The sequence below is a fragment of the Flavobacterium sp. GSB-24 genome (genome assembly GCF_027924665.1).
Classification (GTDB): Bacteria; Bacteroidota; Bacteroidia; order Flavobacteriales; family Flavobacteriaceae; genus Flavobacterium.
In genome coordinates this window covers 3,228,980-3,286,650 of sequence record NZ_AP027043.1, presented here as the reverse complement: position 1 = coordinate 3,286,650, position 57,671 = coordinate 3,228,980, and the positions used below count along the sequence as shown (strand labels likewise).

54 protein-coding genes and 1 pseudogene (1 of these 55 cut by a window edge) are annotated in these 57,671 nt (G+C 34.1%); 32 read left to right on the top strand and 23 right to left on the bottom strand.

Annotated elements, in window-relative coordinates; translation table 11 throughout:
* The 9 genes from QMG60_RS14240 to QMG60_RS14205 all read right to left on the bottom strand — a co-directional run.
* Positions 1-985 carry the 5' portion of a glycosyltransferase gene (locus tag QMG60_RS14240; RefSeq protein ID WP_057118297.1) on the bottom strand. 446 nt of this gene lie to the left of the window's left edge, so the window shows 985 of its 1,431 coding nt (coding positions 1-985); the start codon lies at positions 983-985; its stop codon lies beyond the left edge, outside the window.
* Positions 986-997: 12 nt separating this feature from the next.
* Positions 998-1,819: a hypothetical protein gene (locus QMG60_RS14235; RefSeq protein WP_281865354.1), complete on the bottom strand. Its 822-nt coding sequence runs from the start codon at positions 1,817-1,819 to the stop codon at positions 998-1,000.
* A gap of 1 nt (position 1,820) precedes the next feature.
* Positions 1,821-3,035, bottom strand: a complete 1,215-nt coding sequence (locus tag QMG60_RS14230; protein WP_281865353.1) for a YaiO family outer membrane beta-barrel protein — start codon at positions 3,033-3,035, stop codon at positions 1,821-1,823.
* Positions 3,035-3,400, bottom strand: coding sequence for a response regulator transcription factor (locus QMG60_RS14225; protein ID WP_057118300.1), 366 nt, complete (start codon positions 3,398-3,400; stop codon positions 3,035-3,037). Before QMG60_RS14225 ends, QMG60_RS14230 begins: the two co-directional genes overlap by 1 nt.
* A 77-nt stretch (positions 3,401-3,477) precedes the next feature.
* Positions 3,478-5,463, bottom strand: coding sequence for a GAF domain-containing hybrid sensor histidine kinase/response regulator (locus tag QMG60_RS14220; RefSeq protein ID WP_281865352.1), 1,986 nt, complete (start codon positions 5,461-5,463; stop codon positions 3,478-3,480).
* Positions 5,464-5,541: 78 nt separating this feature from the next.
* Positions 5,542-6,072, bottom strand: a complete 531-nt coding sequence (locus QMG60_RS22685; protein ID WP_348773897.1) for a homocysteine S-methyltransferase family protein — start codon at positions 6,070-6,072, stop codon at positions 5,542-5,544.
* A 72-nt stretch (positions 6,073-6,144) separates the two neighbouring features.
* Positions 6,145-6,483: a hypothetical protein gene (locus tag QMG60_RS22680; protein ID WP_348773896.1), complete on the bottom strand. Its 339-nt coding sequence runs from the start codon at positions 6,481-6,483 to the stop codon at positions 6,145-6,147.
* Between the two features lie 85 nt (positions 6,484-6,568).
* Positions 6,569-7,207, bottom strand: coding sequence for an NAD(P)H-binding protein (locus tag QMG60_RS14210; protein WP_281865351.1), 639 nt, complete (start codon positions 7,205-7,207; stop codon positions 6,569-6,571).
* 106 nt (positions 7,208-7,313) lie between these two features.
* Positions 7,314-8,615, bottom strand: a complete 1,302-nt coding sequence (locus QMG60_RS14205; RefSeq protein WP_281865350.1) for an alginate export family protein — start codon at positions 8,613-8,615, stop codon at positions 7,314-7,316.
* A 132-nt stretch (positions 8,616-8,747) separates the two neighbouring features.
* On the opposite strand from QMG60_RS14205, the gene QMG60_RS14200 reads away from it, so the two are divergent.
* From QMG60_RS14200 to QMG60_RS14190, 3 genes are all read left to right on the top strand, one after another.
* Positions 8,748-9,074: a metalloregulator ArsR/SmtB family transcription factor gene (locus QMG60_RS14200; protein ID WP_057118305.1), complete on the top strand. Its 327-nt coding sequence runs from the start codon at positions 8,748-8,750 to the stop codon at positions 9,072-9,074.
* Between the two features lie 52 nt (positions 9,075-9,126).
* Complete coding sequence (locus QMG60_RS14195; RefSeq protein ID WP_134141622.1) at positions 9,127-9,597, top strand: DUF6428 family protein; 471 nt, start codon at positions 9,127-9,129, stop codon at positions 9,595-9,597.
* Positions 9,598-9,727: 130 nt separating this feature from the next.
* Positions 9,728-10,147, top strand: coding sequence for an arsenate reductase ArsC (locus QMG60_RS14190; protein WP_281865349.1), 420 nt, complete (start codon positions 9,728-9,730; stop codon positions 10,145-10,147).
* A gap of 46 nt (positions 10,148-10,193) precedes the next feature.
* Here QMG60_RS14190 and QMG60_RS14185 read toward each other — a convergent pair whose 3' ends face one another.
* The 3 genes from QMG60_RS14185 to QMG60_RS14175 form a co-directional block, all read right to left on the bottom strand.
* The gene (locus tag QMG60_RS14185) at positions 10,194-11,102 is read right to left on the bottom strand and encodes a nuclear transport factor 2 family protein (protein WP_281865348.1); all 909 of its coding nucleotides are present in this window, start codon (positions 11,100-11,102) and stop codon (positions 10,194-10,196) included.
* A 92-nt stretch (positions 11,103-11,194) separates the two neighbouring features.
* Complete coding sequence (locus tag QMG60_RS14180; RefSeq protein ID WP_281867937.1) at positions 11,195-11,419, bottom strand: nitronate monooxygenase; 225 nt, start codon at positions 11,417-11,419, stop codon at positions 11,195-11,197.
* Between the two features lie 53 nt (positions 11,420-11,472).
* Positions 11,473-12,282, bottom strand: coding sequence for a nitronate monooxygenase (locus QMG60_RS14175; RefSeq protein ID WP_281865347.1), 810 nt, complete (start codon positions 12,280-12,282; stop codon positions 11,473-11,475).
* A gap of 229 nt (positions 12,283-12,511) precedes the next feature.
* On the opposite strand from QMG60_RS14175, the gene QMG60_RS14170 reads away from it, so the two are divergent.
* The 3 genes from QMG60_RS14170 (at position 12,512) to QMG60_RS14160 (ending at position 14,192) form a co-directional block, all read left to right on the top strand.
* Entirely contained in the window at positions 12,512-13,105 is a 594-nt protein-coding gene (locus tag QMG60_RS14170) for a hypothetical protein (protein WP_057118310.1), read from the top strand.
* 125 nt (positions 13,106-13,230) lie between these two features.
* A complete protein-coding gene (locus QMG60_RS14165; protein WP_281865346.1) occupies positions 13,231-13,719 on the top strand; it encodes a GNAT family N-acetyltransferase in 489 nt (162 codons plus the stop codon).
* Positions 13,719-14,192, top strand: a complete 474-nt coding sequence (locus QMG60_RS14160; protein WP_057118312.1) for a MarR family transcriptional regulator — start codon at positions 13,719-13,721, stop codon at positions 14,190-14,192. Before QMG60_RS14165 ends, QMG60_RS14160 begins: the two co-directional genes overlap by 1 nt.
* A 2-nt stretch (positions 14,193-14,194) precedes the next feature.
* Here the strand turns inward: QMG60_RS14160 and QMG60_RS14155 are convergent, their stop codons facing one another.
* Positions 14,195-14,551: a helix-turn-helix domain-containing protein gene (locus QMG60_RS14155; protein WP_057119821.1), complete on the bottom strand. Its 357-nt coding sequence runs from the start codon at positions 14,549-14,551 to the stop codon at positions 14,195-14,197.
* A gap of 108 nt (positions 14,552-14,659) precedes the next feature.
* On the opposite strand from QMG60_RS14155, the gene QMG60_RS14150 reads away from it, so the two are divergent.
* The 3 genes and pseudogenes from QMG60_RS14150 to QMG60_RS14140 all read left to right on the top strand — a co-directional run.
* Complete coding sequence (locus tag QMG60_RS14150; protein ID WP_057118313.1) at positions 14,660-15,292, top strand: nitroreductase family protein; 633 nt, start codon at positions 14,660-14,662, stop codon at positions 15,290-15,292.
* Positions 15,293-15,552: 260 nt separating this feature from the next.
* Entirely contained in the window at positions 15,553-15,930 is a 378-nt protein-coding gene (locus QMG60_RS14145; protein WP_057118314.1) for a hypothetical protein, read from the top strand.
* A gap of 117 nt (positions 15,931-16,047) precedes the next feature.
* Positions 16,048-16,494, top strand: a pseudogene (locus tag QMG60_RS14140) (transposase); the annotation flags it as partial.
* Positions 16,495-16,637: 143 nt separating this feature from the next.
* On the opposite strand, the gene QMG60_RS14135 reads toward QMG60_RS14140, so the two are convergent.
* Positions 16,638-17,189: a hypothetical protein gene (locus QMG60_RS14135; protein ID WP_057118316.1), complete on the bottom strand. Its 552-nt coding sequence runs from the start codon at positions 17,187-17,189 to the stop codon at positions 16,638-16,640.
* Between the two features lie 338 nt (positions 17,190-17,527).
* Here QMG60_RS14135 and QMG60_RS14130 point away from each other — a divergent pair, with 338 nt between their 5' ends.
* Complete coding sequence (locus QMG60_RS14130) at positions 17,528-18,286, top strand: AraC family transcriptional regulator (protein WP_281865345.1); 759 nt, start codon at positions 17,528-17,530, stop codon at positions 18,284-18,286.
* Positions 18,287-18,317: 31 nt separating this feature from the next.
* Positions 18,318-19,514, top strand: coding sequence for an NAD(P)/FAD-dependent oxidoreductase (locus QMG60_RS14125; RefSeq protein WP_281865344.1), 1,197 nt, complete (start codon positions 18,318-18,320; stop codon positions 19,512-19,514).
* A gap of 45 nt (positions 19,515-19,559) precedes the next feature.
* Here QMG60_RS14125 and QMG60_RS14120 read toward each other — a convergent pair whose 3' ends face one another.
* The 7 genes from QMG60_RS14120 to QMG60_RS14090 form a co-directional block, all read right to left on the bottom strand.
* Positions 19,560-19,985, bottom strand: a complete 426-nt coding sequence (locus QMG60_RS14120; protein WP_281865343.1) for an MgtC/SapB family protein — start codon at positions 19,983-19,985, stop codon at positions 19,560-19,562.
* Positions 19,986-20,001: 16 nt separating this feature from the next.
* On the bottom strand, positions 20,002-20,415 hold the full coding sequence (locus QMG60_RS14115) for a 3-hydroxyacyl-ACP dehydratase FabZ family protein (protein WP_057118319.1): 414 nt from the start codon (positions 20,413-20,415) through the stop codon (positions 20,002-20,004).
* A gap of 706 nt (positions 20,416-21,121) precedes the next feature.
* Positions 21,122-21,838: a LytTR family DNA-binding domain-containing protein gene (locus tag QMG60_RS14110; protein WP_281865342.1), complete on the bottom strand. Its 717-nt coding sequence runs from the start codon at positions 21,836-21,838 to the stop codon at positions 21,122-21,124.
* A complete protein-coding gene (locus QMG60_RS14105; protein ID WP_281865341.1) occupies positions 21,838-23,007 on the bottom strand; it encodes a sensor histidine kinase in 1,170 nt (389 codons plus the stop codon). The genes QMG60_RS14110 and QMG60_RS14105 overlap by 1 nt, the downstream gene beginning before the upstream one ends.
* 29 nt (positions 23,008-23,036) lie before the next feature.
* On the bottom strand, positions 23,037-23,774 hold the full coding sequence (locus QMG60_RS14100; protein ID WP_281865340.1) for a CPBP family glutamic-type intramembrane protease: 738 nt from the start codon (positions 23,772-23,774) through the stop codon (positions 23,037-23,039).
* A 367-nt stretch (positions 23,775-24,141) separates the two neighbouring features.
* On the bottom strand, positions 24,142-24,528 hold the full coding sequence (locus tag QMG60_RS14095) for a DoxX family protein (RefSeq protein ID WP_057118323.1): 387 nt from the start codon (positions 24,526-24,528) through the stop codon (positions 24,142-24,144).
* 137 nt (positions 24,529-24,665) lie between these two features.
* A complete protein-coding gene (locus tag QMG60_RS14090; protein ID WP_281865339.1) occupies positions 24,666-25,679 on the bottom strand; it encodes a zinc-binding alcohol dehydrogenase family protein in 1,014 nt (337 codons plus the stop codon).
* Between the two features lie 197 nt (positions 25,680-25,876).
* Between QMG60_RS14090 and QMG60_RS14085 the strand changes: the two genes are divergently transcribed.
* The 5 genes from QMG60_RS14085 (at position 25,877) to QMG60_RS14065 (ending at position 29,732) form a co-directional block, all read left to right on the top strand.
* Positions 25,877-26,431: a GNAT family N-acetyltransferase gene (locus QMG60_RS14085; protein WP_281865338.1), complete on the top strand. Its 555-nt coding sequence runs from the start codon at positions 25,877-25,879 to the stop codon at positions 26,429-26,431.
* Positions 26,432-26,583: 152 nt separating this feature from the next.
* Positions 26,584-27,018 carry a DoxX family membrane protein gene (locus tag QMG60_RS14080; RefSeq protein ID WP_281865337.1) on the top strand — a complete coding sequence of 145 codons (435 nt, stop codon included), beginning with the start codon at positions 26,584-26,586 and terminating at the stop codon, positions 27,016-27,018.
* A 371-nt stretch (positions 27,019-27,389) separates the two neighbouring features.
* Complete coding sequence (locus QMG60_RS14075) at positions 27,390-28,226, top strand: sulfite exporter TauE/SafE family protein (protein ID WP_281865336.1); 837 nt, start codon at positions 27,390-27,392, stop codon at positions 28,224-28,226.
* Positions 28,213-28,620, top strand: coding sequence for a DUF1634 domain-containing protein (locus QMG60_RS14070; RefSeq protein ID WP_057118328.1), 408 nt, complete (start codon positions 28,213-28,215; stop codon positions 28,618-28,620). The genes QMG60_RS14075 and QMG60_RS14070 overlap by 14 nt, the downstream gene beginning before the upstream one ends.
* Before the next feature lie 89 nt (positions 28,621-28,709).
* The gene (locus tag QMG60_RS14065) at positions 28,710-29,732 is read left to right on the top strand and encodes an LLM class flavin-dependent oxidoreductase (protein ID WP_281865335.1); all 1,023 of its coding nucleotides are present in this window, start codon (positions 28,710-28,712) and stop codon (positions 29,730-29,732) included.
* A gap of 116 nt (positions 29,733-29,848) precedes the next feature.
* On the opposite strand, the gene QMG60_RS14060 is transcribed toward QMG60_RS14065, so the two are convergent.
* Positions 29,849-32,242, bottom strand: coding sequence for a TonB-dependent receptor (locus tag QMG60_RS14060; RefSeq protein ID WP_281865334.1), 2,394 nt, complete (start codon positions 32,240-32,242; stop codon positions 29,849-29,851).
* Between the two features lie 239 nt (positions 32,243-32,481).
* Between QMG60_RS14060 and QMG60_RS14055 the strand changes: the two genes are divergently transcribed.
* The 5 genes from QMG60_RS14055 (at position 32,482) to QMG60_RS14035 (ending at position 40,729) form a co-directional block, all read left to right on the top strand.
* Positions 32,482-33,759 carry an acetyl-CoA C-acetyltransferase gene (locus tag QMG60_RS14055; protein WP_281865333.1) on the top strand — a complete coding sequence of 426 codons (1,278 nt, stop codon included), beginning with the start codon at positions 32,482-32,484 and terminating at the stop codon, positions 33,757-33,759.
* Positions 33,760-34,485, top strand: coding sequence for a hypothetical protein (locus QMG60_RS14050; RefSeq protein ID WP_281865332.1), 726 nt, complete (start codon positions 33,760-33,762; stop codon positions 34,483-34,485).
* 342 nt (positions 34,486-34,827) lie between these two features.
* Entirely contained in the window at positions 34,828-37,746 is a 2,919-nt protein-coding gene (locus tag QMG60_RS14045; protein ID WP_281865331.1) for a PQQ-dependent sugar dehydrogenase, read from the top strand.
* Between the two features lie 77 nt (positions 37,747-37,823).
* Positions 37,824-39,734: a fumarate reductase/succinate dehydrogenase flavoprotein subunit gene (locus QMG60_RS14040; protein ID WP_281865330.1), complete on the top strand. Its 1,911-nt coding sequence runs from the start codon at positions 37,824-37,826 to the stop codon at positions 39,732-39,734.
* Positions 39,735-39,982: 248 nt separating this feature from the next.
* Positions 39,983-40,729, top strand: coding sequence for a succinate dehydrogenase/fumarate reductase iron-sulfur subunit (locus tag QMG60_RS14035; RefSeq protein WP_281865329.1), 747 nt, complete (start codon positions 39,983-39,985; stop codon positions 40,727-40,729).
* Positions 40,730-40,929: 200 nt separating this feature from the next.
* Here the strand turns inward: QMG60_RS14035 and QMG60_RS14030 are convergent, their stop codons facing one another.
* The gene (locus QMG60_RS14030) at positions 40,930-41,679 is read right to left on the bottom strand and encodes a dihydrodipicolinate reductase C-terminal domain-containing protein (protein ID WP_281865328.1); all 750 of its coding nucleotides are present in this window, start codon (positions 41,677-41,679) and stop codon (positions 40,930-40,932) included.
* 372 nt (positions 41,680-42,051) lie between these two features.
* Here QMG60_RS14030 and QMG60_RS14025 point away from each other — a divergent pair, with 372 nt between their 5' ends.
* The 11 genes from QMG60_RS14025 to QMG60_RS13975 all read left to right on the top strand — a co-directional run bounded on the left by QMG60_RS14025 (position 42,052) and on the right by QMG60_RS13975 (position 57,573).
* Entirely contained in the window at positions 42,052-42,486 is a 435-nt protein-coding gene (locus QMG60_RS14025; RefSeq protein WP_057118335.1) for a DUF1810 domain-containing protein, read from the top strand.
* 150 nt (positions 42,487-42,636) lie between these two features.
* Complete coding sequence (locus tag QMG60_RS14020; RefSeq protein ID WP_281865327.1) at positions 42,637-42,987, top strand: hypothetical protein; 351 nt, start codon at positions 42,637-42,639, stop codon at positions 42,985-42,987.
* Between the two features lie 210 nt (positions 42,988-43,197).
* Positions 43,198-43,893: an ABC transporter ATP-binding protein gene (locus QMG60_RS14015; RefSeq protein WP_057118337.1), complete on the top strand. Its 696-nt coding sequence runs from the start codon at positions 43,198-43,200 to the stop codon at positions 43,891-43,893.
* Between the two features lie 30 nt (positions 43,894-43,923).
* On the top strand, positions 43,924-46,221 hold the full coding sequence (locus QMG60_RS14010) for a TonB-dependent receptor (RefSeq protein WP_281865326.1): 2,298 nt from the start codon (positions 43,924-43,926) through the stop codon (positions 46,219-46,221).
* Between the two features lie 5 nt (positions 46,222-46,226).
* The gene (locus QMG60_RS14005) at positions 46,227-47,678 is read left to right on the top strand and encodes a DUF3526 domain-containing protein (protein WP_281865325.1); all 1,452 of its coding nucleotides are present in this window, start codon (positions 46,227-46,229) and stop codon (positions 47,676-47,678) included.
* 1 nt (position 47,679) lies between these two features.
* On the top strand, positions 47,680-49,026 hold the full coding sequence (locus tag QMG60_RS14000; protein WP_281865324.1) for a DUF3526 domain-containing protein: 1,347 nt from the start codon (positions 47,680-47,682) through the stop codon (positions 49,024-49,026).
* A 485-nt stretch (positions 49,027-49,511) separates the two neighbouring features.
* Positions 49,512-50,111, top strand: coding sequence for an RNA polymerase sigma-70 factor (locus QMG60_RS13995; RefSeq protein ID WP_281865323.1), 600 nt, complete (start codon positions 49,512-49,514; stop codon positions 50,109-50,111).
* 67 nt (positions 50,112-50,178) lie between these two features.
* The gene (locus tag QMG60_RS13990) at positions 50,179-51,288 is read left to right on the top strand and encodes a FecR domain-containing protein (RefSeq protein ID WP_057118342.1); all 1,110 of its coding nucleotides are present in this window, start codon (positions 50,179-50,181) and stop codon (positions 51,286-51,288) included.
* Positions 51,289-51,295: 7 nt separating this feature from the next.
* Positions 51,296-54,655 (top strand): SusC/RagA family TonB-linked outer membrane protein, encoded by a 3,360-nt coding sequence (locus QMG60_RS13985; RefSeq protein ID WP_281865322.1) that lies wholly within the window; start codon positions 51,296-51,298, stop codon positions 54,653-54,655.
* Between the two features lie 4 nt (positions 54,656-54,659).
* Positions 54,660-56,120, top strand: a complete 1,461-nt coding sequence (locus QMG60_RS13980; protein ID WP_281865321.1) for a RagB/SusD family nutrient uptake outer membrane protein — start codon at positions 54,660-54,662, stop codon at positions 56,118-56,120.
* Entirely contained in the window at positions 56,107-57,573 is a 1,467-nt protein-coding gene (locus tag QMG60_RS13975) for a hypothetical protein (protein ID WP_281865320.1), read from the top strand. Before QMG60_RS13980 ends, QMG60_RS13975 begins: the two co-directional genes overlap by 14 nt.
* Positions 57,574-57,671 lie beyond the last annotated feature (98 nt).

Here is a 57,671-nt window from a genome sequence, read left to right as displayed (position 1 = left end):
TGCGCTGTTTTTTGAAAATCTTAAAATCTTCTGGAGCTTCTGTCCAGCAAAGCGGATCTGGGATATAACTCACCGCATACGGAAGTTTGTTCTCCAGCATATAACGGCGCATTCTTACAATGAGTTCCATATCTTCCCCAACCGTTTTTGTGCTATAGCCTCCACACATTATGGCTACTTCTTTATCAAATGCACCAAATGCTCCGCTTATAAGCAGTAAACCGTCCAATCTTCCCCATGCCATTCTACCTAACAGAAAGGCCCTTAAATATTCTAAAACCTGAATTCTTGGCAGCATACGGTCTGGAATATTAACCTCAACCAATCGTCCGTTTTTAATTATGCACTGATTGGCAATTCGAACAACACCGCCTGTGGCGATAATACGTTTTCCGTGTGATTCTAAAAATGGTTTTGCCAGTTTTAAAAGCGAATCTTTATCGAGAATACAATCAACATCTATACAAACTACATAAGGGTTTTCGGCAATATTAAGTCCAACGTTTAGAGCATCGGCTTTACCTCCATTCTCTTTGTCGACAACTATTAATTTTTTATAAGCCGCGTTTCTTGAAGTGTAAATTCCTTTGATTTTTTTAGTTTCAATTTGCGGATGAATATCTAATTCAGTCAAAACAAGATCATAGGTTTTGATCAGGATTTCCATTGAATTGTCCTTACTTCCGTCATTCACTAAAATTACTTGATAATGATTATAATTAAGAGAAAGGAGTGATTTTACATTTTCTTCAATAGTTAAACCTTCATTGTATGCAGGAGCAATCAGCGAAAGTTTTGGTGCAAATTCACTGGTAAGAAGCACTTCATAATCAACAAAACTATTTTTCTTAAGGTAACTTCGCAGTTCTTTTGTAGAAAGATAAGCGAGTAACAAATAAGAAGACATGATTAATATGGCATAACCCAGTATAAGAAGTATGTATACATCCAAAAACCATATTATTTCAGTAGTAAAAAAAGTCATTTTCTTATAAAGTTAAACGGTTAATGTCTGTAGAATACTTTGCGCTTCGTATTTTATTACTGTGTTTGGAGCTTTTGCAGCCAATTGCGCTACAAACGGAATTTTCTGTGTCAGTTTTAATTCTTTTATCAGTTTTAACCCCAGCGTAATAACAGTTGTATTCTGAGATTCTAATAAAAGCTCAATTCCTTTTGTATCTCCTATATCGTGTTTTTTAAACGCTGCGATAATGTTCAGCTGAGTCCAATCATCAATAGGATCTGAATGTTCGACAAGATATACAACGCTTTTTGTGCCCGCAAGTCTAATACAGGCGTTTATGGCAGTAATTTTTAAAGTTTTATTTCGAGCTTTTGAATAACTTATGATTTCATCAAAAGCTTCTGTAATATTAAACTCTGCCAGTTCTGTGATTCCTTTGCATTTTACTTCCCATTTTAGACTTTTAAGTTTTCTAAAAGAGCCTTTTATCAAATTAGAATCTTTATAAAATTGTTCAAGCTTTTGTGCATAAATACCTTCGTAATTCTTATGCAGATTTATAATTGATTCTGTCAATACTTCCTTGAAAAATGAAGTATCAAAAAGCACTAAAAAGTTTTTATTTTCTTTGATGCTTGAAAATGAAACATCGTTAAAGATTACTGATGTCATCAATTGATCAATCTCTGCACTATATTCTTTTCTAAGTCTTTCTCTTTTAATTTTCTTATTTCGGCTTGCTACAATTAACAAGTACAAAATAAATGAAACGCAAACAAATGCGTAAATAGAAAAAGTAAGGAAAGGTATTTCCCAGCTGCCGTTTTTATATAGTTCCCAGATATCTGTCATATTAAAAACGTTTAGTTACAATTAACTGAACATTATACCTGTTTCTGTATTCTCCTGGAATATATTCTTCGCGCTCATACAGGAAAATAGGACGCACAAAGAAAGATTCGCCAAAACGATGCTGATATTGTATTCCTGCTCTGTAAGCTTTTAAAGGCTGGGTAAAACTATTATAGAGATATAAATACGGAACATTTCCGTATTGTAATTCAAATCTTATCAAACGTTCTTTTTCTTCATTTACTTTCTGCAAGCTCAAAACATGAGAAAACAACTCGTTTGAAGTATCATAATACGGTCTGTATGCCACAGTATAAGTTCCAGCCGTATACGCAATTTGTCCCGTTAGTAAAGTGATATCATCTGTATCAAAATGCATGAATCTGGCTCCCAGCGAATAATCAAACTTTTTATGCGGAGCAAAATAATATTCTAAACCTGCTTTTGCGACAGGAAATATTGTTTCGCCTGTAGAAATTCCACCATTTGCATATAAATAACTTTTGTTGGAGAAAGTCTGATAATAATCGGCTTCGAACAACATTTGTGTATCGTCATTAATATGCCCCACATTGGCACGGCCGACAATGGCAGATTTGCTGAATTTATGTGAATATTCTACATAACCATAATGAAATGGCGACTGTCCTGGTTCTGAAGTTGAAATATTCAAGTAAGAAGCAGAAACGGTATTTTTTGCTTTGCGTCCTATCAGTGTACGTATTCCACTGAATGCCTGAGTGCTGTTATCGATAAAAGATGCTTTTTCTATTAAATCTAATGCTTCTTGGTCACGATTGAGTTTCTCTAAACAAGTGGCTTTTATCTTTAAAACATCAATGGATTTTGGATCAATTACAAGATATTTATCGCAGTAAGTAATACACTTTTCATAATCTTCAGACCAAAAATAAATATTAATAATAGCCTGCAGTGCTTCTGGATTTGGATTAACTCTGTCTGTCATTGGAGACAAAATTTTTACTGCTGTTTTATAATCTTTTTTCCAGCTGTAAATACGTCCGGTGTAGACTTGAATATCTTCATTTTCTGGAAACTTATTCCGCAAAGGTTCAATGAGTGACAATGCTTTATCGTAGTTTTCTTTTTCTACTTCTCGTTTTACATTTGCCAAAGTCTCGTCTACATTGACTTCCTGCCCAATTGCAATGGACGAAAAAAAGAGTATAAAAATGGAGTAATAGATAAACTTCATTAGAAACGTTTGTTTAGTAATTTATTAATCCTTACCAAAAGTACAGCCGGACTGACTGGTTTGGCAATAAATTCATTGGCGCCTATATCGAAAGAATCTAATTCGGTTTGTTCTACACCCGAAGAAGTAAGTATGATTATGGGAACATCGGAGTTAATGCTTTCTCTAACATATTGCGTGATTTCCATTCCGCTTTTTCCGGGCATGTTTATATCTGTCAGAATTAGATCGTAATGATTGGCCTCTATTGCCTCCAATGCATCTTTTCCATCTGAAAATTGGTCAACACTAAATCCTTTAGATTCTAAGAAAAAAGATAATGATTTGCGTAGGATGTCATTATCTTCTGCTAAAATAATTCTCATTTTTTTTATATTTATCTTTGGGGCAAACTTTATATTATGACATCATAATTGTAAAGCTAGAATATATTTCTCTTTTATCATAGCGCTTTCAGAATTTTAACGACTTCTGCAATTCCACAATGTAAAATATTCACTTTATCAAGAGTTTCGCTGGTAAATTCATTCGCTTTTGCTTCTTCTTCAATTATACTAACACAATTACTAAGATCTTCAAGCATAAAAATATCTAAACTCGATTTCATATTATGAGCTAGCTTTTTTACGGTATCGTGATCAGTATTATGAAATGCTTCTTCTAATTGTGCTGTTTGAGCTGGTATCTTTTCTATAAAAAGATTGATCATTTCTTTTCTAAAATCGGGATCTCCGCAAGACATTTCATCCAGAAAAGAAAGATTTAAAACTCTTTTATGCGAAATGTCATTATCTGGGTTCATTACCGTTTTTATTGCTTTTAAAAGAACTGACTGTTTAAATGGTTTTGGCACATACGCATTCATACCTACTTTGTAACAGCGCTCCTGCTCTCCCACTAAAGAATGCGCCGTCATGGCTATAATCGGAATTGACGAATTCATTTCGTTACGAATATATTCTGTTGTCTGATAACCATCTTTAAGAGGCATTTGAAGATCCATCAAAACCAAATCATATTCATTTTGAGACAAAAGTTCTATTCCTTCTTCTCCATTATGCGCAATATCCAAATCAAATCCGAAATTATTAATTACGCTTTTTGCCAGCTTTTGGTTTAAAACATTGTCTTCGCAAAGAAGTATTTTAAGATGACCAAGGTCATTTTTAGACATTGATTTTACTGGAGCTTCTATGACTTGTGCCTTTTTATAGCTAAGAATAAAGATAAATTCAGAACCACGGTTCAGTTCACTTTTTACCTTAATTTCTCCATTTTGCAATTCTATTAACTGCTTTACGATGTTAAGACCAAGTCCTGTACCACCGTAAGTTCTCGTAGTACTTTCTTCTCCTTGAGTAAATCGTTCGAAAATAGTTGTCAGCTTGTTTTTCTGGATACCAATTCCGGTATCTTTTACTGAAAACTTTAATGTATAATTATCTTCTGTTTCTTCAATTTTTTTGACAGAAACGGTTACTTCACCTTCATTGGTAAATTTAAGGGAATTACCTATCAGATTAACCAATATTTGGTTGAGTCTACCTTGGTCGCCAACCACAACATCTGGCATTTCTGCATCTAAAAATAGATTGAACTCTACTTCTTTCTGCCTCTTTACTTTTAATAAATCATAAACGTGTTTAAGGGTCTTTTTTAAATTAAATGGCTCCGAATCAATTGCCAGGTTCCCCGATTCAATTTTAGAAAGATCTAAAATATCATTTACAATCAACAGCAGATTTTCTCCTGCTATCTGCACGCTTTCAATATATTCGCGCTGAACATCATCTAAATCAGTCTGAGCAAGAAGATCAGTAAAACCAATTACGGCATTTAAAGGTGTTCTGATTTCGTGGCTCATATTGGCCACGAAACTATCTCTAGCTAATACTGCTTTTTCAGCAATTTTTTTCTGGGCGTCTAACTGGGCATTCTTTGTGCCTAATTCTAATTGAGCAATTACGTGTTTAGCAATAATTGAAAGTGCATTTCGCTGATTATCGTTAAGTTCTTTAGTAACATGGTCTATAGCACACAAAGTTCCTATATTGTAGCCATCAGGCGTTGTAAGGGGAACTCCTGCGTAGAATCTAACATTAAATCCGCCGGTAACATTAGGATCGTTTTTAAATCTATCATTTAAATGGGTATCATTTATTTCTACCATTTTCGATTCCATAATCGTATAGCGGCAAAAAGAGATTTCTCGAGGCACTTCAGATGCTCCAATTCCAATTTCAGACTTAAACCATTGTCTGTTTTCATCTATAAACGAAATATGAGCAATGGGAACACCGCAGATGTAAGAAACAAGCTTTGTTGCATCGTCAAAAGCGTGATCGGGAAGTGTATCTAATATATTATAGCGTTTTAAAGCTGCTAAACGTTGTAATTCGTTTTCTGGTATGGGGAAATCGTTATTCATTTTATTAATAGGTAAAGCGTACAAAGATAAGCTAATTTAAAATATGACATTTACCTAGCTATTAGTTTCTTATAAAACTTAACTCCTTATTTGCTCAATAATTTCTACCAAATGTTCTTCATCTGTGCCACAGCAGCCTCCAAAAACGTTTAAGTGACCAAAGGAATCTTTCAATTTTTTATATTCTTTTCCTAGTTCTTTGGGAATTCCACGATCTAATACTGTGGATTCGTCTAGTTCTGCGTGGCTTTTGCAAGACGCATTTGCCCTAATACCTTTTATTCGTTTGATCCAATTTTCATCTTCTTTCAATTCTTTAAAAAAATGGGCTGGATGTGCACAGTTAATCATGTAATACAAAGGCGGAACTGATACACTTTTATCTACTTTTTGTATTGCTTCTTTTATACTCATGCCAGTTGGCAATTTTCCATCTGTTTCAACTGTAAATGAAATAACAACAGGGGTGTTCACGTTTTCTGCAGCCTTTACGATACCAATAACCTCTTCTACATAATTCATAGTAAGTGCAGAAACAAAATCGACTGGAGCGATATTTAATGCCTTAATTTGGTCAGAATGATACGCTTCTGCTTCTTCAATACTCATACAATTTTCAGGTACGTATCCATCGCCACGAGGGCCAATACAACCGCTTATAAGAATAGAATGTATATCTTTTTAAAATATTGTTTTTAACTCAGCAAGCAATACTACTGCTTTTTTATTTAAGGCCGATAACTCATCCCTAGGATAACCAATTCTTTGAATCCAATCTGGGTTTGCACGCCATGTTGGAGTTTCTAAAATAAAATTGGTTTTGTATTTTTTGGCAATATTTAAATATCTTTTGTAATAGTTTTTGATTGCTTTATAACCCGGCTGATGCTTCAATAAATCAAAAGCAGCAAAACAAGGCAGATCAAATCCTTCCAGAAAAATTAAGGTTGTTTCAAGTCCTCCATCTGTTAAAAACACATCATCAGACTCTGTCGGTAAAGTATTTTTATTCGTCTCCATTTACATTCCTAATTATAAGTTATTAAAAATCAAATAAATAACATTATAAATATACGAAATTATAATTCTGGAAATTGATAAAAAATCAAAGCGCAATAATACGATCCAATTCAAGTATTGTTGTTCCTCTTGAAAGTGCTGTTGGAGCTTTTAGTAACTTATCTGCTAGCAATGAGGTCGAAATTGGTTTTACGTTTTTGAAAAGGCCTATGGCATTGAATAATTTAATAACTTTAATTGAAATTTTTTCGCCCAATCGATCCGTATTTTGACGAATTAAAGGTCCAGGTCTGAAAATTATATATTGTGAGAAATTAAGATCGTCTATATATTCTTCAAGCTTTCCTTTCATTTTAGAATAAAATACGCTGCTCTTTGCTGATGCACCATAAGACGAAACTAACACCAGAGAATTGACATTGTTTTTTCTTGCAGCAACTGCAAATGCTGCCGGAATATCAAAATCTATTTTCCATTGATTATCTTTTGAACCTGCATCTTTTAATGTGGTGCCGAGGCAGGAGAAAAGAACGTCTCCAGTAATTAAATCCTGAAATGAATTGACATCTGAAAAATCAACAATATGCTCCGTAAGTTTTGGGTGCGATTTCCCGAATGGCCTTCTCACAAAAACTGAAACCGAGGCATAATTATTATCCCCTAAAAGCCTATCAACCAGTTCTTTTCCTGTTGCGCCCGTTGCACCAATTATCAATGCTTTCATAAGTAAATAGTTTTAAAAGTAAATATAATGATCTTTTTAATCGAAATCTCATTACTCCCTTAGGAAAGAGGTTTTATTGATTACTCATGTAATGGGGTTTATTTTATTATTTTTTTGCTCTTCTCCAATTAACAGCATTAAAAGAATAAGAAACCATCAAGTAACTCCAAAATGATAATTTGTTTTCATCCTGCACTTTTGGAAGGTTTTTCATTGAATCTGTTGCTTTATAAAATGAAAATGCGGCGTTAATTTCCAGCTCTTTTAACGGAATATATCTTACTGAAAAATCATTCTCAAATCCCAGAAATCTAGACATATCCTGATTTAAACCGTCTACTAACGGATATTGGGTATAAAAAAGATGAAAATCGTTACGAAGCGATAATTTTGTGTTTAAAGGAAAAGAAGCAAATAGATAAGGATTTACCAAACCTTTTCCTCCTACATCAGCGGGAAAGCGGGTAAACACATTCATATTTCCATTAAATTTCCATGTAACGCCATATAAAACGTCAAAATCTGCGGTTCTATCAATATTTAAAGCAGCACTACTGCCGCTTATAATTTCTGCACCCAAACGCCATGTTGATTTTTGCAGTGACAATTTAACCTCCGGCTGAAAATAGTATGCCAGCAAATGCTGTCCTTTCTGATTTTGTCCAAATTGCAGATAACCGTTTAAAGTATAATACCACTGATTCTTTTTAAACTCGATTCTCCCTCCTGTGGTTGCCCGTGCGTACAAAGTTTCTCCATTTGTTTTTTCTAAAAAATCAACCGTACTACTCGAGTTGAAAGAGAAGTTTTGATGTGAGTTATAACTAAAATTATACACCAGCATGTACTTATATTTATTGGATGCAACAGGCGAATAAGCTGCCTCAAAACTAGTATTGTAATTTCGTGTAAACAAAAAGAAAAGATCATTCATAAAATGTTTAGAATATTTCATGATTCGAATTCCTTCATGCGATCTTCCCTGCTGTGCCCAAGGAGCATCAGAAAACAATCTCCCATTATCCAATAAAACACTTTGCCTTCCTAAACGAAAATTTACATTCTTAAATTTAGTTTCTAAAAACAATTGATAAAAATTAATACTTCCGACTTTAGAATTAGAATTTTCATTATCCCAAAGATGAATTTCTTGGACGTCAGCCTTTAAGAGCCATTTTTCTTGGGAATAGTGCATTGAAATCCTATTTCGCTGTGTAATATAAAAATAAGGATCAATAGAATCGTTTGGAGGCAGTATGTAGTTTGAAGTATATTCTGCTCTTGGACGAACTTCTATATTTAATATAAACTGCCTGGCTATAGTATCGATTTGCTGTGCGTTGACGTGATTACCAATTGCGGTAAAAAAACAGAAAATGGAAAATGCTGCAATTGTATTTTTTGGCACTATTTGATATTATCTATAGAATTAATATACAAATGTAATTATTGTCTCGTTATTTCATTCGAAGAAATTTAACTTTAAAAATTATATTGTAATTAATTATTATCGTAATATTGCAATATTAAATTACAAAAAATGGGAGCAACTAAAACAGAACATTTTACAGATGCACAAAACCAGATTGCTACAATTGCTAAAGCATTGGGACATCCTGCCAGAATCGCAATTTTAGAATATTTGCTTAAGGTGAATGAATGCATTTGCGGTGATATTGTAAACGAACTTCCGCTTGCACAGCCAACAGTTTCGCAGCATTTAAAAGAACTTAAGAATGCGGGTATCATTAAAGGAAATATTTCAGGAAACTCAATTTGCTATTGTATTGATGAAAAAGCTATTGCTATCTTAAATACTTATTTCTTAAAAATCACACAAAGCCTTTCACAATCTAAATGCTGCTAAACATTTTTTTGAAAAACTCTATCGTAATATTGCATTAAACAAATAAAAAGTTATGAAACTATCAGAAATCAAACAGCTTTTACCAACATTACAAAATGTTGAATTTCAGTTAGAAAATGGAACCTTTGTTCCAGAACATTTCCATGTAACCGAAGTGGGAATTATCAAAAAGAACTTTATAGACTGCGGAGGTGTTGTACGAAATGAGGAAGTGGTAAACTTCCAGCTTTGGAATGCCAATGATTTTGAACATCGATTAAAACCAAATAAACTACTGCATATCATCCAGCTTTCGGAAGATAAGTTACATATTAAGGATCTTGAAATCGAAGTAGAATATCAAAACGCAACTATTGGAAAATATGATTTGGATTTTAATGGGAAAAACTTTGTTCTTAAAAATAAAACAACAGCTTGTTTAGCACAAGATGCGTGCGGTATTCCATCTGAAAAACAAAAAATAATTCTAAGAGAATCAATCGATAACAGTTCTTGCTGTACACCAAATTCTGGATGCTGCTAATAATGAAAGCACTAATTATTAAATATAAAAAACCTATTATTATTACCACTTCCGTTGTTGTGCTGCAACTTATTTTTGGCTTTGAACCCAAATTTTGCATCATTAATATCATTTGGTTATTCGTTTAAACATGGAAAAGAAAATACTTATACTTTGTACAGGAAACAGCTGCCGAAGCCAGATTGCAGAGGGTTATATGAGACATTTTGCCAAAAATAAAGCTGTAGTTTACAGTGCTGGCGTAGAAACCCACGGCGTAAATCCGAAGGCTGTTTTTATAATGAAAGAAGATGGAATTGACATTTCAAATCATACTTCAAACAATATTGATGAATACACTAATATTGATTTTGATTTTGTAATTACGGTCTGTGATAATGCTAAAGAACGCTGTCCATTTTTTCCAACAAAAGCGCAAAAATTTCATTATAATTTCCCAGATCCAGCCAAAGCAACTGGAACAGATGTCGAAATCGAACAACAGTTTAGAACTGTAAGAGAATTAATAAAAGAATATTGCAGAGATTTTGCTGCAAAAAATTTAGCCTAAAATTTATTTACTAAAACCATTCTTTTAAACAAGAATGGTTTTAGTTTTAATCATGATTTACCATTTGGCGAAAAAGCATTAACTCTCCGTTACTATTTCTTTTCCAAACATTTATACTTTTTCCTTTTACATTTCCTTTTTTATCTCCATCGCTCCAATCGACACTGTAATAACCAAATTCTACAATTGCTTTTTGGGCATTAATAACTCCAGAAGTTCGAATCGAAATTTGATCGATACTTAAAGTTCCTGGTTTTTCATGTTCTATAAAATAAGTCGTGATATCTTTTTCGCCAGATAAAATCGGAGTGTAATAGGTTAAATACATGGCATCAGGCAGAAACATTTTTGCATGTTCGCCACCTAACCTATTTTGCACCAATTTTTTTATTGAATTGTTCCTTTCTATTACTTCCAAATTTAATTTATCAGATGTAACAAATTCTTTTGCGGGAGGAACTAATGCATCATCAATTTCAGGAATAAATCTGTCATCAAAATAACTGTCTGATCCCCATATTTCTGCAGCAATGGTCATTGGTTTATTTTTGGAAGCTTTCTTCCATAAAACCATATATTTTCCCGAATACGTATAGGGTTTTAAGTTTTGCTTATCCAAATGTTCCGTAAAATTTCCAATTTCCAAAACATAACTTCCAAAATCCTGAAGTTCAAGAATAGTTCTTTGATAAGAAATAACTTTTGCCTGATCCAGCCATTGTTTATAGAAATCAGCAATGCTTTTATTTCCAGTTCTTTGCCTGCTGTGCTCGGGCATTAAAATGGTTTGTTCTGTATAGGCTTTTAGTAAAGCTTCTTTATTTCTTCCAGTAAAGTCTGCTGCAAAAGAAGAATTGTAATTTTCTATCTGCTTGCGAACATTCGAATCTATTTTATTTTCTTGTGCAAAAACTCCCAATGCAAAAAGAAAAAAGGTAAAACTAAATTTGATCATATCCAGTTCTTTTTAATTGATATTCAAATATAAAACATTAATAATCAATATTTTAAAATATATCAAAAATAAATAACTCGACTATCTTACTGCTACTTTACACTAAACTTTTCTACCTCTTCGATTAAATTCTTGATAAGATTTCCTGTTGAAATTTCGCTGTAATCAGTAATTGACTGGCCCGCCCAAATACCAACAAAATCTGGATTTTTTACCAGTTTAGAAGCCTTTCTCAATTCGGCAGTCAATTTATTTTGATAAGGATATGGGAGAACAAATTCCGTATTTTCAACTTCTTCGATAAAAGCATTTCTAATACCTCGGGCGTATCTTCCAGAAAAACTTTTAGTTAAGACAATTTCGTTTTCTTTTAAATTTCGTTTTCTTTTAAATTTCTAAGACGTTGTTTTTCAAAATCATGTAAAGCACTTTCGGCAGAACCTAAAAATAAGCTTCCAATTTGAAAACCATCGGCACCGAGCAATTTAGCAGCCAATAAGGTTTTAGCATTGTAAATGCCGCCTGCATAAACAATAGGTGTTTTTACAGTTTCTGTTACTTGAGACAACAGCGGCATTCCTCCTATCTGCGGAATAGTTTCTTCTAAAAAACTTCCTCGATGTCCGCCAGCTTCAATTCCTTGTACACAAATGATATCAATACCGCTGTTTTCCAATACAACAGCTTCTTCAACAGATGTACAAGTTCCTATTAAAAGTACATTATTTTCTTTTAATTTGGAAATACTTGCAGCATCTAAATTCCCAAAAGTGAAACTAACAATACGGCAGTTTTCTTTCAGAATCACTTCAATTTGATCGTGATAATCGGTCAGTTTAATTTCGCTTAAAAGCGGAAAATCAGCCACTACTCCTGATTTTTGACTAAAATCTTTCAAAAATGCTTTTGTTTTATCGTAATCGGCCTGGAGTTTTGGTGAAATCGCATCAATTTTATTTAGAAAAATATTTACTGCGAAAGGTTTGTTCGTTAATTCTTTTGTGGCTTTAATCAATTCGATACACTTGTCTGCCGGAAGATCTCCAAGAGCCAGCGATCCTAAAGCACCTGCATTAGAAGCTGCAGCAGTCATTTCTGGAGTTGTAACACCAAGCATCGGCGCTTGTATAATTGGATGATCAATTTTAAACAAGTCTGTTAAATTATTTTTCCATTCCATAATATTTGATTTTTGTTTGAAAACGAATCTTGTAAAACAGATTCTGATTTCATACATAAAGATAAGCCAGTTTCAGCGATAAAATGTCAAATCCTGAATGAGATGGAAGTTAAATTTTCGACAATTAATTGGTAATAATACAATAATTAGCCCCATAAAATGTTTATATAGAAAGACCTAATTGGTCATTTTTTAATAATTATTACCCCAAGATTAATATTTACAAAGTATGAAAAAAATATTTTTGATAACTGCTATTGCTTCGTTTTCAACGCAGATTTATGCTCAGGAATTAAACAATAAGTTCAAATCAATTCCGGCAAAAGATCCTGCCGTTAAAGAAGTTATTCCGCCGAAAGAAGTTTCTCCAAAAGAAAATCCGCCGGCAGTCGTAGAAAAACCTGCTCCACTACAGGTTAATCCAGACGAATTGTTCAAAGACACCAATCTATACAAACAGGAATCGAATGTTGATGGGATTTTTTATAGAAGAAACCAGTTTTTAGGAAACTTTAATACCAATGCGGTTACTTCTACTGTTATGTATCGAGATGCTGCTTTTGTAGATGGCGATAAAGTAAAAGTATATTTAAACGATAAAGTTATTGAACCTGAAGTTTCCTTGGATGGCGAATTTAAAAGTGTTAAAATAAATTTGGTTAAAGGAATCAATAAAATTGATATTGAAGCTTTAAACGAAGGATTCGCTTCTCCAAATACTGCCGAATTTAAAGTTATCGATGACAAAGGTGCTGTTATTTCTGCCAGCGAATGGAATGTCGGAACGGGTTATAAAGCTGTAATTGTTTTAGTTAAAGAATAAAATCTTCACTCGACTACAATTCAAAATCATAAAAAACACTTAAAACTGCTGACTTCAGCAGTTTTTTATTTGTATATATGTAGTTAACTACGTAGTTTTGTACCTATATTAAATTTTGAAATACAATGCATATTAAGCCTATACAAAATGAGTACGAAAAAGAAATCGTAGATTTGATTTTAAACATTCAGCAAAAAGAGTTCAACGTTCCTATTACAATAGAAGATCAGCCGGATTTATTAGAGATTGAGAATTTTTACTATAAACCTGGAGGAACATTTTTAGGTGCTTTTATAGAGGAGAAATTAGTTGGAACTATTGCTTTGGTAAAATTCAATTCCGAAGCTGGTGCGATTAGAAAAATGTTTGTTAAGAAAGAATTCAGAGGAAAAGAATTTGCAATTGCGCAGCATTTATTAGAGCAATTAATTGCGTACAGTGAAGAAAATGGGATTAAAAACTTATATTTAGGGACTGTTTCTATATTGCAGGCGGCTTTGCGTTTTTATGAGAAAAACAATTTTGTAAAGATTTCTAAAGAAGCGCTGCCAGTCGATTTTCCACTAATGAAACCAGATAATGTATTCCGCCATTTACAGCTAAACTCGAAGTAATGAATATAATTGACGAAATTGGCATATTAGCTCTATCTACACGACTTCAGCGTCTTAGTGAACAATTACGCAAAGATGGGGCACTTGTATACAAATCTTTTGATATTGATTTTGAGCCTAAATGGTTTCCTGTTATTTATACGCTTCATATAAAAGAAATGCTCAGCGTTGTAGAAATTGCCAGTGAAATTGGCTACAGCCATCCGTCAACAATTAGTCTGCTTAAAGAATTGGAAAAGCAAAAAATAATCAGTTCTAGAAAAGATAAATTAGACGAACGAAAAAGATTGATTGTACTTACTGAGAAAGGAAAAGAGTTGATTTTAAAAATGCAGCCGGTATGGGATCTTATGAAAAATACCTTAAACGAAATTGCAGATAATCAAAATAATCTTTTGAAAGCCATCGAAGAAGCCGAACAAAAATTAGCCAATCAAGGATTTTTTCAAAGAATATCTGAACTCAAAAGCTGACATTATCCTCTTCCCGTAATCTTTTTTCGGTGATTAACTCCCCATTTTGCTAAAGAATCTATTACGTCTTTTAATGTATGCCCATATTCTGTCAGTTGATACTCGACAGTTATGGGTTGAGTTTTTAAAACAGTACGCGTAACCAATTGGTTTTCTTCCAGATTTTTTAATTCCCTGCTCAGCATTTTTCCCGAAATTCCTTCTACTTCTCGCAGCAAATCGGTAAATCTTAAAGTATTAAAACAAAGGGATGCAATAATAGAAATTTTCCATCTTCCGTTCAAAATATCCATCGCATCGTGCACTGCCATAATGTTTTGATTGCATGCTTTTCGATCGTGTTCTGGCTCTTTTATCATCATATGTTATTAAGTTACCTCGATGTTACAGTTACTTTTGGTAATCAGATGACAAAAATACACTTAAAGTTTTTACATTTGAATGAAATTTTAATCAATTGAAAAAAAATGGCCTTAATAGATGCACTAAAGTGGCGTTATGCTACTAAAAAAATGAACGGACAAGTGGTTCCGCAAGAAAAAGTAGATTATATTCTTGAAGCTGCTCAATTAGCTCCTTCTTCGTCTGGATTACAGCCTTACAAGGTTTTTGTAGTAACAAACCAAGAGTTAAAAGAAAAATTAAGAGGAGTTAGTTTTGACCAAAGCCAAGTTACTGATGCGTCTCACGTATTGATCTGGGCAGCTTGGGACGGTTATAGCTTAGATAAAATTTCTGCTGTATTTGATAAAACTATAGCAGAAAGAGGAATTCCTGCTAACGCGATGGATGAGTACAAAGAGAGACTTTGGGGAATGTACGAACCTCTTGGACAAGAATGGCACGCAAACCACGCTGCAAAACAAGCTTATATTTCATTTGGTGTAGCTATTGCCGCTGCTGCAGAACAACAAGTAGATGCAACACCAATGGAAGGTTTTATTCCTGCTGAAGTGGATAAACTTTTAGGTTTGAGCGAACAAGGTCTTAAAAGCGTTGTAATTTTACCTCTTGGATATAGAGATGAAGCTAACGACTGGCTGGTAAACTTGAAAAAAGTGAGAACAGCAAAAGACGAATTTATTACAGAAATCAAGTAAAAAAATATTTTTTAGTTTGTTAATATTGCTTCTGAAATTGCATATATGCTTTTTCAGAAGCATTTTTATTTTAACAATTTTGAGTCAAAAATAAATTTCAATTCAACAAATATGTAAAAACCACTTTTTACCGAGTACTATTTTTTGTGTTCTAAACAAAAATAGGTACAGAAAGCGGATAATTAAATAATATGTTATAATTATTTTTGTGGAATCCAAAACAATTCAATCTTAATTACAACACATTAAAGTCCTACATTATGTCAGATTTTTTAACCCAATTTGGTGAAGACCTAAAAAAAAACGTCCCAGGTTTTATCGCAGTTTCGGTAGCTGAAATCGCAAGTGGTATGTCATATTACTCTCAATCTGTTGTTGCAGATTTTGATCCAGAATTAGCATCGGCTTATAACCTAGAAGTGGTTAAAGCAAAAATGAATGCAATTAAGGCTTTAAATCTACAAGGTCAGGTTGTTGATAACATCATGATTACGCTAAGTTCTCAAATACACATTATTGACGTATCTGACAATCAGCTTTATTTTATTTATCTAGCAGTAGACTCTACTAAAGCCAATTTAGGAATGACTAAATCTATTTTAAATAAATATAAAAAAGAGATCGCGACAAAACTGTAGTACCTGTAATTTTTTGCCCTAAAAGGAATATTCACTCTGAATGTTCCTTTTTTTTTACGTCAGATTTCGAACTTGTATAAAAGTTAATATATTTAGACAAAAAAAGAAGCTGAAAACATGGAGCTGCGCGCCTATTTTGAAAAATACCCAGATGAAGCCACTTGTATAGAAGAGCTTAAAAATAAACGTTTAGAAAACGGGCTGACTTGCAGAAAATGCAGTCATGATGTTCATTCTTTTAGAAGAAATGATCTTAAATTTCAGTGCCGAAAGTGTGGCAACCGCATTAGTCTGCGCTCTGGAACTGTGATGGAAAACTCTAACTTACCCATTAGATACTGGATGATCTGCATCGAATTAATGACGCTGACGCATCGAAAAATTTCCATTCTTAAAATTCAATATTTGTTAGGACACAAAAGATACGAACCCATCTGGCTGATGGTGCAGAAAATTCGTTTGGTAATGAAAATCAGGGATGAAAAGTACAGATTAAGAGCCTACTCTGAATTCGACCCAGAATTCCTTCAGAAAATTGACAAAATGACTATAGAGAAGAAAAAAACAAAAAGCGCCTAATCTGAAGCGCTTTTTGTTTTTTCAATGTCAATGTCAATCAATAACAATCAACCATTAACAATCAACCATTAACAATCAACCATTAACAATCAACCATTAACAATTAACAATTCACCATTAACTCAACCCTATTTTTTCTTATTCTTTTTTGCTTTAGATCTTTTCGCTTTCTTCTTCGCGATTTTTTTCGCTTTAGCTTTATCCTTTGCTTTTTTGGCTTTGTCTTTCTTTTTAGCTTTAGCTTTTAGTTTTGCTTTTTTAGCCTTTTCTTTCTTTTTATCTTTCGCTTTTTCTTTTCTTTTAGCAACTGCTGCTTTTTTCTTTTTCAGTTTTTCTTTTTTCTCAGCTAACTGTTTTTTCTCTTTTTCTTTCATCTTTTTATTCTTCTTTTTGGTTTTAGATTTATCTCCACTTTCTTCAACTGATTCTTCATCAGTTTCTGATGATACTGCATCATCTGTTATCTCTTCTTCTTTTTTCTGTTCTTCAATGACTTCAACAGTTTGTGCTGTTTTTTTTGAAGACCTTTTAGTTTTAGTTTTTGACTCGGAATCACCTTCTGTAGAAACTGATTCATTTTCTGAATTTAGAGTGGGATTTTGCTCGTTTTCATCATTAGAGATAACTGGATTAACATCTACCTCTTGATCGACTTCATTCGTAAGTACATTTTTCGTCATTATTATCTTAATTTTTAAAATTTATTTTAATCAATTTTGAATTATACTAATTTTCAATGTTACCAAACTGTTAAATTAACATTAAAAAATAATAACCAAAGATAGATTGAAAAAGAGATTCGCCAATGTTAAGTTTTTCATCCAAACCAAAAATCAAATATAAAGAACTAATAATCAATATATTACCCAATGTTAAGTTTTTTATGTATAAATTTTAAAAGATAAACAAGCTTTTACAAGCCATTAAAAGCCTGTTCTATTTATAAAATTGAAGAACAATTTGTATAATTTCGTCTTTCGATACTAAGAAAACATCTATAATCATTGTTCTTATTACAATGCACGACAAATTAGAGTACAAATCAATTCAGCCTAAACAAGATCTTTCGTATTTTGTGGATAGCTTTTGGTGCATTCGTAATGCCTCTGATAAAACTCTGGAAACAATTGGTCTGCCCGACGGCCGTATTGATCTATCTTTGCTTCAATCTCCTGAGGAATCTTTTAGAATTATGCTTCTTGGATTAGGGACGAAACAATATGAAAAAGGAAGAATTCCTGCCAACAGCCTTACCTTTGTTATCAGCTTCAAACTTCCTGCTGTCGAATATGTTTTTCATGAATCTATTTCAGATCTTTTAAATTCTGGAAAAAAATTAGAAAACAATTTCTGGGAATTCAATGAAAATGATTTAGAAGATTTTGAATTGTTCTGTGAAAAAGCCTCTCTTAAAATTGAGTCTTTATTATTAAAAGAAATAGAAACTCGAAAACAGAAACTATTCAGCCTTATCTATCAAACACATGGCGCAATGACGGTAAAAGAATTATCTGAAAAATCCAGCTGGAGCAGCCGCCAGATTAACCGTTATTTTAATACGTATTTTGGAATTTCATTAAAAGGATTCTGCTCTATCCTTCGTTTCCGTGCTTCGCTGGAACATATTGCAAAAGGAAAACTTTTTCCCGAAGAAAACTTTTCAGACCAGACGCATTTTATTAGAGAGGTCAAAAAAATTTCTGGTTCTCTTCCTAAAGAATTATTCCAAAACAAAAATGACCGATTTATACTATTATCGGCTCTTTCTTCAAAATAATTTTGCGGGATAGATTTTAAAAAATCAAACTATGCTGTTACAAGATAAACAAGCTGCCATTATTGGCGGCGGAATGGGCGGACTATTACTTGCCCGACTTTTACAAATGAAAAATGCAAATGTAAAAGTTTACGAAAGAGACCTTAACCAAGAGATTCGAGTACAAGGTTCTCCTTTGGATTTACATGAAGATTCCGGATTAAAGGCCATGAAACATGCGAATTTATTAAATGAATTTTACGCCAATATTCGTCCAAACGCCAGTAAAGCTCGAATTCTAGATAAAGATTTTCAATTGCAATTTGATGAGCACAGTATTGAAAAAACTGCAGCACAAATTTCAGGTACAGATAAAAATTCACTGCGAGACATTTCGAAACCTCGCCCAGAAATAGATCGTTCGATTCTTCGCAACATTTTATTGAACTCACTTCAATCAGATACAATTAGCTGGGACAGTCAATTTAGTTCAATGGAAAAAGAAAATGAAGGCTGGAGACTGCATTTCAAAAACGAAACTAACGTTTATGCCGATTTAGTCATTGCTGCAGATGGCGCCAATTCTAAAGTTCGTTCTTATATAAATGCCGAAAAACCTATTTATTCTGGAATAACGATGGTTGAAGGAACTATTTACAATGCAAAAGAAAACGCTCCAAACCTTTTTGAATTTTCTAAAGGAGGAAAAGTTCTGGCTCTTGGCAATGAACAAACGATAATGTACGGAACTAAAGGAGACGGCTCGCTTATGTTTTTATTAAGCAGTAAAATTCCAGAAAATTGGATCACAGAAAGTGATTTAAATTTTAACGACAATCAGGAGATTTTTGGATGGTTCAAAGAGGTTTATAAAGAATGGAGTCCGAAATGGCACGAACTTTTTAAGAGCAATGAATTGTATTTTATACCGCGTCCGCAATATTATTTTCCTTTAAATCAAAGTTGGGAAACCCAAGCAAACTTAACACTGATTGGAGATGCAGCACATCGTATGCCTCCGTTTGCCGGGAAAGGTGCTAATCTCGCCATGCTGGACGCTCTTGAACTAGCAGATTTTTTAACTAATGATCAATTTAAAGATATCAAAACTGCTATTTCTAGTTTTGAAAAACGTATGCTGGAAAGAGCTGCCAAAGCCACGAAAGAAACTCTAGAAAATGGAGAACAAATACACTCTAAAGAAGCTTTGGGTAAATTGATTTCAATATTCAAAGGAGAAAATTTATAATCTCTTGTACTAATACAGACTTGAAGCTTTAATTTAATTAAAAGATCACCCTTTCCTATTTTTCAACCAATTATCTATTGGTTCAATAGCAATATTTATCAGAATAACTAAGAGCGTGCAAATTAAAGCTTCAATAAAATAACCAGATGCAGCGGTACTTCCTATAGCGGCGCTGCACCAAATTGTAGCTGCAGAATTCAAGCCATGTACATTATCACCTTCTCTAAAAATAACTCCCGCACCTAGAAAACCAACCCCCATAACCACCTGAGCAGTGATACGAGTAACATCGATGTTTGGTTCTGTTTCTGCAACTTTGATAGACAAAAGCACAAAAACTGCTGCCCCAATAGCAACAAGCGTATTTGTTTTTACTCCCGTTTCCTTGTGATGCCATTGTCTTTCAAAACCAATGGCTAATCCCGCAATTGCAGCCGCCACAAGCCGTGTTAAGAATTCTGTTGTACTCAAGTTATATACTTTATAATTATTGAAGTTTAACACACATCCATTCGCCTTTTAAAATCAATTTTCCATCTGAAAACGCCTCTCCAGATTGTTTTATGATTTTTTCACTTACACGAATGTTTTTTACTACAAATTTAACGAGTTTTCCAAATTCAACACCTGCAAAAAATTCTATATGATCCATACTAACTAAACCAAAAACACCATCAGCAAGACCTAACAGCTTTACACCTGCACCTCCGCATTGTGCCATTGCCTCTATTAAAATAGTTCCAGGAACAAAATTAAAGTCTGGAAAACTCCCTTGAAGCCAGTTGTCTTTCTGGGTAAAAGTATTTAATCCGATAATTGTTTCAGGTGTGTAAGATATAATTTCATCAACAAATAAAAATGGGGCTCTGTGTGGAATTAGATCTTCAATATTTCGACTCATAATTTGTAATTTTCAACAATTTACGAATCTGATCTGAAATAGACAATTTTTTAAATTATATCTCCTTTTAATACCAGTTAAAATCGCTGGCAAAACTTCCAAAAAAAACAGAAAAATCTAATTGAATTTTAGCATTAATTGAACTTAAGTTAACAATTTTGGCACCAAAAGGGAATTAACATCAGCGTTAGCATCGGTATTTTGAATATTAAACTTTTAAATTAAATAATCATTATTTGACGTTTAATAATTAGATACTTAAACAAACATTATAGATAAAATTTATAGCGAAAAATTACTTATAAAAAGTGATTTTTCTATTATAAGTTCATTTTTTGATCTCAGAAAAAGAAACTAATCTACGCCATTAATCCAAGTTATTCCCTCCCCATCATTCAGCAATAAATTACAGTAATAAATTAGACAATAAACCTTCTGTCAGTTTTAAAGCCACTTCAAAACTAAAAAAATGCTTGTTTAATAATTTTTACATGCTAAAAGAATATAAACTTCGTAATCAGCTCCAATGCTAAACCTTCTATTGGCATCTATTTTAAAACAAAATATCTTATTAAATTTAAAAAACCAAAAATCTAATTACCAATAAATTAAATAAACTTATTTAAACAAACACATGACGATAAATTTGATTTAGATAAATCAACATTTTTTGCGTTATGTAAGATATAAATATATGTCTAGCTGTTTACTTTATGGTTTTAATTCCCAATAATTGATATAGATCGTCTTTTTTATTCAGAGCAGTCGAAATTGTTTTTCCGTCGATTAACTCCACTACATTTCCGTTGAGGCTTCTGACAGCTTCGAGATTTAAAATAAAAGAACGCTGTACGCGAAAGAAGGCTGGAAGCTTCAAAACGTCTTCCATTGCTTTTAATGTTCCTAAGGTGATGTAAGAAGCGCCATTAATTACAAATTTTAAATAATCGCCCTGCGCCTCTACATAAAGAATTTCATTGAGCAGAATCTTGATCAGTTTTCCTTCTGATTTTATAAAAATACGATCAGAATTGATTTGATGCACTGAGGTTGTTTTCTTTAACGAAAGATATTCTTTTGCACGATTGACCGCTCTTAAAAAACGATCAAAACGAACGGGTTTTACCAAATAATCTGCTGCGCCGGTTTCAAATCCGTCTAAAGCAAAATTGCGATGTGCCGTTATAAATATAAGGACTGGTGGATTTGTAAGCGATCGTACCAATTCTAAACCTGTTAATTTGGGCATTTCGATATCACTAAAAATAATATCAATAGTATTTTCCTCCAGATATATTAAGGCTTTAGAAGCTTCGCCAAATGAAGCCTGCAGCTCCAAAAATGGAATTTCGCTGATAAAAGATTCTATAATATCTCTCGCAATTGGTTCGTCATCAACGACAATGCATTTTAAGTTTTCCATTACTTTCTTAAAACTATTTTTAGATCGACTTTAAAAGACGAATCTTGTTTTTTAATTTCTAATTTATAATGGTTCGAATATAGGAGCTCTAATCGTTTACGGGAATTCTCTACTCCTATTCCACCAAAATTATTAACCGCAGGACTTTCTTCAAAATCATTTTCTAAAGAAAACCAAAAGGTATTGTGTTCAATTTTTATATCCAGCTTTACAAATGCCTTTTTAGTGCTTTTTAAGCCATATTTAAAAGCATTTTCAATGAAAGTAAAAGTCAAAAGCGGTGCGATAAAAAGTCCTGCTGTTTGGTTTTCTCCTTCAATATTTACCTGAATATCTTTATCATCGGCATAACGCATTTTTTCTAAAGCGATGTAATTTTTTATAAAATCCAATTCTTTTTCCAGACGAACGATATCTGTATTAGATTCATACAAAGTATAACTCATAATATCAGACAAATTCAGAATTAATTCTGGAGCGAGATTGTCTTTTCTAACTGTAAGTCCATACAAATTATTCAAGGTATTAAACAAAAAATGCGGATTAAGCTGTGCTTTCAAAAAATCTTTTTCAATTTGAATATTCTGAATTTCTAAAGCTGTTTTTTCTTTCTGAATTTGAAATTTTTTATTGTAAAGCCTTGTAATTTCAACTAAAATTTTAGCAAAACAAAAAGGCGAAAGAAGCGAAATAATAATGATTGTCTGCGAAAGCATTCTTTTTAATGAAACTGCCTCCAAAAAGGTCTGTTCTGCGCTCATTTTAATTACGCCTTTTAATTCGCCAAAAGTAATTTCCAGACCTAAGGTATAATAAAACAAGGAGAACAAGTATGTTGCTGCCATCCAGACAAAAATCGAAAGCGGAAAAAGCATTAATAAAAGAATTACAATTCTGGTTTTGTTTCCCGAAAAAATCTTGGGGAGCAGCAGATAAAATAGCATATAAAATACAATGATATTTACTGCTGCCATTCGGAAAGTTAGAAGAATAGCATCAAAATAAACCAAATGATATCCAATTACATAACTCAAAAAAAGTAAAATAGAAAACCCCAGCCACATGCAAATGTGCATTAAAACCCGATTTCTTTTAGTAAAAAACTGATCAAGGTTTAAAGACACAAGTTTGTCTAAAAAATATCCTGAAGTTGTTGTTGTATTTGGCATAATTGTAAAGCAGTTTCAAATATAACTTTTTATAAAATTCTAATAACTGCATTGATTAAATTAATTATGTTGTGGCCAAGGATTGAAAAGATTAAATTCCCTGAAAAAATCCTAAGAACTGCTAAACTAAAAGAAGAGATTAAAGTAAGATACACAATTGTAATGATGTCAAACTTTAAATGAAAATCCTGATCTAAAACCGCGCCGTGCGAAACGCCAAATAAAATGGTAATAATTATAAATGACCAGCCCAATTCGACACCACGGTAATTCCATTTTGGAGCAAAAGCCTTATTTAAAAGCCATGGCGATATTCCTCTAAGAGCAATTTCTTCTGTTAATCCAGGCATTGTCGCTTGAAAAATAAAAGTTTCTAAATCGAATGTTCCTCCTTTTGGAAACAATATCAGTTTAAAAACTATGTCAAATAATGTAAAGCCAATAAACATCAGTAAACCAAATTTTAAAGTGGTTTTTGGATTGGTTTGAGCAGTAAATCCGATTTTGATTCTTTCTTCTTTTGAAACTGAAAACAGTATAATTAAAGATAAAACTAAACTCAAAATTTTTCCTGACCAATTGAACTTTAATCCAAGGAAATCTAATGGCAACAGCTCTTTTCCGTAATGCTGCAATAGCATATCGCTAAGAAAATAAAGAACAAAAAACGCTAAGTATTTATAATTTGTTTTTTCTGTTTTGAAATGTGCAATAACAACAAAAGGAGAAATTAATAATATCCAGAGAAGCGGTGATAATGGTGACATAATTTTGATTTTTAAGGTTTTAATTTTAATCAAAAGTATATCGAGAGTATATCAACTAAAAGTCTGATCGGTAGAAATAGTACTTTTCTCCGTGAAAACATTCTTTCATACGATAAGAGATAATGGTTGATGGTTGATGGTTGATGGTTGATGGTTGATGGTTGATGGTTGGTGGTTGATGGTTGGTGGTTCGTAGTTTGGGGTTCGTAGTTTGGGGTTCGTAGTTTGGGGTTCGTAGTTTGGGGTTCGTAGTTTGTGGTTTGTGGTTGATAGTGATCTTTAATTTTTTAATTCATAATTTTTAATTTTTAATTCACAAAAAAAGCCCTAAACTTTAATTTAGAGCTTTTTATATATTTGTTTGAGTTTAGTCCCAATTATTGGTTTTCGAAACGGCGTATTTGCCAGCCCCAGTAAAAAATAATGCGATTGCTCCTAAAAGATAAAGCATTAAAAGTTCATTAGCATAACCTCCATGATCACTTATAGAGAAAATATCTTGTGCATGTGCAACTGCAATGGCTGTGATACAATTTATGGCAAAAATAACCGCTGCAATTCTAGTTCTAAATCCTACTAAGATAGCAATCGGAGCTAAAACTTCACCAATGTAAACAGCATATGCAAATGTTCCCATGTTTTCTACAAGGAAAGAAATTCCATGAAGGATTTTTGAAACTCCGTGAAAAAGCATTAATCCACCGATGCTGATACGTAATACTAATAATCCTAAGTCTGTGTTTTTTGAAATCATAACAATTTAGTTTTGGTTTAAAATTTACCTGCATTTTTGACTTGCAAGACAACTAAAATACAAAATTTTGTTAGGTTTCAAATTTATTATTTAAAACATTCTACATAACTATCTCCAGCTATCTTAGTGCTTATTTTTTAAAATTTAATTGCAATTTTTCCAATCGTTTTACCCGATTCTAAAAGCTGATGTGCTTTTTTAAAATTGTCAGCAGTTAGTCCGTTTAGGGTTAAATTTAAAGTTGTTTTTAGCACGCCTTCATCTAATAAATCAGCAACTTTATTTAAAATATGATGCTGTTCGATCATGTCTTCTGTTTGGTACATCGAGCGTGTATACATTAGTTCCCAAGAAAAAGAGGCACTTTTACTTTTCAATTTGTTTAACACAACAGGATCACTGCTTCCAGTAATCGAAGCGATATGTCCTTGTGGTTTGATCAATTCTACCATTGTATCCCAATAGGCGTTGGTGTCTACAAAGTCTAAAATAAAATCTACATTTTCAAAACCAGCTTCACGGACAGAAGAAACCAAGTCTTTGTGATCTACTACAAAATCGGCGCCCTGCTGTTTGCACCAGTCAATTGTTTCTGGACGAGACGCTGTTGCAATAACGGTTAAACCTGCAATTTTCTTGGCCAGTTGAATTGCAATCGAACCTACTCCTCCTGCTCCTCCAATGATTAAAATTGATTTCCCTTTGTCTTTTTCTTCGCTGATTCTAATTCTGTCAAATAAAATTTCCCAAGCTGTTAAAGCTGTCAGCGGAATTACAGCCGCTTCCTCGATACTTAGTGATTGTGGCTTTTTGCCAACAATTCTTTCGTCGATTATTTGATATTCCGCATTACTGCCTTGTTTGGTAATATCTCCTGCGTAATATACTAGATCTCCGATTTCAAATAGTGTAACTTTTTCTCCAACTGCCTGTACAATACCAACAGCATCCCAGCCAATAATTTTGGGTGTTTCTAGAACTGTATCTTTTGCACTGCTCTGACGAATTTTAAAATCTACTGGATTTACCGAAACTGCATCGATTTTTATTAATAAATCGCGATCACCAGGTATTGGCTTTGACGCTTCAAATTCGATAAAACTTTCTTGATTTTCTATGGGTAGCGATGACTTGAATCCAATTGCTTTCATGACTTAATTTTTTTTAATTAAAGTATAATACAAAGATAGGTCTAGTTAAAAATGTATAATTGGTATATTTTGATACAATATCGGTAAAATTTCTGCAATAAGGATTTTGTTTCACTCAAATTTGGGAACAGAAAAGAAGACTATGCTTCTATGTCTTTAAATAAAGCCTTAAATTTGCTTATTAAAATTCTTTCAAAATGAATATCAGAAAAGCCGAAAAATCAGATGCAGAAAATATTGCTCCAATTTTATTATTAGCAATGGAGGATATCATTTATAAGTTTATTGCAAAAGAAGATTACGCTTCCGCGAAAGATTTTCTGCTGCACTTTATTGAAAGGGAAAACAATCAGTATTCTTATCAAAATTGTTACGTAGCAGAAGAGCATAATGAAATCATTGGCACGGTAAATGTTTATGATGGTACAGATTTAGAAATATTAAGAATTCCAATAATTGAATACGTTAGAAATCATTATAACCCGATATTTGATCCAGAGTTTGAAACCCGCTCAGGAGAATTCTACATTGATTCGTTAGGCATTAAACCGAATCATCAAGGAAAAGGAATTGGTTCTAAAATACTTCAGTTTCTAATTAAAGAATATGTTTATTCCAAACAACAAACATTGGGTTTATTGGTTGAAGAAGATAATCCGCTGGCAAAGAACCTTTATTTAAAACTCGGTTTTAAGATCGTGGGAGAAAAAACTTTAGTTGGCAAGAGGCTTGAGCATCTTCAAATAAGTTAGGATAGAGTAACCTCTATCCTTTTTTTATGCATTTTAACGATTATTTCGAACAATTTGACGTTGATTCTGCCGTTATTAAAAATAACCAGGCGATCTTTTTTTAATTTTTAAAAGAAATTCGTTGAATGATATTGAAATAAATTAGTAATAGAATGAAAAACATAACCCTATTAGAAGCAGGTTTAATTTTAAGAATAGTTTTAGCAATCACAATGCTTTCAGCCGTAGCTGATCGATTTGGACTTTGGGGCGCACCTGGCTCCAATGCAGTAGCCTGGGGAAATTGGGACAACTTCGTTATGTATACCCAGACCTTAAATCCTTATGCCAACAAAGCCACAGCAGAAATTTTAGGCATTGCGGCCACTTTCTTCGAAGTCATATTAAGTCTCTTATTGATTTTTGGTTTTAAAACTCGAATCGCAGCTTTAGGAACTGCTTTTTTACTGTTTTTCTTTGGTTTTGCTATGGCTGTTTCGGTTTCGGTAAAAGCACCTTTAGATTATTCGGTTTGGACAAGCGCTGCCTCAGCTTTACTGCTGGCTAATATTGGCAAAACATCTTACGCAGTTGATAATAGAATTTAGAGTTGATGGTTGATGGTTGATGGTTAATTGTTAATGGTTGATGATTGATGGTCAATTTATTAATTGTTGATGATTGCCAATCCAAATAAAACTAAAAACCATACACTCAAACTAAGGACTAAGGACTTAACACTATCAACTATAAACTATAAACTATAAACTATAAACTATAAACTATAAACTATAAACTATAAACTATAAACTATAAACTATAAACTATCAACTATAAACTATAAACTATAAACTATAAACTATCAACTATAAACCATCAACCATAAACTAAAAAAACATTTTTAAGGTATATTTAAGGTCATAATCCTGTTTCGAACAAATATGTATTCGTAAATTAGCAGATACAAAAACATATCTTAATGACAATACTTACCTTTACGCTTATAATGATTCTTGGCGCTTTTTTAGCGGGCTTTATCGGTTCATTATCAGGCTTAGGAGGCGGCATTATAATTATTCCGCTTCTTACTATTATTCTCGGAGTCGACATTCATTATGCTATTGGAGCCGCTTTGGTCTCCGTTATTGCGACCTCTTCAGGTTCTGCCGCAGCTTATGTAAAAGAAGGAATTACCAATATGCGAATGGGAATTTTTCTCGAAATCGCAACCACAATTGGTGCTGTTTGCGGCGCATTGCTTTCTACTATCGCTCCTACTTCTTTTATAGCCGTTTTATTCGGTTTAACCTTAATTTTTTCGGCTGTTAATTCACTTCGAAAAAAAGAAGAACATATCGTTTTAGAATCTAGTCCGCTGGCTAAAAAGCTAAAATTAGACGGTACTTATCCTTCTCATGACGGAGAAATCATTCACTACGGAACCAAAAATGTTTTAGGAGGTTTCAGCATGATGGGAGTTGCGGGAATGATGTCTGGTTTACTCGGAATTGGTTCTGGTGCTTTTAAAGTAATTGCAATGGATAATATTATGAGAGTTCCGTTTAAGGTTTCAACCACAACCAGTAACTTTATGATGGGTGTTACAGCAATGGCGAGTTCTGTAATTTATATTCAAAAAGGATATATTGAACCTGGGATTTGTATGCCGGTTGTAATTGGTGTTTTGTTTGGAGCTATGGCAGGTGCTAAAATATTAGTGCGTACCAATCCAAAAAAATTGAGAATCTTCTTTGCCTGTCTGATTTTCGTTTTGGCAGTAAATATGATTTATAACGGACTAAATGGAAAAATCTAATATGGTACAAGAAGAAAAATTTGGAGAAAAAGACTTTCAGTCAATCATAGGAAACTTACTTCGTTACGGTGTTTGGATTTCGTTAGCAGTAGCTTTTATGGGAGGAATTGTGTACTTAATGCACAACGGAAGCCAAATAGAAGATTATTCTGTTTTCAAGGAAAACGACCGCAATATATTTGAAGTAATCGCAGATATTTACAATGGAGCAATTCAAGGAAATGGAGAATCATTGATTTTTACAGGAATTATTTTGCTGTTCATGACACCCGTTTTACGTGTATTACTTTCGTTATTTTCATTTTTAGTAGAAAAGGATTATCTATATGTGGGGATAACATTAATTGTAATTACGATCATCATTATCAGTATTTCATTCGGATTCTCACATTAATATTCGCAATAGGCTTTAAGCTATAGGCTGTAGGCCTTCCTAAAATGCTTAAAGCTTACAGCCTAAAGCTTATAGCTAAAAATAAATATATGGAAATAGGAATAGACAGTTTTGCTTCGGCAATGTATGGCGATGATAACACACTTAGCAGTGTTGATGCTATGGAGCAGTTATTACAAAGAATTGAATTTGCAGATCAGGTTGGCCTTGATGTTTTCGGAATTGGAGAACATCATAAAAAAGAGTTTTTAGATTCTGCAACAGCTGTAATTTTAAGTGCGGCAGCGGCCAGAACAAAAAATATACGTTTAGCGAGTGCTGTTTCGGTTTTGAGTGCGGCAGATCCTGTACGGGTGTACCAGAGTTTTTCAACTTTAGATTTGGTTTCAAAGGGAAGGGCGGAAATTGTTGTAGGGCGTGGTTCTTCTATTGAAGCTTATCCCCTTTTTGGCTATAATCTGAATGATTATGATGCGCTTTTCAGCGAAAAATTAGATTTACTTTTACAGATTCGCGATAATGAATTTGTGACTTGGGAAGGAAAATTTCGCCCGGCAATTAATAATCTTCCTGTTTATCCGAGAGCTTTACAAGAAAAATTACCCATTTGGCTTGGAGTTGGCGGAACACCTGAATCTTTTATTAGGGCAGGTTCGCTTGGACTTCCGTTAATGGTTGCCATTATTGGCGGGCAGACACATCGTTTTAAACCTTTAATTGATTTATACCGTCAGGCTGGACAAGCTGCAGGATATAAACCAGAAGAATTAAAAGTGGGATTGCATTCGCCAGGATATATTGGCTCAACAACAGAAAGTGCTATTGCTGATTATTATCCAGGTTATGCGGAGTTATGGACGAAATTAGGAAGAGAACGCGGCTGGCCTCCAGTTACAAAAGATAAATTTGACGGATTAATTGATGACTTAGGTGTTTTAATTGTTGGAAGTCCAGAAAGAGCTGCAGAGAAAATCCTGCGCCACAGTGAAGCACTTGGAGGTGTAGATCGATTTACTTTTCAAATGGACAACGCCGGATTAACACACAAACAATTAATGAATGCCATAGAATTAATTGGAACAAAATTAATTCCTTTAATTAGAAAGGGATAGTTTTGAATTGTGAATTATGAATTATGAGTTATGAATTGAAACTAATAACTTCAATCCTAACTCATAACTCATAACTTATAACTTACAGCTTATAACTTACAGCTTATAACTAAATACTAGAACTTATAAGTAACCCCCACTCTAAAGTTTCTTCCAGGTTCTGCCTGCCAATAATAAGCCTCTAGCCATTTGTAGTACGAACCGCTGTATAAGTATTTGTCTAAGATATTAAATACGTTTGCTGTAACTTTAACTTTCCCTGTTTCATAAGATAAACCTCCATCAAGTTTAAAATAAGATGGCAGTTTTTGAAGACCTTCACTCCAAGTATCTGTCTGGCGGCCGTCAAGAAAAGTTCCTCCAATAGAAGCGCCAAAACCTTTTAATTTTCCGTTTTGGACTGTATAATTTAACCAGGCGTTTGCTGTATGTTTAGCATATCCTGGAACTGTGCTTCCAACAGCAATACTGGTTAATCTTGATTCTGTTACAATAGATTCTGTAAAAGCATAGTTGGCAATTAAATTAAGACCGTCAAAAAGTTTTCCTCTAATATCAAACTCCAAACCTTCTGCCCTTTTTTCTCCCAAGATAACTTTATAAATATCATTCGGTCCATTTGTTGGATCGGCAGTGAGCTCATTTTTCTTTATAATTCTGTAAGCAGACAAAGTAGTATTCCATGAGCCATCAAACCAGTCTTTTTTGATACCAAATTCAATGTTATTACCTGTGAGCGGTTTTATAGGATCTCCATTCTGAGTAATTCCAGATTGAGGTGTAAAGGCTTGATCATATAGTCCATAAATCGCAAAATCATCAGTAATAGAATAACTCAAACCCGCACGAGGTGTAATGTGGCTGTCTTCTTGAGGTACGTCATAGGCACTAGTCTGGCTAATCCAAGTGTATCTTGCAGCAAGAGTCAATCTTAATTTATTTTGAAAAAAACCAAGTTCATCCTGAATATATCCAGCTGCATATTCTGAACCATAAAGTCCTCCTGCTCTCTGGCTTAAAGGAGTTTCATGATCGAAAGCAGGATAACCGTTAGAAGGTGTGCCATAATTTGGATTATATACATTGAAAGGACTTGCAGCAGTATCTAAATCATGAGATTGTCCCCAATCTGCCATGTAATCTTTACTTCCTAAATCTATTCCTCCTAATATTTTGTGCGAAACGCTACCTGTATTGAATTTTCCATTAACGAAAATCTGTCCTAAATACATATTACTTTCTGCATCCCAAATACCAACATTTCTAATAATATTCCCTGCTCCAAGCGCATTTTCGTCAGAACCAACAGTACTTGGCCATGAGCTATAACCTTGTTGAATGTATTTAAAATAAGATGTCTGAGCCGTTAACTTCCAGTTATCATCAAATTTATGTTCAAACTGCAAATACCCGCTGTGATCTTGTATGTTGGTATCTGGTAAACCTGGCGCTGTCATAGTGAAATCACGCGGCAGTGTAGCATAACCACCATCTTTAGGTCCAAAAACATAATAAGAACCAACTTCTGTCATGTTTGCATATTGAAAATTGTATTCAAATGTCAATTTTGTTTTGTCATCAAATTGGTATGAAATTACTGGAGCAATTACGTAACGGTCATTATGCTCAAACGGACGGAATGAACCTTTCTTTTGTGCAGCTCCATTAAAACGGTATAATAATTTTCCTTTTTTATCTAATTTTCCGTCAAGGTCTACACTTACTCTGTAAAAATCATAGCTTCCAACCAAAGCACTAACTTCTCCTTTTGTAACGCCTGTTGGTTTTTTAGTCACCACATTATAAAGTCCGCTTGGATCTCCGCTCGAAAGCATAAATCCAGCCGGCCCTTTCACAAATTCGATATGATCTACAAAACTCATATCTTCTGTCAATGGTCCCCAGAAAGAAGAAACAACATTAAATCCGTTTCTAAATGCCTGAATCTGTGAACCTCTCATGGTAATATTGGTATACAAATCTCCCCAATGTTCCAAACGCACAGCACCGCTCACGTTACGGATTACTCCATCGCTCATACTTGTAATTTGCTGATCTTTTAAAGTTTGAGCACTTACAATTTGTATGTTTTGCGGAATTTCAAGCACTGGTGTCTGAAGACGCAAAGACATTGATGGTTTATCCTGTTTATATTTGTTTTTCGTAATTACAACTTCCTGAAGATCTTCTTGACTTTCGTTTAACGAAAAGTTTTTAGTCGTAGTTTGTTTTGCTGTCACTACAATATTGGCTTCCACTGGAGCAATTCCCACCGCACGAACTACAATCGTATAATTTCCTGGTTTTACTCTCGTAATTTCATATTGTCCTGAAACAGTCGTAACATCAGAATATTTAGTCCCTTTTAGTGTTACAGCTATATTTTCGGCAGCAGTGTTACCGCTTAAAGAAATTTTACCTGCTACTTTTCCAAAGTCCTGTCCCATCATAGTTATCGAACATAATAGAAGCGCAAAAATGTAAACTCCTTTATTAAAAATTATTTTCATTTTGGTTTGATTTTAAATTGCTGGGCAAAAGTAATTTCAAATATTCGGTTTTCCAAATTATTTTTATCCGTTCTAAATAAATATAACAATTTATAAAAAATCAGCAGTAAAATTAGATTCAAACAGCCTTATTAAGTTATTTCCTGATAAATTAATCTAGGTTAAGTATTTATAACAGAATCTCTTTTTATCTTTATGATTCCAAATTCAACACAAAATTCACTTAATAAAATATTGACATGAAGCCAGATACAATAAGAAAAGTAGCCATTGTAGGTTACAATAGAATACCTTTTGCAAGAGCCAATACGGCTTATTCGAGTGTTGGCAATAAAGAAATGATGACCGCAGCACTCACTGGTCTTATTGATAAATACGGGCTGAAAGGAAAATTATTAGGCGAAGTTGCTGGCGGAGCGGTTATTAAACATACCTATGACAATAATTTGATCCGCGAATGTGTGATGCAGACTAGTCTTGATCCTGCAACTCCTGCGTGCGATTTACAGCAGGCATGTGACACTGGAATTGAAAGCGCAGTTTATATCGCTAATAAAATTGCCCTGGGACAAATTGAATCTGGAATTGCAGGTGGTGTCGATTCTATTAGTGATATGCCGATTGCTGTCAGCGAAAAGCTTAGAAAAATATTATTAGATGCTAGAAAAGCAAAATCATTGGGAGAAAAAATCAAATTATTTCTAAAACTTCGCCCAAAAGATTTCAGTCCGTTAGTTCCTAAAAATGAAGAATCGCAAACTGGACTTTCAATGGGCGGGCATACCGAAATCACTGCCAAACATTATAAAATCTCAAGAGAAGATCAAGATCAATTTGCTTTAAAAAGTCACTTGAATATGGCAAAAGCTTATGATGAAGGATTTTTTAATGATATGATTACGCCTTTCAACGGATTAGAAAAAGATAACAATTTACGCAAAGACAGCACAATTGAAAAATTAGCCAAGCTAAATCCAGCTTTCGATAAAGTAAACGGTACTTTGACGGCAGGAAATTCTACGCCGTTAACAGATGGGGCTTCTTGTATTCTTCTAGCAAGCGAAGAATGGGCAAAAGAACAAGGGCTTCCTATTTTGGCTTACATTACGTTTGCAGAAATTGCTGCTATCGAATACGTTAAAAATCAGCAGAACCTTTTATTAGCTCCACTATTTGCTGCTTCCAGAATGCTCGAAAAAGCAGGATTAAATCTTCAGGACTTTGATTATTATGAAATTCACGAAGCTTTTGCCGCACAGGTTTTAGCTACTTTAAAAATTTGGGAAAGTCCAGAACTCAGCGAATCGATTGGTTTAAAAAAAGCTTTAGGATCTATTGATCGAAATAAATTAAACGTAAAAGGAAGCAGCTTAGCAGCCGCTCATCCCTTTGCTGCAACTGGCGGCAGAATCATTGGCGTAATGGCAAAATTGCTTAACGAAAAAGGTTCTGGAAGAGGTTTTGTCTCTATTTGTGCCGCTGGTGGACAAGGCGTTACTATGATAATCGAGAAATAAATGAATATTTTACAAAAAGCATTAGGAGCAATTTTCCCTCCATACAAATACAATGCAATTAGAAAAGAGCAAAGAAAACTTTTTAATACTATAATTGAAGCATTACCTGAAAAATTATCTGAAATAAAAAATCAAACTATAAATAGTAATTTTTATGACTTAACAAATTGGGAATTATATCCTGATTTTAAATATGTTGCCATAGGTTATGTTGGAGACACCGTTTTTAAATACAAAAAAAGAGGTAATAATTATCATATTTCAGGGCTTAGGATTTTTTCAAAACAGAATAATCGTTTCGAAAAAATAGAACTTTTAATTCAGGATAATTTGGTCGCTGGTTTAAAAATTACAAATTCAACTTATCAATTAGATGAATTTAAATTATCATCGATTGATAATACAAATTTTTCAATGACACGTTTTGATTTTCCTCCAAACGAAATTGATTTGTTTTATGATAGCTTAGATAGTAATATTAGAGAAAAACTAAACTATAATGAATTATTTGATATTGATTTTAATGGAAGAACTTTTTATGTCATTTACGATTTAGAAGACGGAAATTATATTGCAGTAGATAATAAACAAAATGTATACTCTTTAATTCACGATGCTGAGCCAATGATTCTTAAAATGAAAATAACATTTCTTGAAATCTTAGAACAAATTGAGAATAACCAATTTGATGTAAGTGCGCATTTTGATAAAAGATATGGTAAATAATTTTTTCTAATGTAAATAAACCCGACAGGTTTTTAAAACCTGTCGGGTTTAATATGTAAAAAAGAATCTTACTAAATTTTTAAAAAGCAAATTCTTCAACAGAAGATAAGGCTTTCGCCAAACATTTTCTGCGAAATCAGGAATTGCAGTTCCTTCTGTGGAACCTTTTGGCTAAAAACTAAAACACTACAAAAACTTTACAGCAAATTTGTCATCGCAGCGTTTCTCGTGTTTTGACATTATGATACTCAATATGTAAAAAACATAACATTTGAAGATCAATATATTGTACAGAAAAAGATTAAATTTGAAATACCCAAATCATCTAAATTCTGAATAATTATGAGAAAAAATCTACCCTTTAGTATCAAAAAGCGATTGTTCAATTATTTCTTATCAATTTTTGCTTTATTACTTTCGCTGCAATCCTATTCACAATATATTACCCAAAACCTAGCTCCTACAGCGGTCATTAAAGAAGGGCTCGCACTGGAACAATCTTCTGATGGAAGAATTTTTATTGCAGAAAGAGGCGGAATTGTCAAAGTATTTCAAAACAATGCTGTCTCGACTGTTTTTACTGTAACTACTGTAACGGACAATGAACAAGGTTTACTTGGATTAACCCTGCATCCCAACTTTACCACAAATGGTTACATTTATGTATTCTACGCCATTAACGACGGCGGTGTAATCCGACATCGTATTGAGAGAGTCAAAATCGATAATGCTAATCAAGTAGTCAGCAGACAGGAAATTCTACTTTTAGAACCTATTGGCGGTGGATTTCATAATGGTGGTGATTTAAAGTTCTTTAACGGATTTCTATATGTAACCGTTGGAGATAGTCAGCAAAATACAAACTCACAAGATCTTGATACTTATAAAGGAAAAATTCTTCGGCTAACAGAAGACGGTCTGCCCGCGCCTGGAAATCCGTATTATGGAACCGGTTCTGTACAAAGACAAAGCATCTGGGTTTATGGATTTAGAAATCCTTGGAGGTTAGTTGCCAATACAACAGCCAATAAATTATTTGTACTGGATGTTGGAACTTCATGGGAAGAAGTAAACGAAATCAGCAATCCAGCAATTCGCAATTATGCTTGGGGACACCCACAAGGTGGCGATGGAAAACAAACAGAAACCAATTTATTTACCAATCCGATATTTACTTATGCAACCGGAAGTATCGGAAATGCTTTGACCAATGGCTTATTATACAATCCAACAACGCCTCGTTATCCTGATCTTCAGGGAAAATTTATTATAAAAGATTTTCTTCGAAATGCCATTCGATCTTTCGATCCTAATATTCCAGATCCAGTTTCAACTGAGTTTTATACCGCACCACACCAGCAAGCACTCGGAATGATGTTAGGCAACGATGGTTATATTTATTATTGCGCTTACGGAAATAATGGTTCGCTAATTAAACTTGATTATATAGAAACTGCTGCGCCAACAATAGTAAATCATCCTGTTTCTCAAAGTATTATGCAGACTACTCCTGTAACTTTTACGGTTTCTGCAAGCGGCGTTGGGCTTTCCTATCAATGGCAGTTTAATAATGTAAATATTTCGGGAGCAAATGCTGCTTCTTATACCATTTCGAATGTTACAACAGCAAATGCAGGTGCTTATAGAGTGATAGTTAGCAATACTGCAGGCAATGTAACCAGTAATCCTGCAACGTTAACAGTAACACCATTTAGTAATGCTCCAACAGTTACGATTGTTTCTCCTTTACCAACTTTAAAATGGAATGCCGATGATGTAGTTCATTTTGAAGCAACAGCAACAGATATTGAAGATGGAACATTACCAGCAAGTGCATTTTCATGGAATATTGATCTTTTCCACGAAGATATTCCAGGAGCTGGGCATTCACATCCTGGTGCAAGTCCGCAAGGCGTAAAATCTGGTGATTTTACAGCATCTAATCAAGGCGAAAAAACACCAAATGTTTGGTATCGTTTTACAGTAAAAGTAACCGACAGCAATGGCTTAACAGCATCAACCTTTGTAGACATTAAACCAAATTTAGTAGATGTAACTGTAACAAGCTCTCCTGCTCTATTGGCTTTAGAATTCAACCAAAAACCAGTTACAGCACCATCAACAAAACAAGTTGTAGCCAATGCCTCTTTGCAGACACTAAATGCTCCAACTCCGCAATATGTTGGAAACATTAGATATGACTTTGATCATTGGGATCATGGCGGAGCGGCTAATCAAACCTTCAAAGCACCTGCAACAGGAACCGCAGTTTACACAGCTGTTTATACGGCAACAACACTTCCAAACGCACCTTATTTAGGAATAATAGCTCAAATTCCAGGCATTATCGAAGCTGAAAATTATGACGTTGGTCCAAGTGCTTATTTTGACAGCAATGGCGGCGGTGACACAGCTTACAGAGCTGGCGATGGCGTAGGAACTGAAGCTTGCAGCGAAGGCGGATTTAATCTTGCGTATGTGGCTAAAAACGAATGGCTCAAATACACTGCAAGAGTAAATACAACAGGAAATTATAATATCAATCTAAGAGTCGCATCGCCTTATAATACCCGAAAATTACATCTTGAAGTCGATGGTGTAAATGTAACTGGAACGGTAAATATTCCAAATACTACTGGCTTTCAGGCTTGGCAGACAGTTACCATTCCAAACATTCCTTTAACGCAGGGGGCGCGTGTGATTACTTTATTTTTTGAAGAAGGCGACATCAACGTTAATAAAATGGAATTTGTAATAACGGGAAGCACAACTGCACCAATTGCAGATTTTGAAGTTAATACCCAAATGGGATGCCTTAATACTGCCGTTACTTTTACTTCTGTTTCGGTTGGAACTGTTGATAATTATGTGTGGAATTTTGGTGAAAATGCGACGCCCGCAACTGCAACAGGAATTGGTCCTCACAGCGTAATTTATTCAACCGAAGGAACAAAAACCGTTTCATTAACGGTTAGCAATACCATTGGAAACAATAAAAAAGAAATTGCTTACATGGTGCATAATTGCAGTCTTGGCGTTGAAAATCCAAATGGACAATCCAATAAAATCATTGTTTTTCCAAATCCTTCAACTGGAATATTCCACTTATCTAAAGAATTAGAATGGACTGTTTATTCGCCTTTAGGAACTAAAGTAAAACAAGGAAAAGGAAATTTAATTTCTATTTCAGAACATCCAACGGGTATCTATTTTGTAAAAACAAATGCTGCTTCTAAAGCAATTTCTATCAGTAAACAATAAAATCAGCCTTAAAAATTCATTTTTTTGTAGTAAATTACAGCTTCTAAAAGACAAGTTCATTTTAAACCGTATAAAAAATGATAGACTCAAAAATACCAGAAGGTCCTCTTGCAGAAAAATGGAATAATTACAAGGCAAAAGCAAAGCTTGTAAATCCTGCAAATAGAAAAAAACTGAATGTTATTGTAGTCGGAACTGGACTTGCAGGCGCTTCATGTGCTGCATCGCTGGCTGAACAAGGTTATAATGTAAAGTCTTTTTGTTTTCAGGATTCTCCTAGACGTGCACATTCTGTTGCGGCGCAAGGTGGTGTAAATGCTGCTAAAAACTACAAGAATGACGGTGACAGCACTTTTAGGATGTTTTATGATACCATTAAAGGCGGAGATTTTAGATCCCGAGAAGCCAATGTGTATCGTTTAGCGGAATGTTCTGCTGCTCTCATCGATCATGCAGTCGCTCAGGGCGTTCCATTTGCAAGAGAATATGCTGGTTATTTGAATAATAGATCTTTTGGAGGCGTTCAAGTTTCGCGGACTTTTTATGCCAGAGGTCAAACGGGACAGCAGCTTTTGCTGGGTGCTTATCAATCATTAGAACGACAGGCTTCTTTGGGAAAAGTAGCTTTGTACACACGCCATGAAATGCTTGAATTAGTAGTTATTGAAGGCAAAGCCAAAGGTATAATTGCCCGAAATCTTGAAACAGGAATTTTAGAACGCCATGCTGCAGACGTAGTAGTTTTAGCTTCTGGAGGTTACGGAAAAGTATATTATTTGTCTACTTTGGCAATGGGCTGCAATAGTTCAGCAATTTGGCGCGCACATAAAAAAGGCGCTTTTATGGCAGGTGTAAGCTGGATTCAGTTTCATCCTACTTCATTGCCTCAGCACGGAGCAAATCAGTCCAAATTGACTTTGATGTCAGAATCGCTTCGAAATGACGGGCGAATCTGGGTTCCTAAAAAGGCTGCCGATGACCGTGATCCAAATCTAATTCCAGAAGAAGAACGAGATTATTATTTAGAACGCCGTTATCCTTCATTTGGAAACCTGGCTCCAAGAGACATTTCGTCAAGAGCTGCAAAAGAACGAATAGATGCAGGTCATGGCGTGGGACCTATGAAAAATGCGATTTATCTCGATTTTTCTGATGCCATTAATGCCCAGGGAAAAGATAAAATAGAAGCCAAATACAGCAATCTTTTTGCGATGTATGAAAAGATTACCGGCATTAATGCCTATAAAGAACCTATGCTGATTTCGCCCGCGGCGCATTTTACAATGGGCGGACTTTGGGTCGATTATGAATTAATGACCACTATTCCTGGATTATTTGCTTTAGGCGAAGCGAACTTTGCAGATCATGGCGCTAATCGTCTTGGAGCAAATTCGTTACTTCAAGCCTGTGTAGACGGCTATTTCATTGCGCCTTACACGATTCCGAACTATTTGGCTGGCGAATTAAACGCGCCAAAATTTGACATTTCGCATCCTGCTTTCGAGGAAGCTGAAAAAAGCGTTAGAAGACAACTCGATCGTTTTTTACATACCAACGGAACGCTTTCTGCAGATTATTTTCATAAAAAAATCGGACGATTATTATATGAAAAATGCGGACTTTCGAGAAGCAGGGAAAAACTTGAAGAAGCGATCATTGAAATTAGAGAACTCAAATCTTCTTTTGAAAAAGATCTTCGAATTACCGGCGACAATACTTTAAACAGCGAATTGGAAAAAGCAGGGCGGATCGCCGATTATATCGAATTGGCTGAATTAATGTGTTACGATGCCCTACAACGTGAAGAATCCTGTGGAGCACATTTTAGAGAAGAATACCAAACTCCAGATGGCGAAGCTGTTCGCAATGATGAAGATTTCTGTTACGTTTCGGCTTGGGAATGGAAAGGAAATAATCAAGAGCCTGAGTTACACAAAGAACCTTTGGTATTTGAATCGGTTGAACTAGCTGTGAGAAGCTATAAATAATTGTGAATTGTGAGTTGTGAATTGTGAGTTGTGAAATTGTAACTGCAACCGAGACTGAAAACTGAGACTGAAAACCAAGACTGAAAATCGAGACTGGAAAACTGAGACTGAAAACCGAGACTGAAAACCGAGACTGAAAACCGAAACTGAAAACTGAGACTGAAAACTGAGACTGAAAACCGAGACTGAAAACTGAGACTAAAAACTGAGACTGAGAACTGAGACTGAAAACTAAAAAACAAAAAAACATGAAGCTGTATCTTAAAATTTGGCGTCAATTTGATACGTCATCAAAAGGAGAAATGACAGATTATGAAATTGATGAAGTGTCTGAACATATGTCTTTTTTAGAAATGCTGGATCTTTTAAACGAATCTCTTATTCAGCAAGGTGAGCGTGTTATCGAATTTGATCACGACTGTCGTGAAGGTATCTGCGGTCAATGCGGCGTGATGATTAACGGACGAGCTCATGGTCCTTTAAAAAATACTACAACCTGCCAGCTTCACATGAGAAGTTTTAAAGATGGCGATACCATTTATATCGAACCTTTTCGCGCCAAAGCATTTCCTGTTTTAAGAGATTTAAAAATAGATCGAAAAGCTTTTGATTCTATTATAGCTTCTGGAGGTTTTATAGGCGCATCAACAGGCCAAGCGCCTGAGGCTAACAGTATTCCGATTTCTTATGAAACTGCAGAAGAAGCTTTTGATGCCGCTGCTTGTATTGGATGCGGGGCATGTGTGGCTTCATGCAAAAATGCCAGCGCCGCTTTATTTGTAGGTGCCAAAATAACACACTTAGCTTTGCTTCCACAAGGAAAAGTAGAGGCTTCTAAACGTGCCATTACAATGGTAAAGAAAATGGATGAAGAAGGCTTTGGAGCCTGCTCTGATACACGCGCTTGTGAAATCGAATGCCCACAGGGAATTTCGGTGCTTTCAATTGCTAAAATGAATCTGGAATATATGAAAGCTTTAGCTTTTAGGAAATAAATTTGTCAATTTATTATTTAAAATAAAACGTATTAATTGTCATTTCGACGAAGGAGAAATCTCCGCAAAGTGACTCCGCAAAGTTAATCCAATCTTTGTAGAGCTTCTAACGGAGATTTCTCTCCCGAAGCCTCGGGATCGAAATGACAAAAATAGGATAAGACTTTGTGCCTTAGTGTCTTTGTGGCAAACCAAAAATCTTAAACCGCAAAATAAGGTGTCAAGATATCTTCAAAATTGTACAATCCTTTTTCTTTTTCTTTGATGTTTTCTGCTACGAAAATTACTCCGTTTCCAAAAGCTTCCCTAGAAATTGATTCGTGTATAATTCGAACCGTTTGAAAAGGAAAACCAAAAATTACTTCATGTTTTCCAACTATACCTCCAGCTCTCACAGAATTGATGTTCTCTTTATCTACATCGAGCGCTTCTGCAATTTTAATGGCAGTTCCCGAAGTTCCTTCTTTAGCTTTAAAATGTTCTTCATTTACTTCAATATCAACCCACGGCGCAATTTTCTTCAAAAATTTAGCGGCAAATAATAAATAGTTAACGCCGAGAGTAATATTCGGCGACCAAAAAACAGTTGTTTTTTGACCTAACTTTTTTAGAAACTGCAATTCCTTGTCTTTATAATGTGAAATTGCCGAAATTATTTTGATGTTCTTTTTTGCTGCAGCTTCACCATACGTGTAAATTCCCTGATGAGAAGAGAAATCTATAATTACATCTACTGGATGGCTTTCCAGCAATTCTTCAATAGGAGTTTTGGAACTAGAATAGATTAAGCCGGGTTCGTCTGACTGCACTCCAAAAAATTCAGGCACCGATCTGTGTTCTAAAGTTGTACTTTGTCTTAAAACCCATTCTAAGCAGAATTTTTTATTTTCTAATAATATTGAAGCTACTGATTTTCCAGTTTTTCCGAATCCGATTAATCCTATTTTCATAAGCATTTGTTTTTAGATGAGCGAAAGGCTCGTTAGAAAAAATTGATATTGTAAAGTGGTAAATATCAATTCGAATTTTAATTCATAAAAACAGTTTTCAAACTGTCATTTGAGTAAAAATAGGAAAATCATAACAGAACTGCCAACGAAATTTATATTTTATAACAAAAAACGAAGTTGTTAGTCGGTTTTTTATTACTAATGAATTTTTTTTGATGAGATAATTTGAAGTAATTTTTCTCACTGAAAACTATCTTTTTTAAGCTAATTTCATACATAAAAAATACCTTAAAAAAAGGATTTGGTAATATACAACTAAACATATTTTCAGTAGATTTACAGCCTGGTACCCCAAGTTAATATCAGTAAATAATGGCTTACAATAAAAATGAATTAGTCCGATTTTTAGATGCTCAGAACAAATTGTATTTAACAGCTCTAGACGAAATAAAAAAAGGCAAAAAAGAATCTCCATGGATGTGGTTTATCTTTCCACAAATAAAAGGAATGGGTTCAAGTGATACTTCTAAATTTTATGAAATTAAAAATGCCGACGAAGCAATTGCTTTTCTTGAACATCCAATTTTAGGTAAACATTTGGTTGAAATTACAGCCGAATTAATCAAAAAAGAAAAAGAAAAGGTAAACGATATATTCGGAAGTACTGATGCCGAAAGACTGCAATCCTCCATGACACTTTTTGCAAGTGTCCAAAATTCAGAACCTATCTTTCAAGAAGTTCTGCATAAATATTTTGATGGATCGTCTGATTTTCATACACTTCAGCTGTTGTACAATAACCTGTAAATTGGTTGTATTTAAAGGCTTTGACTTTAAATTTGTATAAAAAATAACAGCTTTTTGGAATATTTAAAAATAAGATATCTATATTTGCAACATTGTTGCAATTACTTATTTCAGAATTAGATACTTAGTTTTGCACAGAAATACCACTGAATGAAAAGGAGAATCGTAGTTGTAAATTTCATAGCATCTTTTGCAGTATTGTGCGCAATGCTGTTTCAAACTGTGCACTCTTATGAACATTTTTTTAAACAACTATCAGAAAGACCTTGTCAACATCATTCAAGTGCCAATCAGAAACAAATAACACACAGTCATTCTACTGATACAAATTGTCATGTTTGTCATTTTTCTTTCAGCACATTTATTCCAAATGCTTTTCAGGCTGTAATTTTTCAAAAAACATATGTAGAAACTAAACTGGTATTTACTTATACCAAATCAGTTTCAACATTCTTCAAAGGAAGCTTATTTGCTTTACGAGCACCTCCTGCTCTATTTTAGTTTACTAGTTTTATTTTATCGCGTCAAATCTTTGTTTTCAAATTAAAGATTAGTGCAAAGAGATCTTATTTGCTCCTTTCTCTATCTGCGCTTTCGCGAATAAACCGCTGTAAATTTCCCCTCATTTAATACTATTCAGAATTCTAGCCTATTCCTATAGCTTAGAATGCTGTCATTTTCAAAATATATCCAAATCCAAATAATATAATTATGCTTACAGCCGAAAATCTAACCAAAAAATATGGTGATTACACTGCTTTAAATGCTTTAAACTTAACTATTAAAGAAGGTGAAATATTTGCTCTTTTAGGGCAGAATGGTGCCGGAAAAACAACAACTATTAATTTATTTCTAGGTTTTATAGAACCTTCAGAAGGATCTTTAACTATCAATAATATTCCCGTTACATTAAACGCAAAAACTACTAAAGAATTTGTCGCCTATATTCCAGAAACTGTAATGCTTTATCCGAATTTAACCGGTATAGAAAATCTTAAATTTTTCTCCTCGCTGGCAGGTTTCAAATATTCAAAAGGTGAACTGGAATATTTTTTAAACAAAGCTGGACTTCAGACCAAAGCACACGACCAAAATCTCGGCGGTTATTCTAAAGGAATGCGTCAAAAAGTCGGAATTGCAATTGCAATTGCTAAAAAAGCTAAAGTGCTTTTATTGGACGAACCCACAAGTGGTTTAGATCCAAAAGCTTCTAATGAGTTTTCTCAAATTTTAAAAGAGCTTTCTACAGATGGAACGGCAATTTTAATGGCAACTCACGACATTTTCAGAGCGCGTGAAGTAGCTTCGCACATCGGAATTATGAAGCAGGGAAATCTAGTTACCGTAATTGAAGCCTCAAAAATCTCTGCAAACGAATTGGAAGATTTGTATTTACAAACTGTTTAAAAGGAAATACCAATTTCCATCTCGATAAAAATGAAACATTTACTTTCCTTACTATCTTTAGTAAGCACTTTTTCTATTGTCCATTCGCAAAGCAACCAAAAAGTTAGAGACAGCATAATTAAGGATTCTCTTGAACTGGAAACCAAGCGAAACGAATTGCAGACTGTTGAGATTGTAGGACGCTCAACGCGAAAATACAATAGCGACTACTCTTTTTCGGCAACCAAAACTGCTGCCTTAAATAAAGATATTCCGCAGTCTATTTCGACTATTACCAAAGAATTAATTGCCGATAAAGGAGCAATTTATCTTGCTGATGTAGTAAAAATGGCCAGCGGTGTAATTCCGGCCAGTTATTACAATCAATATACGATTCGCGGTATAAGTCAAAATGAAGAAGGACAGATTATTAACGGAATGCGAACCAGACAATACTACTTTTTACAGCCTTTAACTAGTAATATTGAACGTGTGGAAGTAATCAAAGGTCCGTCGAGTGCTACATTTTCTTCTGTCGATCCTGGCGGAAGTATTAATATGGTGACCAAGAAACCTTTGGCAGTAGACCGAAAGGAAGTTAGCCTAACTGTTGGTAGCTTTAGTACTTTACGAGGAACACTTGATTTCACAGGTCCGTTAAACGAATCGAAAACACTTTTGTATCGTGTCAACGGAGCGTATCAGGAAGCCAAATCATTTCGGGATTTAGTCAATAATAAGTCCTTTTTGATTTCTCCTTCTTTCAGTTATATTCCGAATGAAAAAACAGCAATCAATACGGAATTGATTTTAAGCGAAATGACTGGAGTTCTAGACCGCGGACAACCGATTTTTGGAGCTGTTGCAGGTAAAACCAATTTACATACAACGCCAATAAGTCTCAATCTAGGTGCCTCTGGAGATTATTTTAAATCGAAAGAAATGATTTTGATGACCAATTTTGCTCATAAATTCACATCAAAAATTGGTTTCAATGCTTCGTATATGAAACAAACCTGGACAGAAAACCTGCAAGAACATCGTACTACCAATGGTTTTGCTGTAGACATGAACAATCAGCCAGTTACGAGTCTGGCAATGATGCAGTTTGTGCAGCGCCAGCAATATTGGGATATCGATAATCTAAGTGCTTATTTAAATTTTGATTTTAAAACAGGTAAACTCAATCATAAACTATTAACTGGTTACGATTTAAGCAGCTGGAACAAAAACATCGGCGGCGGGCAAAATGCTGCGAGAGGTTATTTATTAAATGACGGAACTGTGGCGAGTACTTTTGTTCCTGCAAATGCATCAAATTACCAAACTGTAACTGTAAACGGTGTTGTTTTACCCAAACCAAACGTCAATTTCTTTGATTTAAAAAATCCTTCTTACGCTTTAAGAAATACTCAGGATTATGTTTTAAATGTTCGTACGGCGCTTCCGTCTGCACTTACAACAACAAACGCAGTTTACATTCAAGATCAGATTCGATGGGAAAAATTTACTTTTTTATTGGGATTGAGAAACGAATGGTTCGAAGATATTACCAATTATGAAACCAATAACGAGATAAAGGTTAAAAAATCGGCATTACTGCCTAGAATTGGTGTTACGTACGCTGTCAATAATGCTATTAATGTATACACCACTTATCTGGAAGGTTATCAGCCTCAGTCCAATACAGCTACTTTAATGCCTCAGACAGGAAGTTTACCTGCCGGAAGTCTCTTTAAACCTTTGGAAAGTGATCTAAAAGAGTTTGGGCTAAAAGCTGTTTTCTTCAATAATACCATAAGTTTTAATGCTGCTGTTTACGAAATCAATCAGCGTAATATATTAATGAACGCCAATGATCCTGCTAACCCAGATTTATTGGTAACGAGAGGTTCTGAAAGAAGCCGTGGTTTTGAATGTGATTTGGCTGGATATATTACTCCAGACTGGCAGATTAATGCTTCATACAGTTACATTGATGCGGAAATTACAAATGATGCCAATACCTCATTAATTGGACAGCGAAAACAGAATACACCAAAAAACAGCGCCAATCTTTGGACACGCTACAATTTTGCTTCTGACTCTGCTCTGGATGATTTCGGAATTGGTTTAGGAATGCAGTATCAAAGCAGTAAAGTACCTTGGTTTACAAGAGACTTCGTACTTCCAGATTTCACCATTTTTGATGCTGCACTTTATTACAAACCTAATAATAGTAATATGCAGATTGCTGTAAACGCAGGCAATCTTTTGAATAAAACCTATTGGCTGGGCGCGCAGAATTACCTGCGTTTGTTTCCGGGAAGTCCAAGAAACGTAGCCCTCACCGTAACTTATAAATTTTAATTTATATGAAATTACTTCACACAGAACTCCTTATAGCCAGGCATTTTAAAAACTCGATTTTTAAAAATCAGGCAGTTTATATTATTACCATTTTTATTGGAATCTTGCTCTTATATGCGGCATTCACGGGCTGGGACAATTACAAGAGCCAAAACGAAACCAGCGAAAAATATCAGCATGAATCTCGAGAAGACTGGCTGAAAAATCCAGATAAGAATCCGCATAGAATGGCGCATTATGGAAACTTTGCTTTTAGAAAAAGTACACCATTAAGTGTTTTCGAATTTGGAATGGAACCTTTTTTTGGAAATGCAATTTTCTTGGAAGCCCACAAACAAAATACAGCCAATTTCTCTGAAGCTGGATTTTCGAACAGTATGCTTCGTTTTGGCGAAATCAGTATTGCAATGGTGCTGCAGGTTTTGTTACCGCTTCTTATTTTTTTCTTCGGATTTAATGCTGTAGCGTACGAACGTGAAAACGGAACTTTAAAAATCCTTTTAACGCAGGGAATCAGTTGGAAACAGCTTCTTATTGGAAAAATTTTAGGAATTGCAAGTGTCATTATGATGCTTTTTGCTCCAACTATAATTGTTTTGGTTTTGGTCTGGCTTTTTCTACAAGACTTCGCCTTTACAACAGACGAGACCGTAAAAATGCTTTTATTTGTTCTTTTTCATTTGGCTTATCTCCTATTGTTCTGTGTTATTGCGGTTTTAATTTCGGCAGCAAGCAAAACATCTAAAAAAGCTTTGATCACACTTATTGGGATTTGGCTTCTTTTTACCATTATTCTGCCAAGAACAACGCAGGCAATTGGGGCATATATTTACGAAGCGCCTTCTAAGATCCAATTTAACAGCGATATCGAAAAAGATATTTTGAAGCAGGGAGACAGCCATAATCCGAATGATCCGCATTACAAGGCTATAAAAGATTCACTACTTCGCGCTTATAAAGTCGATTCTGTGCAAAAACTTCCCTTTAATTATTCGGGTTATATTATGACCGAAGGAGAAAAAATTAGTTCCAGAATTTATAATGAGCATTTAGCCGAGCTTTTAAAAATTTATAAAAAGCAGAATAGCTTTTCAAAGACAGTTTCCTTTTTGAATCCGTTTATCGCGATGAAAAACTTATCGATGGGTTTATCCAATACCGATTACGAATCGTATGTAGATTTTCAAAAACAAGCCGAAGATTATCGTTATACAATGGCGCAGAAAATGAATGGATTGCAGATTAAATACATCAGCAATAAAAAACCTGGACAAAATGATAAACCGCTTACCATTGGTAAAGAACATTGGGCCGATGTAGAGGAATTTCACTATGAACCTAAAAAAATCGGAACGGTTCTTAAAAACGAAATTATCTCGATTATTTCAATTATTCTCTGGATTTCACTGCTTTTCATTTTAGTTCGAATTGCATCCAAAAAACTTAAAGCCATTTAATATGTTAGCATTATTATATAAAAATTTCATTCGGTCAAAAGGAACCAAAATTGGGCTGCTTTTCTTGTTGTGCATTGGTTTTATAAGTCTTTTAATTGGAAAACAATTTCAAGACAAACAGCAGAGTAATATTGAAGAAGCTGCTGTTTACCAGAAAGAAAATATCGCCAGAAATGCCGCATTTCATAAAGATGAAATCGGACTTTTACTGTATTACATCAAGTTTTCCTTAGTTAATAAAACACTGCCTATAAACAGTTTAGCGATCGGACAACGCGATGTTAATCCTTCTATTCAAAGTGTTACGATTCGTGGATTGGAAGGTCAGAAATACGATTCAGAACTCAATAACCCGAATAATCTTCTGGCAGGAAATATCGATTTCAGTTTTGTGCTGATTTATCTTTTTCCGCTTTTAATTATTTCCTTTTCGTACAATCTTATTTCAGAAGAAAAAGAAAGCGGTACTTGGAAAATTGTAGCAACGCAAAGTCAGAATACCTTCAATTACATTCTACAGTTATTTTACGTTAGAATTTTGAGTTTAATCGCATTGTTTACTATTTTACTTTTGACAGCTGTTTTATTCTTGAATATTCCACTGGATCAGACTTTTATCCTCTTTTACGGACTAGGGATTCTGTATATTTTGTTTTGGTTTTCGGTATGCTTTTTTATTGTTTCACTTCAAAAAAATTCTAATTTTAATGCTGTTTTATTATTGACGGTCTGGTTGTTTTTAATAATCATTGTTCCTGCCGGAATTAATGCTTACATCGTTAATCAATACAAAGTTCCAGAAGCTTTAGAACTGACTTTGAAACAGCGAAATGCGTATCACGAAAAATGGGACATGGATAAAAATGAGACTGTGGAGAAATTTTATAAACATTACCCGCAGTTTAAAAGTTATGTTTTACCAGAAAAAGAATTCAGCTGGCTTTGGTATTACGCTATGCAGCAAATGGGCGACGATGAGTCGGCAGCAGAATCCCGCGAATTGGAAACCAAATTACAGCAGCGAAACCTTGCCAGTCAGAGAATTGCACAATTTATACCCACGCTTCATACGCAGCTGCAGCTAAACGAAATCGCCCACGCCGATTTAGGAAATCAGCTTTTATTTTTGAAAGAAACGAAGCATTTTCATGAAAAAATGAGATTGTATTTTTATCCAAAAATATTCTCAGAAGCTCCTGTAAATGCAGAAAAATGGGATAAGTTTAAAGTAGAAACTTTTAATGATCCCACAAAAATAAGTTTTGCAAAAGCATTTTTACCATTACTGCTTTTCAATTTAGTTATGATTGGTTTTGGATGGAGGAATTTTAAACGTGAAGCAATTTAATTTTTTAACCGCATAATTTCACCGCAAAGAACGCTAAGATTTACGCAATCCCGAAGCCTCGGGACGCTAAGTTTTTAGCTTTGGATAGGTAAAACGTTTTTAACCACAGAGAAAACAGAGGTTTTACACAGAGTTCGCAAAGTTCTTACAAAGCTTTGCGAACTTTGTGTTTTTATAAAACTCAGCATGTCAAAAAATCTTTGCACTCTTTGCGTTAAAAATATCAAGTCTATCAAAAAACCTTTGCGTCCTGAGGCTTCGGGATTGCGTTAAAAATATCAGCCTATCAAACAATTTTGCATTAGAAAAACACAAGCAAATTCTTGTTTCTAAACCTATTCTGAATAAAATTTCTGCAAACAATCAATAATTTTATTTTATTTAGAACTAATATAAATAAACTTTTATATTTGCCGCTTTCTGAGCAAATCTGAGTAGTTTTTAAAATTTACTTAATATTGCTTATCCTAAGTAAATTTCGTTTCATGAACCACAATTACAGTTTCGAATTAAATCTCTTCAAATCCTTTAAGGAAGGAGACGAAACTGCATTTAAGTTTTTTTACGATAAATATTTTAGGAGAATCCAATCTTTCAGCGTTCAGTTTATTTACGATCAGGACGAAGCTGAAAACCTTGCTCAAGAAGCCTTACTACACTTATGGCAAAATAGAGAAAACGTAGAATCTATTAACGGCATTCAAGCTTTCTTATTTACCTACGCCAAATCAAAATGTCTGAATTTAATCCGCCACAATAAAGTGAAGGATAAATTTAAGAATGACCTGCTTAACCACAAAGAACGAGAATTGGATATTGAGGTTTTAAATTCAATTCAGTTCGACACACTAGAATTAACAGAATTGGAGCGTATTATTCAGGAATCGATTAACGAATTACCGCCCAAAACCCGCGAAGTTTTTATAAAAAAACGCTTTGAGAATAAAAAAAATGCAGAAATAGCCGAAGAAATGAATGTTAGCTTAAAAGCTGTAGAAGCCCATATGACAAAGGCTTTGAAGATTTTAAAAACAAAATTATCCGACTATTTATTTCTAATTTTTATCCTTATTTATAATAATTAAGAATAAAAGGTAGGGTATTTTAATTCTGAGGTGTACTAACTATAGCGACAAGTTTAAAAACGCATTTATGACATCGGAACTAATTTATAAATACTTATCTAATGAAGCTTCAGAACAAGAAGTTCAAGAACTTTTTGATTGGATTGATGCTTCAGAAGAAAACAAAAGTCAATTTATAACTTTAAAAAAGACTTGGACTTTAACAGCAATTAGTGGAACTATTTCACCTAATACTGCTTCCGTAATGGCATTGAAACCAAAAAACAATGCAAGAAAGTATTTTAGATACGCGGCCGTTCTTGTGGTTTTAATTGGTTTAGCAGGGCTCGCTTTTTATTTTAATGAAAGAACAACAGCTTCTAAAGAAATTGTTCTGGAATTAAGCGATGGAAGTTTTGAATATTTCACGCAGAAAAATGAGAATAATTTAGTCAATAGTAAAGGCGAATTAATCGCCCGAAAATTTTCAGACCGAATTATTTATTTCGGAAAAGTTCTTGATAAGGAAGTTTCTTACCATACCCTTACAGTTCCTTATGGCAAAAGATTTAAGCTTACACTTTCAGATGGTACGTTTGTGAGTTTGAATTCTGGAACTACTTTGCGTTATCCGGAGCAATTTGGAATAAATGGAAAAAGAAATGTTTATTTAACTGGTGAAGCCTTTTTTGAGGTTGCCAAAGACAAACAGCATCCATTTATAGTGCATTCTGATGAAGTTGATATTGAAGTTCTCGGAACAAAATTTAATGTGAGTGCATATCCTGAAGACAAAACTGTGAGTAGTGTTTTGGTTGAAGGAAGTATTCAAATGTCTGAAAAAGACAATCCTTTAAATGCCGTTTTGCTTAAGCCGTCCCAAATGGCAGTGTGGCAGAATGAGTCGCAAAAAATCATAACACAAACAGTTGACACAGCTGTTTATGAAGCTTGGACTCAAGGCGAACTTGTATTTCAAAATACCCCATTTTCTACTATTGCAAAAATTATCGAACGTACTTATGACGTTGAAATTATCAACGAAAATACTGTTTTGGCCAAACAGAGTTTTACAGGTTCAATAAAAATCAGTGAGTCTAGTGTCGCCAATATTTTAGAGCTTCTAAAACGTGACACGCCATTCAATTATTCTATTAAACAAAACACCATAACCATAACACCAATTTTCCATAACTAAATAAAACATGACATTTACGATACATTCCAATTTAAGAAAAATTCTATTTTTCTTAGGCTTCCTATTATCCTGTTTTTCAGCTTTTTCTCAAAATAAAACCATTACATTACATGTAAAAAACAAACCTATAAGCCTAATTATCAAATCGATTGAACAGCAGACCGATTATAGGATTATTTACAATGCCCGAAAAATTGATGCGGAACAATTAGCCGATATTAATGTTGATAACGCATCATTGGAAACCACTTTGACTAAGTTATTTGACGGAAAAAATATCTCTTTTTACATTCAGAAAAAGCAGGTTTTACTGACCAGTGCAAGTTCTACAAATGATTCTGGCACACCGCAGGAAACCGAACGATTCATCAGCGGAACGGTTTATAATGCCACAGACAAACAACCGCTTCCAGGCGCAACTATACGTATAAAAGGAACTGGAATGGGTGCTATAACTGACTTTAACGGAAAATTTGTTTATCAGTTAAAAGGAAATAACATCCAGAATTTTATACTTGAAGTTGGTTTTTTAGGAATGGAATCTCAGTCAAAACTAGCAGGAAATAATAAAGATTTTGTTTTCTATCTTCAGGAAACTACAGACGAATTAAATCCTGTTGTTATTACTTCATCTTATGGAACTACAAAATTAAAAGAGGAAATTGTAGGAAGTATTTCGACTTTAAATGCCAAAGATATTGCGGTAGAACAAGCTTCAGAAAGCATCGATAAAATGATTACAGGGCAAATTGCCGGGGTAATGGTTGAAAATACTTCTGGTGTTGGTGGTCCGGTAAAAATTAATATTCGCGGTCAGGGAACATTATCATCTTTAACAGGAGCAAAAACGGGAACTTCTACTCAGCCTTTAATAATTGTAGATGGTGTGGTAATGAGCGAGGAATTTGGAATAGACAGTGATGTTTTTGATGGAAAAGGAGATTCTGCAGAAAATTTAGCCAATCCGCTGATGAAAATTGCTCCAGAAAATATCGAAACCATATCGGTTTTAAAAGATGCTGCAGCAGTTGGTATTTACGGTGCAGATGGTGCTAATGGAGTAATTTTAATTACTACTAAAAAAGGGAAAAAAGGGAAAACACAATTCGGTTTTTCTAACCAGCTTGGAATTTCGTCAGCTATTAACCGAATAAAATATCTAAGTGGCGAGCAATTTACAGATCTTAGAAATGAGTACATGAAAAATACCACTACGGGCTATGTTCCTGTTGCTTATAACGGTGTTAATACAGATTGGTTTGATGTTTTAAACAGATCAGGAATCTATAATAAGTATAATTTTAATGTTTCTGGTGCTACTTCAAAATTTTCATACCGTACTAACGTAAGTTACTTAAAAATTGACGAACCTCAATTAGGAAATGAAACCAAACAACTAAATGCAGGAATCAATTTAGGTTACAATTCGGGTAAATGGAGTGCTAATTTAATGCTTAACCCAAGTTATGTTCAAAAAGATGCTCCAAACATTTTTGCTAGTTTTGCCTATTTACCAACTCTTGCAGTTTACAATAATGACGGTTCTTACGCAGATTTAGGAGTGAGCGGTATGACGAGAGGAAATCCGCTGGCAGCTATTGAACAAAATAAAAATGAAACACAGACATATGGTCTTTTAGGAAGTTTGAATTTATCGTATCAGCTTAGTAAAGCAGTTAAATTTTCTACACTTTTTGGAATGGACTACACTGATAAAGAGCAAGATCGTTACTTTTCTGCTGCAAACGAAAGTGGTCAGTTCAATGGAACTTTTACACTTAACGGAATTCTATATCCTGCATGGGGACGCAGAATTTTAAATCAAAGAAATTCTACAAAATGGAACTGGCAGGGACAGGTTTTGTTTAATAAACAACTAAATGAAAATCATGAAATTGATGGTGTTGCGGGTTTTGAATTGTCTGAAGACAGAACAGATTTTAATTATAAATCTGGAGTTGGATTCGTAAATCCACATCAGATTAATAAAGTGACCGATGCGGTTAGGGACGATAATTTAGCAACGCCTTTAGTTGACGAATCGAAAAGCGGTCAGACGTATCGAAATGAAATCAGTTATAATTCTAGAGTTTCCTTTTTATCTCAGGTAAATTACAACTATAAAAAACGTTATTATGTTCTAGCCAATTTAAGACGCGACGAGAGCTCGGTTTTTGGAGATGATACTAATGTTGCCCTCAACGGAGGTGCTGGTTTAAGCTGGATTACCAGTAATGAGAACTTTTTACAATCAAACACTTGGATTGATTTCTTAAAATTTAAAGCAAGTTACGGTTCTACAGGTAACTCAAGAATTGGTTCATACAGATCAAAAGGTTTATATAATATTAGTCAAAACGGTTATAATGGTAACTCTGGAGCAACTACGGGAGCCGCGCCAAACGGCAATTTAAGCTGGGAGAAAAATACAAAGTTTAATGTTGGTTTTGACTTTAATATTTTTAAAAGAATCGAATTAACACTTGAATATTATTATGATAATAAAAGTGATCTAATTACGACTAGAGATATTCCTACAGAAACTGGATATAATTCTGTTCAATTAAATGCCTCTAGTATGTACAACAAAGGTTTCGAACTTACGACCAGAATTAAATGGATCAAAAGCGAGCCATTTAAATGGACTACGACATTTAATATTTCTACAGTAGAGAGCAAAGTAACAGATCTAAAAGGTTTGGGAAGTGACTATGCATTAGCAAACGTCGCTTTAGCTCAAAAAATTGGTTACAGCACTACCACTTTGTGGGGGGTAAAATGGGTTGGAGTTGATCCCGCAACTGGAAGAGATCTTGTCGAAAAGAATGGACAAATTTACGATACAAAAACATACAATGATACTCATACCGTTGCAGACTGGGTGCCGATTGGAGATACTCAGGCAGATGCATATGGAGGTTTTTACAACAACTTCACATTTTACAATAATCTGACATTATCGGTTAGAGGAGATTTTCAACTTGGAGGAGATGTTTTTATTTCTGATGTTTATATCGATAAATATTCCAATACTCTAAATAGAAATCTTTCTGTAAATGCGGCAGACCACTGGAAAAATCCTGGAGATATTGTTTCGCAATCAGCAGTTACCTCTGCTCCTCTTCTTTCAAACTTGAGTAAATATGTTTATGACGGAACTTATGTTAGAATCAGCAACATTAATTTGAGTTATAATGTACCCCTGAAAAATACTTTTCTGGATTCGCTTGCTGTTTTTGCAGATGCTTCAAATGTGGCATATTGGTATAAAGCAAAAAGTCCGAAAGGAATGAACGGAATACGTGAATATAGTTTTATTTATCCTCAGGCAAGAACAATTTCTCTGGGACTTAATGCAAAATTTTAAAGAAATGAAATATTCAAAATACATCACATTATTTTTTCTGATTTTCTCATTACAAAGCTGTAGTGATTTTTTGGAGCAAGAACCTGGAACACAAACTTCTATTGATGAGCTTTTGCAGAATAAGCAAGGTGTAATTACTGCCTTAACAGGTCTTTATACAGAACTTGAAGCCAATGTAAGAGGCGAACGTTTTGCTGTTTATGCCGATTTACAAGGAGGAAATATAAAATTTACACCAACAGCTTCAGGAACCAGCAGAGGTCAAATTTCGCCGCCGGGAAATCTTGAACAGGTTTATTCTTTTGAAGATCTAGCGCTAACCAGTAACTTCAAATCATTTTATGATGGGAGCTATGATATTATAAATCAAGCCAACTTAATTTTAGAGTACACACCTGCCCTAAAAGATGCTACAGAAGAAGAAAAAAATCAAATTACGGCCGAGGCTATGACAATTCGAGCTTATGCACATTTTCTTTTAGCGATTGTTTACAGCCAAGATTATAATTATACTCCAGATGCTTCTCATTTAGGAATTGTTTACAACACAAAATCAATTAAAGCAGGAATACAATACCCGGCCAGAGAAACTGCTGCTAATACTTACAATTTAATTATAAACGATTTAAAAGAGGCTATTAGTAATTACTCTTCAAGTTCGTTACTTAACGGATCTGTATATTCTTACTTTAATGTTAACAGTACTAAGGCTTTACTGGCGAGAGTATATTTACAAAAAAACGACTGGACAAACGCTTATGAAACTGCAAATGATGTCATTACAAATTCTGGAGCTAAACTAGTAGAAAAAGACAATTATCTTGCAGAATGGGCAAAAACAGATCTTCCTATATCTGAAATTTTATTAGAATTTTCGATTCCAAAAGATTCTGAGGGTGTTGCTGGTAGTTCTATGGCAAGCTATTTTGGATATACATCGGCAACAAGCTATAATAAATATGTCGCATCTGATGATTTGGTTAATCTCTATGAAAATTCGGATTTAAGAAAACAATTATTCCTGACGCAGCCATTGCAGACTTTAGTAAATGGCGTTTTAGCTCCTGTAAATTATAACTTCACTAGAAAATTCCAAAATAATGCGGGTTATGTTGCATTCAGATTGAGTGAGATGTATTTAATACGTGCCGAAGCTGCTTATGAAACCAACAGAGCGGATATCGCTATGGCAGATATCAACATTATCCGCGCCCGTGCAAATGCTGCATTATTAACTAGTACGGTGAATCTTAAAGAAAATATTTTATTAGAAAGAAGAAAAGAACTTTGCTTTGAAGGTCATTTATTTTTTGATCTTGTTCGCAATCATAAGAATATTTCAAGAAATGACGGCTGTATTTCAACTAGCTGCAGCGTGACATATCCTTCTTTAAAATTTGTATTGCCAATACCAACATTCAACACTAATCTTAACCCTAACTTTCAACAAAATGACTCGTATTAAGATATTTAGCATATTGTTCATAGGAGTACTATTTATTTCCTGTTCAAAAGATGACTATAAATTAGGTTCTGAAATTGATCCGTTTTTAAGATTCAATTTCTTGGTAAAAAGCGATAATACACCTGTAGAATATCCAACTGTAAACGGAAGTTTAGCTCCTGTGTCTAATTACGTAAATACTTCAGTAAAAACATTGAAAGTGCCAGTTGCATTAACAACTCGTAACTTAAAAAATACGGTTACTGCCAATTTTAGTGCAGTTTCATCAACAGGTGATAACGAAAGTTTTACAGTAAATCCAGTTAATCAGTTAACTTTTCAGGGAACTAAACTAACCGATACTATCGCTGTTTCTTTTGATAAAAGATGGACTGCTAACCAAAGTATTACTTTAAAATTAGAAACCGTTTCAGATCCAGAAATTCATATCGGAAATTTAAACTCAACCTATCCAAATGATACTTTTAAAATTGATTTAGGAACAATTGCAACCAATTACACCTTTCCTGTTAACCAATATGTGATCAAAGGAGAAGTTGGCGAAACTATTGACTTTAAAGTAAATTTCCCTAACGGATTTTTCCCTTCTGAAATAGAAAATGCATCTATTTTCAAATTCCAAAATGGTTTTGAATATTCATTAACGCATGACGATTTTGGTGACAACAGAAGTTCCATCAATTATCATTTAACACTGCTTGAAGATATTCAAAATGATGATGCTCGTTATGAATCAAAAATTACATTAGTAAATATTCCAAATTATAACGCCACCGGAAGTATTAATCTTACTATTGTAAAACCTATAAAATCGCCAAGAGATGTTCAGGCGTATCCCGCATCAAAATTTACAGATCCAACCAATGCCTTTTATTTGACATACGGCGAACATTGGTTCAATAATAATGGAAACTGTACATGGCAGACTTTTAACGCTTTAACTTTTCCGGTTATTGTAACAAAAGATAACGAAAATGCTATTTTATACAGCGATAAAGGGACAGCAAATCCAAATGACGATGTTTACCACGACGCTTTCAAAATCGGATTTAATGTTTCAACTGGGACTAATACAGTTAATTCTTTTGGCTTAAAAAGATGGTTTTCAAATGAAAGTAATTCAGCTGCAGTTTCTCCTGGATTTAATATCACCTCAGCGTTAGAGTTTTTCCCAGCAAACGGAAACAGCAAAACAGAAGGAACAGTTCTCGTAATTCCGCAGGATATTACTATCGGATCGAGTGCCACAAATACACATGTTATAGCTATTTCCGGAGATGGAACTTACAAAGAAATCAGCAATGGTTTATACGAAATTTCATTTGAACTAAAACTAACAAATGATAAACTTTTTGGAGGAACTGTTTCTACGCAATACAGAATGTACAATAACAGAGTTTATACCAAACCAACTCCTTTAAGTATTGAATGCCCGAAAGAAGTAACTCTTTAATTGTTGATGGTTAATTGTTGATGGTTGATGGTTGATGGTTGATGGTTGATGGTTGATGGTTGATTGCGATAGAGCTTTGTCAAAGTTTAAAACTTTGA

Coding starts and splice junctions, on each gene's coding strand:
- QMG60_RS14005 (WP_281865325.1), top strand. CDS start 46,227: ATGAAATTACTTCACACAGAACTCCTTATAGCCAGGCATTTTAAAAAC.
- QMG60_RS14000 (WP_281865324.1), top strand. CDS start 47,680: ATGTTAGCATTATTATATAAAAATTTCATTCGGTCAAAAGGAACCAAA.
- QMG60_RS22685 (WP_348773897.1), bottom strand. CDS start 6,072: ATGAGTATTGAAGAAGCAGAAGCGTATCATTCTGACCAAATTAAGGCA.
- QMG60_RS14185 (WP_281865348.1), bottom strand. CDS start 11,102: ATGATCAAATTTAGTTTTACCTTTTTTCTTTTTGCATTGGGAGTTTTT.
- QMG60_RS14090 (WP_281865339.1), bottom strand. CDS start 25,679: ATGAAAGCAATTGGATTCAAGTCATCGCTACCCATAGAAAATCAAGAA.
- QMG60_RS14200 (WP_057118305.1), top strand. CDS start 8,748: ATGGGAGCAACTAAAACAGAACATTTTACAGATGCACAAAACCAGATT.
- QMG60_RS14020 (WP_281865327.1), top strand. CDS start 42,637: ATGAAAAGGAGAATCGTAGTTGTAAATTTCATAGCATCTTTTGCAGTA.
- QMG60_RS14150 (WP_057118313.1), top strand. CDS start 14,660: ATGGCCTTAATAGATGCACTAAAGTGGCGTTATGCTACTAAAAAAATG.
- QMG60_RS14045 (WP_281865331.1), top strand. CDS start 34,828: ATGAGAAAAAATCTACCCTTTAGTATCAAAAAGCGATTGTTCAATTAT.
- QMG60_RS13980 (WP_281865321.1), top strand. CDS start 54,660: ATGAAATATTCAAAATACATCACATTATTTTTTCTGATTTTCTCATTA.
- QMG60_RS14155 (WP_057119821.1), bottom strand. CDS start 14,551: ATGATAAAAGAGCCAGAACACGATCGAAAAGCATGCAATCAAAACATT.
- QMG60_RS14115 (WP_057118319.1), bottom strand. CDS start 20,415: ATGAGTCGAAATATTGAAGATCTAATTCCACACAGAGCCCCATTTTTA.
- QMG60_RS14040 (WP_281865330.1), top strand. CDS start 37,824: ATGATAGACTCAAAAATACCAGAAGGTCCTCTTGCAGAAAAATGGAAT.
- QMG60_RS14010 (WP_281865326.1), top strand. CDS start 43,924: ATGAAACATTTACTTTCCTTACTATCTTTAGTAAGCACTTTTTCTATT.
- QMG60_RS13990 (WP_057118342.1), top strand. CDS start 50,179: ATGACATCGGAACTAATTTATAAATACTTATCTAATGAAGCTTCAGAA.
- QMG60_RS14170 (WP_057118310.1), top strand. CDS start 12,512: ATGAAAAAAATATTTTTGATAACTGCTATTGCTTCGTTTTCAACGCAG.
- QMG60_RS14105 (WP_281865341.1), bottom strand. CDS start 23,007: ATGCCAAATACAACAACAACTTCAGGATATTTTTTAGACAAACTTGTG.
- QMG60_RS14085 (WP_281865338.1), top strand. CDS start 25,877: ATGAATATCAGAAAAGCCGAAAAATCAGATGCAGAAAATATTGCTCCA.
- QMG60_RS14030 (WP_281865328.1), bottom strand. CDS start 41,679: ATGAAAATAGGATTAATCGGATTCGGAAAAACTGGAAAATCAGTAGCT.
- QMG60_RS14145 (WP_057118314.1), top strand. CDS start 15,553: ATGTCAGATTTTTTAACCCAATTTGGTGAAGACCTAAAAAAAAACGTC.
- QMG60_RS14100 (WP_281865340.1), bottom strand. CDS start 23,774: ATGTCACCATTATCACCGCTTCTCTGGATATTATTAATTTCTCCTTTT.
- QMG60_RS14125 (WP_281865344.1), top strand. CDS start 18,318: ATGCTGTTACAAGATAAACAAGCTGCCATTATTGGCGGCGGAATGGGC.
- QMG60_RS14165 (WP_281865346.1), top strand. CDS start 13,231: ATGCATATTAAGCCTATACAAAATGAGTACGAAAAAGAAATCGTAGAT.
- QMG60_RS13985 (WP_281865322.1), top strand. CDS start 51,296: ATGACATTTACGATACATTCCAATTTAAGAAAAATTCTATTTTTCTTA.
- QMG60_RS14130 (WP_281865345.1), top strand. CDS start 17,528: ATGCACGACAAATTAGAGTACAAATCAATTCAGCCTAAACAAGATCTT.
- QMG60_RS14025 (WP_057118335.1), top strand. CDS start 42,052: ATGGCTTACAATAAAAATGAATTAGTCCGATTTTTAGATGCTCAGAAC.
- QMG60_RS13995 (WP_281865323.1), top strand. CDS start 49,512: ATGAACCACAATTACAGTTTCGAATTAAATCTCTTCAAATCCTTTAAG.
- QMG60_RS14095 (WP_057118323.1), bottom strand. CDS start 24,528: ATGATTTCAAAAAACACAGACTTAGGATTATTAGTATTACGTATCAGC.
- QMG60_RS14110 (WP_281865342.1), bottom strand. CDS start 21,838: ATGGAAAACTTAAAATGCATTGTCGTTGATGACGAACCAATTGCGAGA.
- QMG60_RS14195 (WP_134141622.1), top strand. CDS start 9,127: ATGAAACTATCAGAAATCAAACAGCTTTTACCAACATTACAAAATGTT.
- QMG60_RS14190 (WP_281865349.1), top strand. CDS start 9,728: ATGGAAAAGAAAATACTTATACTTTGTACAGGAAACAGCTGCCGAAGC.
- QMG60_RS14050 (WP_281865332.1), top strand. CDS start 33,760: ATGAATATTTTACAAAAAGCATTAGGAGCAATTTTCCCTCCATACAAA.
- QMG60_RS14080 (WP_281865337.1), top strand. CDS start 26,584: ATGAAAAACATAACCCTATTAGAAGCAGGTTTAATTTTAAGAATAGTT.
- QMG60_RS14065 (WP_281865335.1), top strand. CDS start 28,710: ATGGAAATAGGAATAGACAGTTTTGCTTCGGCAATGTATGGCGATGAT.
- QMG60_RS14160 (WP_057118312.1), top strand. CDS start 13,719: ATGAATATAATTGACGAAATTGGCATATTAGCTCTATCTACACGACTT.
- QMG60_RS14135 (WP_057118316.1), bottom strand. CDS start 17,189: ATGACGAAAAATGTACTTACGAATGAAGTCGATCAAGAGGTAGATGTT.
- QMG60_RS14210 (WP_281865351.1), bottom strand. CDS start 7,207: ATGAAAGCATTGATAATTGGTGCAACGGGCGCAACAGGAAAAGAACTG.
- QMG60_RS14075 (WP_281865336.1), top strand. CDS start 27,390: ATGACAATACTTACCTTTACGCTTATAATGATTCTTGGCGCTTTTTTA.
- QMG60_RS14230 (WP_281865353.1), bottom strand. CDS start 3,035: ATGAAGTTTATCTATTACTCCATTTTTATACTCTTTTTTTCGTCCATT.
- QMG60_RS14220 (WP_281865352.1), bottom strand. CDS start 5,463: ATGAATAACGATTTCCCCATACCAGAAAACGAATTACAACGTTTAGCA.
- QMG60_RS22680 (WP_348773896.1), bottom strand. CDS start 6,483: ATGGAGACGAATAAAAATACTTTACCGACAGAGTCTGATGATGTGTTT.
- QMG60_RS14055 (WP_281865333.1), top strand. CDS start 32,482: ATGAAGCCAGATACAATAAGAAAAGTAGCCATTGTAGGTTACAATAGA.
- QMG60_RS14060 (WP_281865334.1), bottom strand. CDS start 32,242: ATGAAAATAATTTTTAATAAAGGAGTTTACATTTTTGCGCTTCTATTA.
- QMG60_RS14035 (WP_281865329.1), top strand. CDS start 39,983: ATGAAGCTGTATCTTAAAATTTGGCGTCAATTTGATACGTCATCAAAA.
- QMG60_RS14175 (WP_281865347.1), bottom strand. CDS start 12,282: ATGGAATGGAAAAATAATTTAACAGACTTGTTTAAAATTGATCATCCA.
- QMG60_RS13975 (WP_281865320.1), top strand. CDS start 56,107: ATGACTCGTATTAAGATATTTAGCATATTGTTCATAGGAGTACTATTT.
- QMG60_RS14235 (WP_281865354.1), bottom strand. CDS start 1,819: ATGACAGATATCTGGGAACTATATAAAAACGGCAGCTGGGAAATACCT.
- QMG60_RS14015 (WP_057118337.1), top strand. CDS start 43,198: ATGCTTACAGCCGAAAATCTAACCAAAAAATATGGTGATTACACTGCT.
- QMG60_RS14225 (WP_057118300.1), bottom strand. CDS start 3,400: ATGAGAATTATTTTAGCAGAAGATAATGACATCCTACGCAAATCATTA.
- QMG60_RS14070 (WP_057118328.1), top strand. CDS start 28,213: ATGGAAAAATCTAATATGGTACAAGAAGAAAAATTTGGAGAAAAAGAC.